Origin of the sequence: Adhaeribacter aerolatus (genome assembly GCF_007991635.1) — a bacterium.
In the GTDB taxonomy this organism is placed as follows: domain Bacteria; phylum Bacteroidota; class Bacteroidia; order Cytophagales; family Hymenobacteraceae; genus Adhaeribacter; species Adhaeribacter aerolatus.
The window spans coordinates 115,344-173,014 of record NZ_BJYS01000004.1 but is presented as its reverse complement, the minus strand read 5'-3'; the positions used below and the strand labels follow the sequence as shown (position 1 = coordinate 173,014).

General features: G+C 41.6%; 43 protein-coding genes, 1 tRNA gene and 2 pseudogenes (2 of these 46 cut by a window edge). 37 read left to right on the top strand and 9 right to left on the bottom strand.

The genetic code is table 11. The features are described 5' to 3' along the window. The 14 genes and pseudogenes from AAE02nite_RS04645 to AAE02nite_RS04575 all read left to right on the top strand — a co-directional run. Nucleotides 1-2,920 carry the 3' portion of a SusC/RagA family TonB-linked outer membrane protein gene (locus AAE02nite_RS04645; protein ID WP_146895378.1) on the top strand. Its footprint begins 8 nt before the window's first position, so 2,920 of the gene's 2,928 nt are visible here — the last part of the coding sequence; its start codon lies beyond the left edge, outside the window; the stop codon is at nt 2,918-2,920. Between the two features lie 19 nt (nt 2,921-2,939). Beyond that, nucleotides 2,940-4,700 carry a RagB/SusD family nutrient uptake outer membrane protein gene (locus AAE02nite_RS04640; protein ID WP_146895376.1) on the top strand — a complete coding sequence of 587 codons (1,761 nt, stop codon included), beginning with the start codon at nt 2,940-2,942 and terminating at the stop codon, nt 4,698-4,700. Between the two features lie 56 nt (nt 4,701-4,756). Further along, a complete protein-coding gene (locus AAE02nite_RS04635) occupies nt 4,757-5,728 on the top strand; it encodes a DUF5627 domain-containing protein (protein WP_146895374.1) in 972 nt (323 codons plus the stop codon). A 25-nt stretch (nt 5,729-5,753) separates the two neighbouring features. Then, nucleotides 5,754-7,424: an endo-1,4-beta-xylanase gene (locus AAE02nite_RS04630; protein WP_146895372.1), complete on the top strand. Its 1,671-nt coding sequence runs from the start codon at nt 5,754-5,756 to the stop codon at nt 7,422-7,424. Nucleotides 7,425-7,760: 336 nt separating this feature from the next. Next, nucleotides 7,761-8,618: pseudogene (locus tag AAE02nite_RS04625) on the top strand (alpha/beta hydrolase); the annotation flags it as partial. A gap of 236 nt (nt 8,619-8,854) precedes the next feature. Next, complete coding sequence (locus AAE02nite_RS04620; RefSeq protein ID WP_146895368.1) at nt 8,855-10,000, top strand: endo-1,4-beta-xylanase; 1,146 nt, start codon at nt 8,855-8,857, stop codon at nt 9,998-10,000. Nucleotides 10,001-10,035: 35 nt separating this feature from the next. Continuing rightward, complete coding sequence (locus tag AAE02nite_RS04615; RefSeq protein WP_146895366.1) at nt 10,036-10,986, top strand: alpha/beta hydrolase; 951 nt, start codon at nt 10,036-10,038, stop codon at nt 10,984-10,986. A gap of 466 nt (nt 10,987-11,452) precedes the next feature. Then, entirely contained in the window at nt 11,453-13,366 is a 1,914-nt protein-coding gene (locus AAE02nite_RS04605; RefSeq protein WP_246150796.1) for a glycoside hydrolase family 97 protein, read from the top strand. Nucleotides 13,367-13,419: 53 nt separating this feature from the next. Continuing rightward, entirely contained in the window at nt 13,420-14,271 is an 852-nt protein-coding gene (locus tag AAE02nite_RS04600; RefSeq protein ID WP_146895363.1) for a sialate O-acetylesterase, read from the top strand. A 97-nt stretch (nt 14,272-14,368) separates the two neighbouring features. Further along, nucleotides 14,369-14,890 carry a VOC family protein gene (locus AAE02nite_RS04595; protein WP_246150794.1) on the top strand — a complete coding sequence of 174 codons (522 nt, stop codon included), beginning with the start codon at nt 14,369-14,371 and terminating at the stop codon, nt 14,888-14,890. 95 nt (nt 14,891-14,985) lie between these two features. Beyond that, complete coding sequence (locus tag AAE02nite_RS04590) at nt 14,986-16,560, top strand: glycoside hydrolase family 43 protein (RefSeq protein WP_146895361.1); 1,575 nt, start codon at nt 14,986-14,988, stop codon at nt 16,558-16,560. A gap of 141 nt (nt 16,561-16,701) precedes the next feature. Then, nucleotides 16,702-19,173 (top strand): glycoside hydrolase family 95 protein, encoded by a 2,472-nt coding sequence (locus AAE02nite_RS04585; protein ID WP_146895359.1) that lies wholly within the window; start codon nt 16,702-16,704, stop codon nt 19,171-19,173. Between the two features lie 273 nt (nt 19,174-19,446). Beyond that, nucleotides 19,447-21,192 (top strand): glycoside hydrolase family 43 protein, encoded by a 1,746-nt coding sequence (locus AAE02nite_RS04580; protein ID WP_146895357.1) that lies wholly within the window; start codon nt 19,447-19,449, stop codon nt 21,190-21,192. A 72-nt stretch (nt 21,193-21,264) separates the two neighbouring features. Beyond that, nucleotides 21,265-22,395 carry an alpha/beta hydrolase-fold protein gene (locus tag AAE02nite_RS04575; protein ID WP_146895355.1) on the top strand — a complete coding sequence of 377 codons (1,131 nt, stop codon included), beginning with the start codon at nt 21,265-21,267 and terminating at the stop codon, nt 22,393-22,395. A gap of 360 nt (nt 22,396-22,755) precedes the next feature. Here AAE02nite_RS04575 and AAE02nite_RS04570 read toward each other — a convergent pair. From AAE02nite_RS04570 to AAE02nite_RS04560, 3 genes are all read right to left on the bottom strand, one after another. Continuing rightward, nucleotides 22,756-22,829, bottom strand: a tRNA-Ala gene (locus tag AAE02nite_RS04570). A 149-nt stretch (nt 22,830-22,978) separates the two neighbouring features. After that, a complete protein-coding gene (locus AAE02nite_RS04565) occupies nt 22,979-26,266 on the bottom strand; it encodes a TonB-dependent receptor (RefSeq protein ID WP_146895353.1) in 3,288 nt (1,095 codons plus the stop codon). Between the two features lie 312 nt (nt 26,267-26,578). Further along, a complete protein-coding gene (locus tag AAE02nite_RS04560) occupies nt 26,579-27,199 on the bottom strand; it encodes a C40 family peptidase (protein WP_246150792.1) in 621 nt (206 codons plus the stop codon). Between the two features lie 410 nt (nt 27,200-27,609). Between AAE02nite_RS04560 and asnB the strand changes: the two genes are divergently transcribed. The 6 genes from asnB to fcl all read left to right on the top strand — a co-directional run bounded on the left by asnB (nt 27,610) and on the right by fcl (nt 36,842). Then, nucleotides 27,610-29,514, top strand: coding sequence for an asparagine synthase (glutamine-hydrolyzing) (asnB, locus tag AAE02nite_RS04555; protein WP_146895351.1), 1,905 nt, complete (start codon nt 27,610-27,612; stop codon nt 29,512-29,514). A gap of 110 nt (nt 29,515-29,624) precedes the next feature. Beyond that, nucleotides 29,625-30,971: a UDP-glucose dehydrogenase family protein gene (locus AAE02nite_RS04550; protein WP_146895349.1), complete on the top strand. Its 1,347-nt coding sequence runs from the start codon at nt 29,625-29,627 to the stop codon at nt 30,969-30,971. Between the two features lie 9 nt (nt 30,972-30,980). Further along, nucleotides 30,981-31,934, top strand: a complete 954-nt coding sequence (locus AAE02nite_RS04545; RefSeq protein ID WP_146895346.1) for a UDP-glucuronic acid decarboxylase family protein — start codon at nt 30,981-30,983, stop codon at nt 31,932-31,934. 801 nt (nt 31,935-32,735) lie between these two features. Further along, entirely contained in the window at nt 32,736-33,845 is a 1,110-nt protein-coding gene (locus AAE02nite_RS04540; protein ID WP_146895344.1) for a DegT/DnrJ/EryC1/StrS family aminotransferase, read from the top strand. A gap of 857 nt (nt 33,846-34,702) precedes the next feature. Beyond that, nucleotides 34,703-35,821 carry a GDP-mannose 4,6-dehydratase gene (gene gmd, locus AAE02nite_RS04535; RefSeq protein WP_146895342.1) on the top strand — a complete coding sequence of 373 codons (1,119 nt, stop codon included), beginning with the start codon at nt 34,703-34,705 and terminating at the stop codon, nt 35,819-35,821. A gap of 79 nt (nt 35,822-35,900) precedes the next feature. Next, nucleotides 35,901-36,842, top strand: coding sequence for a GDP-L-fucose synthase (fcl, locus tag AAE02nite_RS04530; RefSeq protein WP_146895340.1), 942 nt, complete (start codon nt 35,901-35,903; stop codon nt 36,840-36,842). 1,185 nt (nt 36,843-38,027) lie between these two features. On the opposite strand, the gene AAE02nite_RS04525 is transcribed toward fcl, so the two are convergent. Continuing rightward, nucleotides 38,028-39,884, bottom strand: a complete 1,857-nt coding sequence (locus AAE02nite_RS04525; RefSeq protein ID WP_146895338.1) for a T9SS type A sorting domain-containing protein — start codon at nt 39,882-39,884, stop codon at nt 38,028-38,030. A 672-nt stretch (nt 39,885-40,556) separates the two neighbouring features. Between AAE02nite_RS04525 and AAE02nite_RS04520 the strand changes: the two genes are divergently transcribed. The 14 genes from AAE02nite_RS04520 (at nt 40,557) to AAE02nite_RS04455 (ending at nt 51,090) form a co-directional block, all read left to right on the top strand. Continuing rightward, the gene (locus tag AAE02nite_RS04520) at nt 40,557-41,453 is read left to right on the top strand and encodes an ABC transporter permease (RefSeq protein ID WP_246150789.1); all 897 of its coding nucleotides are present in this window, start codon (nt 40,557-40,559) and stop codon (nt 41,451-41,453) included. A gap of 60 nt (nt 41,454-41,513) precedes the next feature. Next, on the top strand, nt 41,514-42,806 hold the full coding sequence (locus tag AAE02nite_RS04515; RefSeq protein ID WP_146895336.1) for an ABC transporter ATP-binding protein: 1,293 nt from the start codon (nt 41,514-41,516) through the stop codon (nt 42,804-42,806). Next, nucleotides 42,787-43,197, top strand: coding sequence for a sugar 3,4-ketoisomerase (locus tag AAE02nite_RS04510; protein ID WP_146895334.1), 411 nt, complete (start codon nt 42,787-42,789; stop codon nt 43,195-43,197). The genes AAE02nite_RS04515 and AAE02nite_RS04510 overlap by 20 nt, the downstream gene beginning before the upstream one ends. Then, complete coding sequence (locus AAE02nite_RS04505; RefSeq protein ID WP_146895332.1) at nt 43,187-43,630, top strand: sugar 3,4-ketoisomerase; 444 nt, start codon at nt 43,187-43,189, stop codon at nt 43,628-43,630. Before AAE02nite_RS04510 ends, AAE02nite_RS04505 begins: the two co-directional genes overlap by 11 nt. Further along, nucleotides 43,602-44,135: a GNAT family N-acetyltransferase gene (locus AAE02nite_RS04500; RefSeq protein WP_146895330.1), complete on the top strand. Its 534-nt coding sequence runs from the start codon at nt 43,602-43,604 to the stop codon at nt 44,133-44,135. The genes AAE02nite_RS04505 and AAE02nite_RS04500 overlap by 29 nt, the downstream gene beginning before the upstream one ends. Further along, nucleotides 44,125-44,361 (top strand): acyl carrier protein, encoded by a 237-nt coding sequence (locus AAE02nite_RS04495; protein WP_146895328.1) that lies wholly within the window; start codon nt 44,125-44,127, stop codon nt 44,359-44,361. Before AAE02nite_RS04500 ends, AAE02nite_RS04495 begins: the two co-directional genes overlap by 11 nt. After that, nucleotides 44,358-45,365 carry a 3-oxoacyl-ACP synthase III family protein gene (locus AAE02nite_RS04490; protein WP_146895325.1) on the top strand — a complete coding sequence of 336 codons (1,008 nt, stop codon included), beginning with the start codon at nt 44,358-44,360 and terminating at the stop codon, nt 45,363-45,365. The genes AAE02nite_RS04495 and AAE02nite_RS04490 overlap by 4 nt, the downstream gene beginning before the upstream one ends. Nucleotides 45,366-45,373: 8 nt before the next feature. Beyond that, nucleotides 45,374-46,480, top strand: coding sequence for a DegT/DnrJ/EryC1/StrS family aminotransferase (locus AAE02nite_RS04485; protein ID WP_146895323.1), 1,107 nt, complete (start codon nt 45,374-45,376; stop codon nt 46,478-46,480). Further along, a complete protein-coding gene (locus AAE02nite_RS04480) occupies nt 46,473-47,015 on the top strand; it encodes a glycosyltransferase family protein (RefSeq protein ID WP_146895321.1) in 543 nt (180 codons plus the stop codon). Before AAE02nite_RS04485 ends, AAE02nite_RS04480 begins: the two co-directional genes overlap by 8 nt. A 2-nt stretch (nt 47,016-47,017) precedes the next feature. Further along, the gene (locus tag AAE02nite_RS04475; RefSeq protein WP_146895319.1) at nt 47,018-47,560 is read left to right on the top strand and encodes a glycosyltransferase family 4 protein; all 543 of its coding nucleotides are present in this window, start codon (nt 47,018-47,020) and stop codon (nt 47,558-47,560) included. Between the two features lie 69 nt (nt 47,561-47,629). Beyond that, nucleotides 47,630-48,547, top strand: coding sequence for a glycosyltransferase family 2 protein (locus tag AAE02nite_RS04470; RefSeq protein WP_146895317.1), 918 nt, complete (start codon nt 47,630-47,632; stop codon nt 48,545-48,547). 30 nt (nt 48,548-48,577) lie between these two features. Further along, entirely contained in the window at nt 48,578-49,405 is an 828-nt protein-coding gene (locus AAE02nite_RS04465; RefSeq protein ID WP_146895315.1) for a glycosyltransferase family 2 protein, read from the top strand. A 7-nt stretch (nt 49,406-49,412) separates the two neighbouring features. Next, complete coding sequence (locus tag AAE02nite_RS04460; RefSeq protein ID WP_146895313.1) at nt 49,413-50,321, top strand: nucleotide-diphospho-sugar transferase; 909 nt, start codon at nt 49,413-49,415, stop codon at nt 50,319-50,321. Next, nucleotides 50,305-51,090, top strand: coding sequence for a DUF5672 family protein (locus tag AAE02nite_RS04455; protein ID WP_146895311.1), 786 nt, complete (start codon nt 50,305-50,307; stop codon nt 51,088-51,090). The genes AAE02nite_RS04460 and AAE02nite_RS04455 overlap by 17 nt, the downstream gene beginning before the upstream one ends. A 42-nt stretch (nt 51,091-51,132) precedes the next feature. On the opposite strand, the pseudogene AAE02nite_RS27095 reads toward AAE02nite_RS04455, so the two are convergent. Further along, nucleotides 51,133-51,369: pseudogene (locus AAE02nite_RS27095) on the bottom strand (transposase); the annotation flags it as partial. 84 nt (nt 51,370-51,453) lie between these two features. Between AAE02nite_RS27095 and AAE02nite_RS04445 the strand changes: the two are divergent. Continuing rightward, nucleotides 51,454-52,464 carry an acyltransferase family protein gene (locus AAE02nite_RS04445; protein ID WP_146895306.1) on the top strand — a complete coding sequence of 337 codons (1,011 nt, stop codon included), beginning with the start codon at nt 51,454-51,456 and terminating at the stop codon, nt 52,462-52,464. A 203-nt stretch (nt 52,465-52,667) separates the two neighbouring features. Here the strand turns inward: AAE02nite_RS04445 and AAE02nite_RS04440 are convergent, their stop codons facing one another. The 4 genes from AAE02nite_RS04440 to AAE02nite_RS04425 form a co-directional block, all read right to left on the bottom strand. Further along, on the bottom strand, nt 52,668-52,892 hold the full coding sequence (locus tag AAE02nite_RS04440; RefSeq protein WP_146895304.1) for a hypothetical protein: 225 nt from the start codon (nt 52,890-52,892) through the stop codon (nt 52,668-52,670). A 393-nt stretch (nt 52,893-53,285) separates the two neighbouring features. After that, nucleotides 53,286-53,552 (bottom strand): hypothetical protein, encoded by a 267-nt coding sequence (locus AAE02nite_RS04435; RefSeq protein WP_146895302.1) that lies wholly within the window; start codon nt 53,550-53,552, stop codon nt 53,286-53,288. A 149-nt stretch (nt 53,553-53,701) separates the two neighbouring features. Beyond that, nucleotides 53,702-54,667, bottom strand: a complete 966-nt coding sequence (locus AAE02nite_RS04430; protein WP_146895300.1) for a glycosyltransferase family protein — start codon at nt 54,665-54,667, stop codon at nt 53,702-53,704. Nucleotides 54,668-54,734: 67 nt separating this feature from the next. Beyond that, nucleotides 54,735-55,790, bottom strand: a complete 1,056-nt coding sequence (locus AAE02nite_RS04425) for a glycosyltransferase family 61 protein (protein WP_146895298.1) — start codon at nt 55,788-55,790, stop codon at nt 54,735-54,737. A gap of 163 nt (nt 55,791-55,953) precedes the next feature. Between AAE02nite_RS04425 and AAE02nite_RS04420 the strand changes: the two genes are divergently transcribed. Together AAE02nite_RS04420 and AAE02nite_RS04415 are read left to right on the top strand one after the other, a co-directional pair. Next, nucleotides 55,954-56,961 carry a glycosyltransferase family 2 protein gene (locus AAE02nite_RS04420; protein WP_246150788.1) on the top strand — a complete coding sequence of 336 codons (1,008 nt, stop codon included), beginning with the start codon at nt 55,954-55,956 and terminating at the stop codon, nt 56,959-56,961. Nucleotides 56,962-56,968: 7 nt separating this feature from the next. Next, nucleotides 56,969-57,671, top strand: the 5' portion of a protein-coding gene (locus AAE02nite_RS04415; protein ID WP_146895294.1) for a glycosyltransferase family 2 protein. 191 nt of this gene lie beyond the right edge of the window; 703 of the gene's 894 nt are visible here — the first part of the coding sequence; its start codon is at nt 56,969-56,971; its stop codon lies beyond the right edge, outside the window.

Genomic DNA, 57,671 nt, shown 5'->3' with positions numbered 1-57,671 from the left:
CATATATAAAAAAATAGTATTAGGCGCTCTAATCACGGTGGTGCCCGTGGTACTGAATGCCCAGACAACCAGTATGGTTTCTGCAAAGGCCATTGCCCGGAATGCTGAAAAAAAGCCCCGGGCCCAGGTTGTAGCCAGCAAGAAGCAGGAAAGTAGCAAAAAGATAGTTTCGGATTCTTTAATTACCACGGATTTAAATAAAGATTTAATTCCGGTACAAGTAGCGTTTCGGAAAGTAGATAAAAGAAATTTACCGGGAGATGTTACGGCTGTTAACGTAGCGGAAATGCTGGAAAGAAACTATTCCATTAATGCCTTGGAGAACATGGAGGGTTTGGCCAATGGTTATCATGGCAATATTTGGGGCATGGATGGTAATTTAGTGTTGGTAGACGGCATACCGCGTGAACCTGGTAGCGTAATGCCAACCGAAATAGAACAAATAACTTTTCTGAAAGGTGTTTCGGCGGTAGCGCTTTACGGCAGCCGGGCTGCTAAAGGGGTAATATTTATTACTACCAAAAGAGGAGAGGCCCAGGACCTGAAAATCAAAGCCCGGGTAAATGCGGGAATATTTGTTCCTAAAAGCGTTCCCAAGTACCTGGGTTCAGCCGAATACATGACGCTTTATAATGAAGCCCGCCGGAACGATGGTTTAGGCAATTTATATTCCGATGCGGCCATTTATAACCATGCTGCCGGGTTAAATCCTTACCGGTATCCGAATGTAGATTATTATTCATCCGAATATTTGAAAAAAACCTATAATCGGTATGATGGTACCGTAGAGATTTCCGGAGGTAACAAGCTGGCCCGCTATTACACCAACATTGGGTATAATTCAGCCGGCTCTTTGTTAAACTTTGGTGAGGCAAAAAACAATAATACATCCGACCGGTTAAATGTGCGCGGAAATGTAGATGTTACGATAAATGAAAATATTTACGCCAAAGTTGATGCCGCCGCTATTTACAATAACCAGCGGGGCGTAAACACCGATTATTGGCAAAATGCCGCCACGCTCCGCCCAAACCGGTTTGCTCCCCTCATTCCGGTAAGCTTTATTGAGGAAAGTGATGAAGCTTCGTGGCAGAAAATAAATAATACCAAAAACCTGATAAATGGTCAATATATTCTGGGAGGTACCCAACTAGATCAAACCAATCCGTTTGCCGCCATTTACGCCGGCGGTAACTCCCAGGTTACCAGCCGTCAGTTTCAGTTTAACACGGGGGTAGGAGCCAATTTAAACCATGTGCTGCGCGGATTAACTTTTGAATCTACTTTTGGGGTTGATTACGCCACTACCTATACCCAATCGTTTAATAATAATTATGCGGTATTTGAGGCTGCCTGGAATAATTATGCCGGTACCGACCAGATTTCCAGCTTAACCCAATATGGTACCGATATCAGATCCGGAAATTTAAATATTTCGGGTTCTACGTACCGGCAAACCCTGGCATTATCGGGCCAATTAAATTACCAGAATTCAATAAATAATAAGCATAATTTTTCTGCATTGCTATTAGCCAACGGTTACCAGCAATCTAATTCGGGCGCTTATCACAAAATCAGTAATGCAAACCTGGGGCTACACCTGGGCTACAATTTTCAGAATAAATATTATGCCGATTTTAATGGGGCAGTGGTACATTCTGCCAGATTGCCAGAAGCTAACCGACAGGCTTTTTCTCCCACCGTGTCGCTGGGCTGGCGCCTGAGTGAGGAGAATTTCCTGCAGAATTCATCTGTAGTAGATAACCTAAAACTTTCGGTATCGGCCGGCAGATTGCATACCGACCTGAATATTCCGGATTATTATTTATATACCAGTATTTACACCCAAACCGACGGGGCTTGGTACAGTTGGCGGGACGGGGTTCTTAACAGAACTACCGATTCCAGAAGAGGCGAAAATCCTAATCTTACTTTTGCCAAACGAGATGAGGTAAACGTGGGTATTAAAGCATCTTTATTTAAAAATTTGCTCACGTTTGAAGGTTCGGTTTTTGCTAACAAAGTAACGGGTAATGTGGTGCAGGCCTCTGTTTTATATCCAACTTACTTTTCTACCGGTTTTCCTAATGCTTCCTTTATTCCCTATGTAAACTACAACGATGATCAGCGCCTAGGCTTTGATTTTAATTTAAATCTGAACAAAAATATTGGGCGGGTAGCCTGGACTTTAGGATTGGTAGGAACCTACTACGAAACCAAAGCGCTGAAGCGTGCCGAAATGTACGAAGACGATTATCAGAATAGAGCAGGAAGGCCGCTGGATGCTATTTGGGGGTTAAAGAGTGATGGGTTCTTCATGAGCCAGGATGATATAAATAATGCCCCTACCCAGACTTTCGGTCAGGTAAAACCAGGTGATATTAAATACCTGGATCAAAACGGCGATGGTCTTATTAATGCGCAAGACGAGGTTTACCTGGGAAGAAACGGCATGTACGGTTCTCCGCTTACCATGGGCCTCAACCTAACCGCTAAGTGGCAAAACTTTACCTTTTTTGCCTTAGGCCTGAGTCGTTACGGCGCAAATGGTATGAAAAACAGTTCTTACTTCCGGGTAGCCGGAGAAAGTAAGTATTCGGAGGTAGCCCGTAACCGATGGACGGAAGAAACCAAAAATACTGCCACCTATCCGCGGTTAACAACCTTAAGTGCCGATAATAATTTCAGAAGTTCTGATTTCTGGATGTATAAAAACAACCGGTTTGATTTGGCAAAAATTCAAATCTCGTATGATTTGCCGCAAAACCTATTTGGGAAATCATTTATTCAGGAAATGGGGATTTACGTGAATGGCTTTAATTTACTTACGGTGGCCAAGGAGCGGGAAATTATGGAGATGAATGTTGGTAGTGCGCCTCAATCACGCTTTTATAATGTAGGCGTTAAAGCGTTATTTTAATTAGTAATAATATAAAAGTATGAGAAAGAAATTACTATTCTTTTTGTCGGTAACCTTACTATTTAGCAGCTGCGACGATTTGTTTGAACCGGCAAACCAGAATATTCGGGACTTAGATGCCATGTACGGCGAACCACTGTTTGCCCAAGGAATATTGCTGAATGGGTATGCCCGTATCCCGACGAATGGCTATACCTTTAATGATGTGGCTACCGATGATGCGGTAAGTAACGATGTAAACAATAATTTCCGGCGAGCAGCTACCGGCCAATGGGCCGCCAATATGGATCCCTTTAGTCAGTGGCAAAATTCAAAAGCAGCTATTCAGTACCTGAATATTATGCTGAAGGAAGTGGATCAAGTGAAGTGGGCCAATAATCCGGAGGTAAGCCTGATGTTTAGAGACCGGATGAAAGGTGAGGCGTATGGGCTGCGGGCACTTTTCATGTATCATTTATTGCTGAACCATGCCGGTTGGTCTAACGGAGAATTGTTAGGAGTGCCCATCGTGCTGGAACCGGAAGATGCTAAATCTGATTTTAATAAACCCCGGAATACATTTGAAGATTGCATGAAACAAATCTACAGCGATCTTAAAAATGCCGAAGAACTGCTGCCCTTGGATTATAATTTGGTTACCAACATTTCTCAGGTTCCGGAAAAGTACCGTACGGGTAGTGAAACCGATGTAGTAAGTAACTATGATCGCGTATTTGGGGAATATGCCAAATTGCGGATGACCGCCCGGATTGCCAAGGCCATAAGAGCTCAGGTAGCCCTTTTAGCAGCCAGCCCCGCGTACAATACCGGCAACACTACTACCTGGGCCGATGCCGCAAATTATGCTGGCGAAGTAATAACCCTGAATGGAGGAGTAAACGGGCTGGATCCGAATGGCGGCACCTGGTACGATAACCGGTCTGAAATCGCCGCCCTGGGCTCGGGCGTTAGCCCGCGGGAGATACTTTGGCGAGCTGATGTTAGTGAAAGTAATGGCCTTGAACGCCAACATTTTCCGCCAACCCTGTTTGGTAGCGGGCGGCTGAATCCTACGCAAAACCTGGTTAACTCGTTTCCGATGAACAACGGGTATCCAATCGCGCATCCATCCAGCAATTTTAACCCGTCGGCACCTTACACTAACCGCGACCCCCGTTTAACCCGCTATATTGTAGTAAACGGCGGTACGGCAGGCGTAAGTAATACCGTAATTAATTCGGCCGCCGATAGCCCGACCAATGATGGGTTAAGGAAAGTAGAAACCTCTACCCGCACCGGTTATTATTTAAGAAAATTACTCCGGCAGGATGTTAACCTTAATCCCCAGTCAACCACCAACCAAAGACATTATCAGCCCCGCATCCGCTATACCGAAATATACCTGGCCTATGCCGAAGCGGCTAATGAAGCCTGGGGCCCTGCTGGTACCGGTGCGTTCGGTTTCTCGGCTTATGATGTTATGGCCGCTATCCGCAAACGGGCGGGTATCAGGCAACCAGATAATTATCTCGAATCTGTCAGGTCTAATAAAGAAACGATGCGGGAGTTAATCAGAAATGAGCGCCGTTTAGAGCTTTGTTTCGAGGGTTTCCGCTTTTGGGATTTACGCCGCTGGAAGTTAAATACGAATGAACCGGCTCGCGGAATACAGATTTCAGGCGGAAATCATGAGACGATAAATGTGGAGGACAGGGTGTATAGTGAATACATGAATTATGGACCAGTTCCCTACAGCGAAATTCTAAAGTTTAAGGCTTTAACCCAAAATAACGGATGGTAAGGAATAGTAAAAGCTATTGTGCCTACGAATAAATAATATAGCAAAAGTTATAAAAGATGAAAAAGATATCCTTTACATTTTTAATCATACTGGCCATGCTGACTTCATGCGAAAATCAGGAAGTAGTATTTCCGGATTTTGATTACCAGTCAACGTATTTCGCTTACCAGTATCCCGTTAGAACCATCACTTTAGGAGAAGATATTTTTGATACAACCCTCGACAATGAACATAAATTTCAGATTATGGCTACTACCGGCGGGGTTTATGAAAATAAAAAAGATGTTACCATTGGTGTAGCCGTAAATAACGAATTAAACCAGAATTTACGGTTTAGCCCAAACGGAAGCGAGGTAAAGACAATGCCCGACGGCTACTATAAATTAACATCAGACAAAATTATAATTCCAAAAGGTAAATTAATAGGAGGAGTTGAAGTACAACTCACTGATGCATTCTTTGCGGATCCGCTGGCAATAAAAAATACTTACGTAATTCCCCTGAAAATAACCAATGTTGAGAATGCCGATTCTGTTTTGACGGGTAAAGATTTTACCTTATACGCCGTGAAATATGTTAATCCGTGGCATGGCTTTTACCTGCGCCGGGGGAAAGATGTAATTGAAGGTAAGAACGGAAACACCTCTCTGAGTCAAACGATTGTCAGGCATCAACCCTATGTAGAGAAAGATGAACTTATTAAATTATCTACCCAATCGCTGAGCAAAGTAGAGGTGCCAGTAGTTTATAAAGACAAAGAAGGGAAAAATATTAACACTACTTTAATTCTAACCTTTGACGAGCAAGGTAACTGCTCTGTAACGACCAATGCTACTAATTACACCGTTTCGGGTAATGGAAAATTTGTGAAAAGAGGAGAAAAGAAAAGCTGGGGCAACACTGATCGGGATGCTATTTATCTGAATTATAAAATTGATTTGGAGCAAATGCAGGTTACTTCTACTGATACTTTAGTAATGCGGAATCGGGGCGTTGCCATGGAAACGTTTGTACCGGTGGGTAAATAATTTATAACGGTTAGTTTAAAAGAACATGAAGCATTTATATAAAGCAGTACTTTGCTTTACCGGATTAATATTGACATCCTCCTGTGATTATGATCCCCTTGAATTTAATGTTGAAAAACCGGCAAGTGTTGCTGCCCAGGAAGAAATTGACGCTTACGCCGACCTGAAAACTTATGTAAATAGAGCAACCAACCCCGGTTTTAAATTAGGTACTGGTGTAGCTTTATCCGATTATAACCAAAAAGGAGTTTTATACCGGCTTATCAATCGTAATTATGATGAAATTACGGCCGGAAATACTCTAAAGCACGGCGCAGTAGTGCAAGCAGACGGAAGCCTTAACCTGGCTAATGTGAAAAGTTTACTTGAAATAGCGGATAAGGCCGGCGTTGCTGTTTATGGCCATACGCTGGCTTCGCACTCTAATCAGAATGCCACTTATTTAAAGAGTTTAATTGCTCCCACCATTATTCCCGCAACCGGACCCGGCGGTGGTAGTACCGGAACAGATGTAGTAGCTGATTTTGAAACGGATAATCTGGGTAAAACTTATCCGATGACCAGTGGCGGCAGCGGAACCGTGGTAAACGATCCGGTGGCAGGGGCATCCGGCAAGGTTCTGAATATTGTAGGCGTCCAGACGCATCCCCAATTTACCATTAACCTGACCAATGGTCGGACTTTAGGCAATTACGAATCGGTGACGATAGATATCTATGCCACGGGCAGTACTGGTTTGTTTGGTCAGGGTATGAGAATGAGTATAAACGGCGGAACCTTAGCCAACTTTAATTCTCCGTCGGCTTATGGCGCTCCGGACGGGGCTTGGGGAAGAGGAAAAATTGTGATGCAATTATCTAACCTGAACCTGACCGAAGCGCAAAAGAAACTGACTAGCTTCACCATTGCGCTCGGATCGGCTACCGGATCGGCAAATTATTATATTGATAATGTTACCATGCAATGGAAACTCACCGATATAATAGTGGAGAAAACGGTAGAAGAGAAGAAAACAATTCTAACCGATGCCTTGCAACGCTGGATAACCGGAATGGTATCTGCTGCTAAGGGTTCAGTAAAGGCCTGGAATGTAGTAAACGAGCCAATGAATGATGCAAACCCCACTGAACTTAGAACCGGAATTGGCAGAACGTTAGCAGCAGATGAGTTTTACTGGCAGGATTATCTGGGAAAAGATTATGGGGTAATCGCTTTCAAAATTGCCCGGGAAAAGGGTAATGCAACTGATTTGTTGTTCATTAATGATACCAATCTGGAGCAAAACTTAGATAAAACCAAAGGCCTGATCGAATATGTAAATTATCTGGAAAGCAATGGCGCGAAAGTAGATGGCATCGGAACCCAAATGAACCTGAACCTTAATACCGATAAGCAAAATATTGCAACCATGTTTCAGTTACTGGCCGCTACCGGAAAAATGGTAAGAGTATCCGGACTGAATGTTGCTGTTGGCGTTACGACAGATAAAGCTACTCCGGAACAATACCAAGCGCAAAAAGAAATGTACCAATATGTAGTTGGCAAATATGTTGAATTAGTGCCGGCTAAACAGCGCTATGGTATTACTGTTTCTAACTCCATGGATGCCTCCGAACCAATAGGATTATGGACGCAGGGATTTATCCGGAAGCCGGCTTATTCCGGTTTTGCCGAAGGACTGAGTGCATTGAAATAAATTGTTGTTCATTAATCAAAGGTTAGCAATGCAAATGAATGAAATTTCATTGCTAACCTTTGTTTACATTTTTGAATGAATGGTTACCTATTAAGTAATATTTATACCAATTTCAAATAGAAAATTCGCATAAGAACGAATTTAGTCATCCTGAGCTCGTCGAAGGATTTATAACAGCATCATAAAGGTAACTAATTTATATTTGGACAAGCTCAACAGGATTACAATAATGTAAGCGCATTTACCAATTGATAGTAGTATTATTATTTTTAAATGCAGTTATGAATTCCACCTCCATCATATTATAAAACAACATCATAATATAAAATTTTGATTATGGTAAAAGTAATATTTACAGCTCTAAACCTATTTTTATTTACTTTCATTAGTTGGGGGCAGCAAATTAAGAATGCAGCGCCTCCCGGATTTGACCAACCCCAAACTGGTATTTCGCAAGGGAAAATTGATTCTGTTAGTTATGATTCTAAAACAGTAGGAACCAAAAGGAAGGCATTGGTTTATACCCCGCCCGGCTATTCTAAAAAGAAGAAATACCCTGTTTTATACTTGTTGCATGGCATTGGCGGTGATGAATATGAATGGTTTAAAAATGGCCGGCCTCAAGTTATTCTGGATAATCTTTATGCCCAAGGCAAGTTAGCGCCCATGATTGTGGTGTTGCCTAACGGCCGGGCCATGAAAGATGATCGGGCAATAGGGAATGTCTTTGATAGTACAAAAGTGCAGGCATTTGCCAGATTTGAGAAAGACCTGCTTCAGGATTTGATACCACATATTGAAAAAACGTATCCCGCCTATACTGATCGCAAATACCGCGCTGTAGCCGGCTTGTCTATGGGAGGAGGCCAGTCTTTAAATATTGGCTTAGGAAATCTGGATCAATTTGCCTGGGTAGGAGGGTTCTCCTCTGCCCCGAACACAAAAGCACCAGCGGAATTATTGCCTGAGCCGGAAAATGCTAAAAAGAAACTACAGTTACTTTGGATTTCCTGCGGCCAAGATGATAGATTAATGTCATTCAGCAAACGTACCCATGATTACCTGGAGCAGCATGGGGTTCCTCATATTTTCTATGTAGAGCCTGGTGGTCATGATTTTACCGTCTGGAAAAATGACTTGTACCTGTTCTCCCAACTTTTATTTAAGCCGGTAAATATATCAAAATTCTCCAGGTAAACGGTTATTTGGATTTAAATATTTGTAACCTATTAAGGGTTAATAGTACATCTTTATTTGCGGTGCATGACATTAATACCTAGGGAAGGAGTAACCAAAAGCAGCATCTAAGCTACTGAGCATAGAGTGGGAAATTAGTTGTTTGTAAAACCTGGTTGTGAAAAGTAGGTCGCGAATGTTTTCTCTTGTGCTACCTATTTGTGGCACTTTTTGAGTAATAATATTATATAAATATGAAAAGCAAAAGATTTTTATTCGGTTATGTACTAACCGTTTTTCTGGTTATTTTTTTCAGTGGTGCGTGTAAAGTTGTAAAGCCCGAACCCGGTGAATTAAAATTAAAAGATGCCTTTAAAGGTAAATTTTATATAGGTACGGCGCTTAACACGGGGCAGATTACAGGGCGCGACACGGCCTCTATTAGGGTAGTGAAAGCGCATTTTAACTCCATTGTGGCCGAAAATATTATGAAAAGTGCCTTGATTCAGCCGCAGGAAGGACAGTTTAGTTTCGATTTGGCTGACCAGTTTGTGCAATTTGGTGAGCAAAATAAGATGCATATTCATGGCCATACACTTATCTGGCATTCGCAGGCGCCCCGCTGGTTTTTTACCGATAATCAAGGGAAAAATGTGTCGCCGGAAGTATTAACCCAACGCATGAAAACCCATATTTCTACCGTAGTTGGTCGTTATAAAGGGCGCGTACATTCCTGGGACGTGGTAAATGAAGCGATTCAGGACGATGGTTCGTGGCGGAAAAGTAAGTTCTATGAAATTCTGGGAGAAGATTTTGTGAAACTGGCATTTCAGTTTGCCCACGAAGCCGACCCCAACGCCATATTGTATTACAACGATTACAACATGGAAACTCCTAAAAAAAGAGAAGGCGTGGTGGCGATGGTGAAGAATCTTCAGAAACAGGGAATAAAAATAGATGGAATTGGGATGCAGGGGCACGCCAGCCTGAAACATCCCACCATAGAAGAGTTTGAAAAAAGTATTCTGGCTTATTCAGACCTAAAGGTAAAAGTTTCTATAACTGAAATGGACATCAACGTTTTGCCTACTACCTGGGGAAATGTTGGGGCCGAGGTGTCTGCCAGTTTTGAATATCAGCAAAAAAACAACCCCTATACCAACGGGTTACCCGATTCGGTAACCACGGCTTTTAATGAGCGCTATTTAAGTTTATTTAAGCTTTTTGTAAAGCACCACGATAAAATTGAGCGGGTAACGGTTTGGGGTGTAAATGACGGACAATCCTGGCTCAATGGCTGGCCGGTTCGCGGCCGGACCAACTATCCTTTGCTTTTTGACCGAAACAATCAACCCAAACCAGTAGTCAAGTCTATTCTTGAAGCTGCTCAACAGAAATAATAATTCCCAGGCATCCACCCATAAATCACCTATCCATGACTTACAATCTAATAAAATTTACTAAAACGTCCATGTTGGTCGCTTTACTATTTTTTGCTGCTTCCGCCATAGCGCAGGATGGCACCATTTATCCACTTAAAGCCCCGGCAGAGCCTAATGCCATTAAGCTCGGCACGGGCGGGGTGGATGGCCAGAAAGCCCCCGAGACGTGGTTCCGTCAGTGGGGCGACCCGATGGCGCGCAACATCTCCACGGCAACCCTCACCCCCTTCCTGCCAAAACCGGGTAAGGCGAATGGCGCAGCCGTAATTGTGGCACCTGGCGGCGGTTACAGATGGCTTTCGATGGGCAACGAGGGATGGGAAGTCGCCCAAGCGCTGGCGGACCAAGGAATCGCCGCCTTTGTCCTAAAGTACCGGCTCCACCCGACTCCGGAGTCGCTCGAAGAATTTACGGCCTGGATGAATCGACCCCGGCCTGCCCCGGCCGCGTCTGCCAACAATTCGCCAGGTGCAACGCCACCGAGCCCGCCGCAGTTGGACTTGTCTGACCAGCTTGAGGATGCTGAGGCGGCTTATGCCCTGATTCTCAAAAGGGCCAAGGAGTGGGGTGTCGATACGGATAGAATAGGCATGATCGGCTTCTCAGCCGGGGCCGGCCTCACCATGCACGCAACCCTTAACTCCAAAACCATGAAATTGGCCTTCATCGGTCCGATCTACGGTGGTATGGGCCCGGTGGAGGTGCCGAAGAACGCTCCGCCCATGTTCAATGTGATCGCCACCGATGATTTTCTTTTTCGCGGCCAGTTTGGGGTGGTTGAATCCTGGTACAAAGCGGGCAGACCAGTCGAGTTCCACCTTTACCAGAACGGCGGTCACGGTTTCGGCCTTGGCAATCCCGACCGAACCAGTAATCGCTGGTTCGATGCCTTCACCCATTGGCTGAATGTGAACAAATTTCTCACCGCCAAGACTGGGAAATAATCAGACGGGCACTTGAGGATCAGCTTTTAAGAATTTGATTAAATAAACAGCTCTAATCGACCAGTTTTGAATTACCGGCTGATTCAAAACTGGTCGATTAGAGCGCAAGTTACAAGTCCATTGATTTGATGCTTATTAATTACGCTATACAAAAAGCTGAAAGCGATTTAATAAACAGTTACCAGATTAAGTTTCCGCGACCTTTAAGGAGCACTGTACAAGTTTATTAAAGCTTTTTGTAAAGCACCACGATAAAATTGACCGTGTAACAGTTTGGGGGTAAATGACAAACTATTCTGGCTCATTGGCTGCTGGCCGGTTCGGGGCCGGACCAACTACCCTTTGCTTTTTGACCAAAACAATCAACCCAAACCAGTTATCCAATCGATAATCCAAATTGCTAAATCATAAATATTAGATGAGTTTTAAAAAGTTAACAATTAAATTTCAGTATTTTATTCTTTTAATGATTTTCATATCCGGTATGGCGCAGGCTCAGGACAACAGCACGGTAAAGAGTCCGGACGGGCAATTGGAGGTAGAAGTGTTGCTGCAAAATGGTCAGCCTTTTTACCGGGTTATGCACGGAAAAAAGCCAGTTTTGGAAAATTCCCCTTTGGGATTAGTAACCAACCTGGTTAATTTATCTGGCGATTTATCCTGGGTAGGCACCAAGCGAAACACCATTGATAAGCGTTATCAGCAGCAAAAAATTAAGCGGTCCGAAATTCACTACCAGGCAAATGAGTTGGTTTTCTCTTTTATCAACAAAGACAAAAAGAAGTTGGATGTGGTGTTCCGGGTTAGTAATAATAATATTGCATTTAGGTACGAAATACCCGAAGCAGGGGTACCCCTGGCACTGGTTGTTGAAAAAGAAACTACGGGTTTTAATTTCCCGCAGGAAGCCAAAAGCTTTCTAACCTCCCAGTCTAAATCTATGGTTGGTTTTGCCAGAACTAAACCCAGTTATGAAGAAGGCTTTAAAATAGAGCAAGATATTTCTTCCCGGTCTGCCAATGGTATAGGCTATACTTTTCCGTGTTTATTTAAAGTAGACGACCGCTGGGCGCTTATTTCGGAAACCGGGGTAAGTGGCTTTTATTGTGCTTCGCATTTAAGTGACCCTACTGCCGATGGAATATATTCTATTGCTTTTCCGGACAAAACAGAAAACAATGGTTTTGGCAGCACGGGAGCGGCTATAGGATTGCCCGCCGCTACTCCCTGGCGAACCATAACGGTCGGGAAAGGGTTAAAATCCATTGTCGAAACCACTATTCCGTATGATGTGGTAGAGCAGTTGTATGAGCCTTCCAAAACTTATGAATTTGGCAAAGGAACCTGGAGCTGGATTATGTGGCAGGACCAGAGCATGAATTATGACGACCAGGTAAAATATATTGATTTAGCCGCTCAATTAGGTTATAAATTTATTTTAATGGATGCCTGGTGGGATAAACAAGTGGGCTACCCGCGCATGGAAGAATTAATTAAATACGCCGGTTCTAAAGGAGTTGGCGTATTTCTGTGGTACAACTCTAATGGGGTAGCTAATGATGCACCCCAGGGACCAAAAAACAAAATGCATACGGCTATTGCCCGAAAAAAGGAAATGCAGTGGATGAAGCAAAACGGGGTTAAAGGCATTAAAGTAGATTTCTTCGGTGGCGATAAACAGGAAGTTATGCGCCTCTACGAAGACCTATTATCCGATGCCAACGATTATGGTTTAATGGCCGTTTTTCACGGGACAACCTTGCCAAGAGGGTGGGAGCGGATGTTCCCGAACTACGTGGGCAGCGAAGCTATTCTGGCCTCAGAAAACCTGATGTTCAGCCAAGGGTTCAATGACCAGGAAGCTTTTAATGCTACTTTGCATCCTTTTATCCGGAATGCTGTAGGAGCCATGGAGTTTGGCGGGGTGGTTTTAAACAAGCGCTATAACCGGAACAACAATGGCGGAAATTACCGAAGAACAACGGATGTATTTCAGCTGGCTACCGCCGTTCTATTCCAAAACCCGGTACAGTTTTTTGCCTTGGCCCCTAATAATATGCAGGACGCTCCGGCTTTTACTATCGATTTTATGAAACAGGTGCCTACCACCTGGCAGGAAACGAAATTTATTGACGGATACCCCGGTAAATATTGCGTATTGGCCCGCCAGCACGGCGATAAATGGTATGTAGCTGGCGTAAATTCCCTTTCGGAGCCATTGAAATTGAAAATTAACTTGCCCATGTTGTCGGGCAAAGAAGTAAAGTTTTACGGCGATAATACCGACGGCACCAGCTACACAAAAATTGTAAAGGTGAATAAAAATGGCAGCCTGACCATTACCATGCAGCCGAAAGGCGGCGTGGTTCTAGTGCAATAACCATCATGTTAAGAGGAAGTACATACATTTAATTCTAAGTGAATTTTAAAAAGATGAGGTGTAAAAAAATATTTGGACTATTGGTGGTTTTGCTCACCCTCCAATCAACTGCTTTTGCGCAGAATCCTAATTTCTATATATTTCTGTGTTTTGGGCAATCAAACATGGAGGGCCACGCTAAATTCGAACCCCAGGACACCACCGCAGTTAGCAGGTTCAAGGTATTAGAAGCTGTTGATTGTCCTAACCTGGGCCGAAAAAAAAGCGAATGGTACCCGGCTGTCCCGCCATTAGCCAGATGTAATACCGGCCTGACACCTGCCGATTATTTTGGCCGGACATTAGTAGCCGGCCTGCCGGAAAATATTACAGTAGGTGTGATTAATGTGGCAGTTGGCGGTTGCAAAATAGAGTTGTTCGATAAAAATAATTATCAGTCTTATGTTTCAACCGCTCCTAACTGGATGATGGGTGCCCTGGAACCTTATGACAAAAACCCGTATGGGCGGCTGGTGGAAATGGCAAAACTGGCTCAGAAAGATGGGGTAATTAAGGGAATATTATTGCACCAGGGCGAATCAAACACCGGTGATGCGCAGTGGCCACTAAAAGTAAAAGGGGTATACGATAACCTGCTCCAGGACCTTGGCCTAAATGCCAAATCTGTTCCGTTATTAGCCGGGGAATTAGTTAGTAAAGAAGAAGGAGGTGCCTGCGCCAGTATGAATGCCATCATCGCCAAACTGCCCGAAACAATCCCAACTGCCCATGTTATTTCTTCGGAAGGTTGTACGGCCGTACCAGACCACCTCCATTTTACGGCCGAAGGCTACCGCAAATTAGGCAAACGATATGGAGAGAAGATGCTGGCCTTATTAAAAAACCAAAAAGCTTCATCTAAATAGCCCGATATACTCCAAGAGGAAAGTGCCTGTTTTTAAACGACAACCAAAGAATCAATTCTGATAAATCAAAAATCAATTTAATTTCAATACTTACAATATGAATATATCAGTGATCAAATTTTCTTTTTTAGTAGTTGCCTGGGTAATGTCTTTTACTGCTTATGCACAATCTAACTTCAGTAGTAAGTTAATTGGTATGGGTGTGGTGGTGTCTGATGTGGAACGCTCTTTAGACTTTTATGTAAACGGCATTGGCATGGTTAAAGCCTATAGCTTTAAAATAAATGAAGATTTTGGGAAACGTTCCGGACTTTCGAACGGGGCCCCTACAGAGGTAACCGTTTTAAAACTAGAGAATAGTCCGGAAGCCAATGAATGGAAGCTGATGAGCTTTGGCAAAAAAGCTACACATTCTAAATCAAAATTTATCCAGGATGACACCGGGGTCCAATATATTACCATCAATGTAAAAGCCCTGAAACCGGTGATAGAAAGGATGAAGGCAAAAAATGTGAAATTCCTGGGAAGTACGCCTATTCCTTTAAACCAGAAGTCGCACTTTGTGTTGGTGCAAGACCCCGATGGGACTTTTGTTGAACTGATAGGACCGATGGAATAAGGAATTATTTAAAGGACTTTATACCTTTTAACCAAACACCTATATACCATTAACTTTCTCCGGTTGCTTTATTTAATTGAGAACCCACCACACGAATGAATAAAAAGATTTTTCAACTCGGATTTCTTACCCTGATTTACTTCTGCCTTAACTTGTCTTCGCAGGGCCAGGGTGCCAGGAACCCGATTTTATTTGCCGACTTGCCCGATATTTCCATTATTCGGGTGGGAGATTCTTATTATATGAGCAGTACGACCATGCACATGAGCCCTGGGGTACCAATCATGAAATCAAAAGACCTGGTCAATTGGCAATTGGTAAGTTATGCCTACGATACCTTGGCCAGTGTTGACGAACTAAACCTGGAAAATGGGAAAAGTACTTACGGCAGAGGCTCCTGGGCCAGCAGCTTACGCTTCCATAATGGGACTTACTATGTTACTACCTTTGCCCAAACCACCGGCAAAACCTATGTGTACACGACCAAAAATATTGAAAAAGGCCCCTGGAAAGCCACCTCTTTCTCGCCGTCTTATCACGACCATACCTTGTTTTTCGATGATGATGGCCACATTTATCTAATCTGGGGGGCAGGTAAACTCCAGTTGGTAGAACTTAAGAGTGATTTGTCCGGCGTAAAGCCAGGTACGGAACGGGTTCTGATAGAAAATGCCACCGCACCGGCCGGGCCCAATGTAGGCCTTCCGGCCGAAGGCTCGCAACTATTCAAAGTTAACGGGAAATATTACCTGTTTAACATTGCCTGGCCCAAAGGCGGTATGCGAACCGTTATTATTCACCGGGCGGATAAAATAACCGGGCCGTACGAAGGCCGAATTGGTTTGCAGGATTTGGGAGTTGCGCAGGGAGGATTGATTGATGATCCCAAAGGCAATTGGTATGCTTATTTGTTCCGCGATTTTGGGGCCGTTGGTCGTATTCCGTACCTGGTTCCGGTAAAATGGGAAGCTGGCTGGCCCGTACTGGGCGTAAACGGCAAAGTACCCGAAACGCTGAACCTGCCGGCTAGCAAAGGGGTAATTCCGGGTATTGTCGCTTCCGATGAATTTAGCCGTAAAAAAGAGGAAGCTGCCTTGCCGTTGGTGTGGCAGTGGAACCATAACCCGGATAACAAGCTTTGGTCGGTTACAGAAAGGCAAGGGTATTTGCGCCTGAAAACCGGCAGAATCGATACCACTTTCCTGTTGGCCAAAAACACCTTAACGCAACGCACGATTGGTCCTGTCTCTTCGGGCAGCACTTCACTGGATGTATCGAATATGAAAGACGGCGATTTTGCCGGATTAGCTCTTTTGCAAAAAAATTATGGTTTAGTGGGCGTTAAAGTAAATGGCACCAGCAAGAATATTGTAATGATTAATGCCAGTAACGGCAAACCGGTGGAGGCACAAAGTATTCCGCTGGCTCAAAAAACAGTTTACTTTAAAGCGGAGTGTAATTTCACGGATAAAAAAGATGTAGCTAACTTATTTTACAGCCTCGATGGAAAATCATGGAAACCCATCGGTACCCAACTTAAAATGGCTTATACTCTTCCGCATTTTATGGGTTACCGCTTTGGCTTGTTTAATTATGCTACCAAAAATATAGGCGGCTATGCCGATTTCGATTATTTCCATATCACGGACCGGATTACTAATTTAAAATGAGGAACGCTCCTGACCAAATAATCTAAATGAAATGAAAGCTGGCTTTCTCTTGTCACCGATATTATTATTGTTAAGGCATAAATGCCTTTAGTTAACGGAAGGTCAAAAAGGTTAATGCTTGAATACTTTACGCGTAACAAAATGAAAAAAATACTTTTTGTCTTTTTGCTAATAACCACCGTTCCCGGCTTTTCCCAAAATAAACCCGGTTTAAAGTTATGGTATAATAAACCATCGGGCACCACCTGGGAGAATGCCTTACCCATTGGCAATGGTCGGCTAGGAGCAATGGTTTACGGGAATGTAGAAAAAGAAATTATTCAGCTAAACGAACATACCGTCTGGAGCGGCAGCCCGAACCGGAATGATAATCCTCTAGCGTTGGATTCTTTAGCCAGAATACGCCAGCTCATATTTGCCGGGAAACAAAAAGAGGCCGAGCGTATTGCCAATAAAGCCATTATCACCAAAAAATCGCATGGACAGATGTTTCAGCCGGTAGGTAACCTGCAACTTGCCTTCGATGGCCATGGTACCTATTCCGATTATTACCGGGAACTGGATATTGAAAAGGCAGTTACCAAAACTTCTTATACCGTAAACGGCGTAACCTATACCCGCGAAGCCCTGGCCTCCTTCCCGGACCGGGTAGTGGTAATGCGCTTAACGGCCAGTAAACCGGGCAGCCTTTCGTTTCAGGCTTCCTTTACCATGCCCTTACCTAAAACTGCGGTTAAAACCACGGCAGCCAAAGAGTTAACCATTGCCGGCACCACCATGGACCACGAAACGGTTAAAGGTATGGTAAATTTTAAAGGCATTGCCCGGATTAAATTAGATGGTGGGGCACTTACCGCCAACGATACCTCGCTTATTATTAAAAATGCCAATACCGCTACCATTTATATTTCGATTGCCACCAACTTTAATAATTACCACGATGTAAGTGGTGATGCAGATAAAAGAGCAGCCGAATATTTAAATAAAGCTTATCCAAAAACTTTTGCGACTATTTTACCGGCCCATATTGCCGCTTATCAGAAATATTTTAACCGTGTTAAATTAGACCTGGGCAGTACCGCCTCTGCAAATTTACCTACTGATGAACGGTTAAAACAATTTGCCTCCGTAAATGACCCGCAAATGGTAACGCTTTATTACCAGTTTGGCCGGTATTTATTAATTTCTTCGTCGCAGCCGGGTGGCCAGGCCGCTAACCTGCAGGGCATTTGGAATAACAAAGTGCGGCCGCCCTGGGATAGTAAATATACCATTAACATTAACGCCCAAATGAATTACTGGCCAGCCGAAAAAACTAACCTGCCGGAACTGCACGAGCCATTCCTGCAACTGGTAAAAGATTTATCGGTAACGGGCCGGCAAACTGCTAAAGATATGTATGGTGCCAGGGGCTGGGCAGCGCACCATAATACCGATATTTGGCGGGCTACCGGGGCGGTTGACGGCGCTACTTGGGGCATATGGAATGGGGCCGGAGGCTGGACCAGTCAACATTTATGGGAGCATTATTTGTATAGCGGCGACAAAGCTTTCCTGGCCTCAGTTTACCCGGTTTTAAAGGAAGCCTCCACTTTTTATGTTGATTTTTTAATCGAACATCCGACCAAAAAATGGCTGGTAATTAACCCGGATATGTCGCCGGAAAATGCCCCTGCGGCGCACCAGGGATCTTCGCTGGATGCCGGTACCACCATGACTAACCAGATTGTTTTTGATATTTTCAGCACGACCATGAAAGCAGCAGAAATCCTGAAAAAAGATGCTGCCTTTGTTGATACGTTAAAACAAATGCGAAAACGTTTGCCTCCAATGCAAATCGGGCAGCACGGGCAGTTGCAGGAGTGGCTCGATGACATTGACGATCCGAAGGATAATCACCGCCATATCTCGCATTTATATGGTTTGTTCCCGTCTAATCAAATTTCGCCGTACCGCACTCCACAATTATACAGTGCGGCTAAAACTACTTTAATTCACCGCGGCGATATTTCTACGGGCTGGAGTATGGGCTGGAAAGTAAATTGGTGGGCCCGGATGCTCGACGGCAACCATGCCTATAAATTAATTCAGGCGCAGCTTTCGCCGGTAAAAGTAGGTCGCGGACAATTTGGGGAAGGCGGCGGTTCTTACAATAATTTGTTTGACGCCCACCCGCCGTTTCAGATTGATGGTAATTTTGGCTGCACCTCGGGAATTACCGAAATGTTGATGCAAAGCGCCGACGGGGCCGTGCATTTATTGCCGGCGCTACCTGATGTTTGGCAGGGCAGTGGCAGCATCAGTGGTTTGCGTGCCATAGGTGGGTTTGAGATAGAAAGCATGCAATGGAAAAATGCCAAGGTGGTAAAGGTAGTTGTTAAATCAAAGTTGGGTGGTAATCTACGGTTACGCGTTCCCAATGCTGTTACGTTAGTGGGCGGCTCCTTAAAAAGGGCTTCCGGTAAAAACACCAATACCTTTTACCAGTTGGAGGAAACGCCGGCTGCCTTGATATCTGGGCAGGCAACCATTACGCCAGTGAATCTGAAAGAAACCTTGCTGTATGATGTGCCCACACAAGCTGGGAAAACCTACACGCTTACTGCATTATAAAGCTCATATATAATTCATAAAATACAGGCTCTTGTGTTTAGTCAAACCAATAATGCAGGGTATTCATCCCTCTCTCTATGGCGCGGAAGTTACTTCCGTGCCTTTCCTAAGAAGCCAACCGAGCACGGAAGTAACTTCCGCGCTAGAAAAAGCCAGCTAATTAGGCTTGACTGAACACTAGCAAGAGTTGGTGTCTGGTTAAGCACATTACCTACTAAAATAGTGGTTCAATTGCAACAACTGCATTCATTGCATAAAAGCTAAAAGTAAATAATGAAAAAAAACAAGTTCAAATTTTCTTTGCTGCAAAAGCGGCGCATTTTAGTATCCCTGGTTACCATTTTATTATCTTCTTACGCCTGGGCACAGGAAACCAAGAAACCATCAAAAGATGCCCCGATTTTCACGCAGTTTACCTACCGGGGTGATGATGATATTTACAAGAGAAACCCGCTACAGCCCGACGAATTTTATACTCCTATTCTGCAAGGCTGTTATCCTGACCCAAGCATTACGCGCAAGGGGAAAGATTATTACCTGGTAAACTCTTCTTTCGCCATGTTTCCGGGAGTACCGATTTTTCATTCCAATGACCTGGTAAACTGGAAACAGCTCGGGCATGTGCTGGACAGGACTTCTCAGTTAAAAGTAGAGACTTCGGGTATTTCGGCGGGCGTGTATGCGCCGGATATTAAGTACAACAAAAGTAACGATACCTTTTACATGATAACCACCCAGTTTTCCGGGGGCATGGGCAATATTGTGGTTAAAACAAAAGACCCGGCGAAAGGCTGGAGCGACCCGGTAAAACTGCAATTTAATGGCATCGACCCCTCGCTTTTTTTCGAGGATAATGGTAAAGCCTATGTGGTACACAACGATGCGCCGCCCAAAGGTACGGAACAGTACGAGGGGCATCGGGTTATTAAAATTTGGGAATACGATGTGCAAAATGATAAAGTAGTACCCGGCACCGACAAAATTATTGTGAATGGGGGGACCGATATTATCCAAAAACCCATCTGGATTGAAGCGCCGCACATTTACAAGAAGAATGGTCGCTACTACTTAATGTGTGCTCAAGGCGGTACCGGCGACAACCACACCGAAGTAATTTTTTCCAGTGACAACGTAATGGGGCCTTATGTACCGGCTAAAAACAACCCGATTCTTACCCAACGGTATTTCCCGAAGAACAGGCCGAATAAAATGGATTGGACCGGGCACGCCGATTTAACCGAAGGACCGGATGGTAAATATTATGCCGTGTTTTTAGGTATTCGTCCGAACGAAAAAGACCGGGTAAACGCCGGGCGTGAAACCTTTATATTGCCGGTGGACTGGAGTGGCGAGTTTCCGGTTTTTGAAAACGGGCTGGTGCCTTTGAAACCTAAGTTGAAAACTCCGGCGGGCGTGAAAAATCAGACCGGGCAGAACGGTTTCTTCCCGAACGGCAACTTTACCTTCACCGATAACTTTACCGCTAAAAATTTAGATTACCGTTGGATTGGTATGCGGGGCCCGCGGGAGGAGTTCATTAGCACCGGCAAAAACGGCTTGCAAATAACACCTTTTGCCAAAAATATTAAAGCGGTAGCGCCCATATCTGCGCTGTGGCATAGGCAGCAGCATAATGCCTTTGAGTCAACTGTAACCCTGAAATATACCCCAAAATCAAATAAAGATTTAGCTGGTCTGGCTTGTTACCAGAGTGAAAAGTTTAACTATGTATTAGGTGTTACGAAAAAAGGGAACGACAACTATCTGGTGCTAGCCAGAACTGAAAAAGGGAATACTACCGTCTTGGCCAGTGAAAAAATAGATGTTCGGAAACCTGTTCAGTTGCAAGTGGTGGCGCAAGGAGATGATTACAAGTTTAATTACAGCACTGATAATAAAAATTTTAAAAATATTGGCGGTACTGTTTCGGGAGATATTCTTTCTACCAACGTGGCCGGTGGTTTTACCGGTGCTTTAATTGGGTTATATGCTACTTCTGCGAACGATATTCAGCTATAAAGTTTGACTTCCCTTTTAAAAATGGTGATTAGTTTATCGCATTCATAATCTTTCATCTTAAAACCAAAGCAAATGAATTTAAAAACTTTAGCTGTCTTATTTTCCGCTGCCTTAACCAGTGGTGTGGCGTTCGCGCAAACGAACCAAGCTGCCGTAGTGGAGGATTTTAAACCTTCCGTTTTAAATCAGCCGGGACAAGAATTTCCGCAAGTCAATTCGCAGGGTTATGCCAAGTTTCGGATTAAGGCGCCCCAAGCCGACAGTGTTCGGGTTAGTTTGGGCTTAGGTGGAAAAGGTGGAACGCGGCTTACTAAATCGGCTGATGGTTTCTTCACCGGCACCACCGCCGGTCCCATGGATGAAGGTTTTCATTATTATCGCCTAACCGTAGACGGCGGCACTTTTAATGACCCCGGCACCTTAAATTATTACGGTTCTACCCGTTGGGAGAGCGGCATTGAAATACCGGCGCATGACCAGGATTTTTATGCGCTGAAAAATGTGCCGCACGGCCATGTGCAGCAAGTATTATTTCGTTCCAAAAGCACCAATACGTCGCGCCGGGCCTTAGTTTACACGCCGCCGGGATACGAGAAAAATACCAAAACCAAATATCCGGTATTGTATCTGCAACATGGCTGGGGCGAAGATGAAAACGCCTGGAGCAACCAGGGACGGGCTAACCTGATTATGGATAATATGATTGCCGAAGGCAAGATAAAGCCCTTTATTATTGTCATGGCTTACGGCATGACTAACAATATAAGACCAGGCACACCGGGAGGTTTGAGAAGTTTCGATATTAAACCTTTCCAAACGGTTTTGCTGGATGAATTAATCCCTTACATTGATACTAATTTCCGCACCATCGCTAATCGGAATAGCCGGGCTATGGCGGGCCTTTCGATGGGTGGATTTGAAACCCATACCATTACGCTTAACAAGCCTGATGTATTCGCTTATTACGGACTGATGAGTGGGGGCGTTTATACGCCGGAAGAAATTATAGATAAGACTAAAGTAAAACTCATTTTCCTAAGCGCCGGTAGTAAAGAAAATCCGGATAGGGTAAGAAAAGCAGCTGCAGATTTGAAAGCGGCCGGCTTCAACGCTGTTTCTTATGTTTCGGAAGGCACCGCTCACGAGTTTCAAACCTGGCGACGCAGCCTTAAAGAACTTGCCCCGCTACTTTTCAAGAATTAAATAACACATAGGTCTGCCATAGTTTAGTAAGTCAGTTTTAATTTTTCCATTGCTATTCATAATAACAACTGCGATTAGAAAAATATTTGATTTAGTAAATGTTGAAGCCTTATTTATAATACCTTAATTATTAACCTGATGTGTTGGATGGTCTTTGCTGGTTTTCGGTAAGGCCACCAACGCACCAACGGGAACTACAGATCGAATTAATACTTGTATAAATTAAAATATTTGAACCTTGCCGTTAAAAAGATAATAAATAATCTTATAGACAGTTTATCAGGAAAAGGAATCGATATCAATAAGTTGTTTGCAAATAAAAAAGCACTTACAAGTTTTACCTTATAAGTGCTTTTTTTGTGGAGAATATCGGAGTCGAACCGATGACCTCTTGCATGCCATGCAAGCGCTCTAGCCAGCTGAGCTAATCCCCCATTTGATTTCTACCGCCGTTTGCGATAGTGATGCAAAAGTAAAATAATTTTTTTAAACTTCTAATACCTGTCAAAAAATATTTTAAATAAAAAACCCGGAGCTAAGTCTAGCTTCGGGCTTTTTATAATAAAACAACCAACCCGATAGATTAGAAGCTGTAACGCAGGCCTAATTGCATCCGCCAGGTAGTAGTGTTGTTAAAAGTATTCCGGAAAGGCGTAGTAGGCAGAACCGTTTGGCCTTGTTCGTTTACCACGGTTATCATGTTAAAAGTAGGAACACCTTCAGCGTTTACGCTGGCAACATTTAATAGCGGATAGTTAAAGTTAGAACCACCATTTAATTGCTGGGCAATTCCCCACGGCAGGTTAAAAAAGTTTCCAACCAGGTTACCCGCATTCTGAACATCAAAACTTAATTGTAAGGTGTTCCGGCGTTCGCCAATGTTAGTAAATACATCCTGTAATAACCGGAAATCGAAGCGGTTTAACCAGGGCATTAAGCCGTTATTACGGAGTACATAATCACCTTTGGCATCGCTTAATTGTTTGCTGTTTTTCACAAATTCTTCGTAAGCGGCCCGTTGTTGTTCGGCGGTAAAGGTTACGCGGTTTACCGTTCTGGTAGCAAAATTAAGTTGCGAGGCATTCTCCGGGATGTACAATAAATCCAGCGATACGCCGTCGCGGTTCAGGTCGCCGTTAGTGGTATAAGAAAAACGGCCCTGGTGCGCCCCGTTATAAAATAAAGAAACCGTAGTACCCAAATGGCCTAAATATTCCTGGCGGTAAGAAATATTACCCACAATCCGGTGCGGGATAGCAAATTCCGAAATACCCAATAACTGCTCGTTCGCGTCGTTTACAGAATAATTACTTTGCCATACAGAGGAAGCCGTAGAACCCGGGTTACCGGTAATATCGCGGGCATCGGTATAAGTATAGTACAGCGAGCCAAAGAAGCCGGTTTGACTAGGTAAAGAAAGCCCTACCGTTGCCGTCATCGAGTAGCCTTTATTGGTGTTTGATAAAACCGTGGCAAAAGGACCGGTGGCCGTATTGTAGAGCGCATTGGCACTGCCATTCCAGAAATCGCGGTTATCGCCGGCGTAATTCATTTGCAGGGTAGCCGGCTTGCGGTTGGCATTAAACTGGTAAATACCTTTTATGTCTTTGGTATACAAGATATCAGTACTGGCTACCAGCGGGGTGCCTGGTATGGTGTAATCCACACCTAGGCTGCTCCGCCAAATTTGCGGCATCCGGAAATCTTCATCCACCAAAGCAATGGCGCTGGGCGTTCCGCCGGCCGGTGATTTTAAGAAAACGTTTTCGGGTCCATTGTTCAGCCAGTACATGGGATCCGGGTTGAAACGGATATTGGTTAATGCGCTGTTAGGAACTGGATCTAACGTATTCGTAATTAAACCGGTAGCGCCCGGCATGTTGGTTAAGTAAACAAACGGAATCCGGCCGGCAAAAATACCGGTACCGCCGCGCAGTTTAAAGGTGCCATCGGCCAGTGCATCGTAGTTAAAACCAACGCGCGGCGACCACATTACCCTGGATTTAGGCCAGGTTCCACTTTTATAGGTAGTAGGCTTGCCATTCTGGTCCAGCAGTTCCAGTTTGTCTATTTGGGGGTTAGAACCAATTTCGTTTAAATAAAGCGGTAATTCGCCCCGAATACCAAAGGTTACGTCCAGTTGGTTGTTAAAAGAATATTTGTCTTGTAAATACAGACCACCTAAGCCAAAGCTAACCCGGGTATAAGGGTCCTGGCCCGGATAGGCATACGACAAACCAAAAGAAGTCGGCTGGGCATTGCTAATAAAGGCATCTACCGATGGGTAGCGGTAGTAAGAGGTCGCATTGCGCAAGAATAAGTTACCGTATTTAATGAGTTCGTAACTGGCCCCGGCGGTAATATTGTGCTTGCCGGCCTGGTAGGTAAAGTTATCAATAAAGGTATAATTGTCGTTTATCAGGTCGTTGGCGCCGGAAAAAAGCTCGGTACCAAAGCTAATGTAATTATCGCCGCCCTGCCAGATATCCACGAACGGGAAAGTTGTACCGGGAGTAGTACGGGTAGCCTGGTTAAAGCTGTAAGTGGCTAAAATTTGGTTCGATATCCGGGAGGATAATGTACTGTTTAATTCGCCGGTAAGCGACCATACTTTATTTAAAAAGCCGTAATTCGCGTTTTGGAAAGCCAGGGCATTCGGTCCTATCCGGGCGGAACTTCCGCGGGGGTTTGGCGCAGAAGTTGAATTTACGGTTTGGTCGCTGGTACCTTCGGCGTAGTTAAAGCGCGTGGTAAACCGGTGGTTCTGGCTAATATTCCAATCCAGGCGGGTTAAAAAACGGGTGCTTTTATTCTGAAATTCGTTGGCGTAATTTTCGTAGGCCCCTGGGTCGTAGTTATACGTGTTAATCAGGTGCTGGCGCACTCTTTCTAAATCAACGGCCGTTGTTCTGGATACGTTGCCGGTAGCGCCGGGACGGTTGGCTATCCAGGTTACGCCCGGGAATATTTCTTTTTCCCGCTCCAGGTTACCGAAGAAGAATAATTTGTTTTTAATGATAGGGCCGCCAAAACGGGCGCCGTATGTTATGGTGCTGTTATCGGGTTGCGCCGGCAATTCCCGTCTGCCCACCAGGGTGCCTCTTAAATCCTGGTTTCGGAAAAATGTATAAGCCGAGCCGGTGTAAGTGTTGGTACCGCTGCGGGTAATCGCATTAATGCCAGCCCCGGTAAAGCCCGACTGGCGTACATCGTAAGGGGCAATATTTACCTGAATTTCTTCAATGGCATCAATCGAAACCGGGCGGGTGCTGCCGCCGGGCAATAAATCGCTGGAGCTGGTACCAAAAGCATTGTTAAAGTTGGCGCCGTCAATTTGAATGTTGTTGTAACGGTTATCGCGGCCGGCAAAACCTACGCCGTTGGCCTGCGGGGTTAAGCGGGTAAAATCTTCGAGGCTGCGGGTAACGGTGGGCAGGCTGCTCAGTTGCTCCGAACCAATATTGGTGGCAGCGCCGGTTTTGGTCGCGTTAAAAACTTCGGAGCGGTTAGCATTTACCACTACTTCTTCCAGCGCGGTACCGCCCTGCGAAATGCGGGCATCCAGGGAATAAGGCACCCCCAACGATAAAGAGATATTATTATAGGTTTGTGACTGGTAACCAATATAACTTACTTCTACGGCATAAGGGCCACCAATCCGCATGTTCTGAATTTGAAAACGGCCATCGGTATTGGTGGTAGTACCATACACGGTACCGGAAGGCTGGTGAGTGGCTTTAACAGTAGCGCCAATCAGAGGTTCGCCGCTGTTATCCCTGACCGAGCCGGTAATACTACTGGTTGTTACCTGTGCGTACAAGCCAACCGCACACAGCAACAAGATAACTGTAGTGAGTATGAACTTCTTCATAAAGGGTTTTTGATTTGTTTTGTTTGTTTATGTGAAAAAGGAAATAATTGGGTGTTCGAAATAAAGTACAGGAGTAAAAACGTTTTTCTGGCAACTATGTTTTTATCTATTTGCTTGTAAACAAGTGGGTTAGTGTTTTTGTAAAAGCTAAAGTTTACCGCAGAAAACTTCCGGTACCAGCGTTTCTGCTTTTTTGGCTGCACAAAAATAATCTAAAACAAATCAGAATTTGTTAAAAAATAATTAACAAAATGCCCATTGTGTTAGAATAATAAAAGCACGGAGGTTTCCGCGCGCAAAGATAGGAAAAATTTAGATGCGGGGCCGAACCGCTTTGATGAAAATTTTCTGATAATAGTTGGAGTACAAATTGTCTTCTTTTACTCCCAAACTGGTAGAGGCATGAATAAAAAATACTTCGTCGCGGCCTTTTACATCCGTAATCATACCTACGTGCGTAATTTGGCGGCTGCCGCCGGAGGCGCCGAAAAAGACCAGATCGCCGGGACGTAATTCTTTCGGCCGCACCCGGCGGCCAAATTCACTTTGCTCGTTCGAGGTGCGGGGCAGGTCTACGTCAATGGCTTTAAAAGAAGTACACAGCAACCCGGAGCAATCCATGCCAATGCGGGTGGTGCCACCCCAACGGTAGGGGGTGCCCCGGTAAGAGCGGGCTGTACGGATAACCCGCTGTATTTTTTTGTTGGTGTGCGTGCGGGCCATGCGGCCGGTGCGGCGTTGCTGCTTAATCAGCTGCTTTTCCTGTCTTTTAAACTCCCGTTCCAGCACCCGTTGGTCGGTATCGGCATAGGGATTATCCGAAACAGTGCCGGACCGGAAACCGGTATACGATTTCTTACAGGATACCATCAGGCACAGGGCCAGGCAAGACAACATTAGCTTCAGATTAGGGTGCAGCGAACGCCAAGTCATAAGCATAAAGGTTTGATGGAAGGATGAATTTAAGGCAAAGAAGAGTTTTAAAAAAGACGTGGCCGGAAAATCGGGGTGTTTTTTTCTTAACCTTTTGATTCCCAAATCATTTCTTTTAAGACTGGGCATGCCAGTAAATTTGCCTTCCCAAAGGGGCGTAAACAAAGCGTTTTCTTTCCCGAAGCCGATTTGCTGAAACCCTAGAACCGGTAAAGGCGTGGGCTGTCTTCAGCTGTTGCTGACGCGAGATGGCCGGGAAACCTGCGGTTAGGAGTTCATATAAAATAATTCAGCGCCTGGTTGCCAGTTATCAAAATAGTTGAAGTTTACTTTCCGAACTTACGCTTCTGCCTGCAACACCAATATTATATTAGAGTAAATACAGGATAAATAATAAATTTACGGCCAATATGTGTGGAATCTCTGGTATTTATGCTTTCAGCGACATCGGGCGCGATTATTTAGATAAATTAAAAGCATCTACGGATGCCATTCAATCAAGAGGACCCGATTCGCAGGGGCATTTTTATTTTGATAAGTGCGGCCTTGGCCACCGCCGCCTGGCTATTCTGGATTTAACCGCCGATGGCGCGCAACCCATGACCGACGAGTCGGGGCGCTATACCATTGTGTTTAACGGCGAGATTTTCAACTTTCCGCAACTCAAAAGAAAATTAAAAGAAAACGGTTATACTTTTTTTTCCGGCACCGACACCGAAGTGCTGCTGAAATTATATATAAAAGAGGGCAAACGGTTTCTGAAACGCCTGAACGGCTTTTTTGCTTTTGCTATTTACGACAAAGAAGAAGACTCTTTGTTTATTGCCCGCGACCGGATGGGCGTAAAACCTTTGCTCGTTTACAAAGACGAAGACAAGCTGTTATTTGCATCCGAGATGAAAGCCATGCTGGCTTTTGGCATTAACCGTAAAATCGATTACGTATCGCTGTACCAGTACTTACAGTTTAATTATATTCCGGGACCGGCTTCTATTATTAAAGGTGTAAAAAAACTGGAACCCGGCCATTATTTGTACATCATAAACGGCAAGGTGCTGAAAAAAGCCTGGTACCGCATTCCGTACGATAAAAAGAAAGTTAAAAACAACCCGCTCAGCTACGAGCAGCAACAGCAAAAATTAGTAGAGCTGCTCGATGCCTCGGTGCAGCGCCGGATGATTGCGGATGTGCCCTTAGGCGCTTTTCTGAGCGGCGGCATCGATTCTTCGGTTATTGTGGCGCTGGCTTCCCGGCACACCGATAAGCTGAATACTTTCTCGATTGGTTACCGCGATGAGCCCTTTTTTGATGAAACCCGTTACGCCAAACTAGTAGCCGATAAATATAAAACCAACCACACGGTATTTTCGCTCACCAACCAGGATTTGTACGATCACCTATTTCAGGTGCTCGATTATACAGATGAGCCTTTTGCCGACTCCTCGGCCCTGGCCGTTTACATCCTGAGCAAATATACCCGGCAGCAGGTTACGGTAGCCTTATCCGGCGATGGCGCTGATGAATTATTTGCCGGCTACAACAAGCACATGGGCGATTACAAAGTGCGGCAGGGCGGCTTTTTGGCCGAAATGGTTACGGGCCTGGGCCCACTCTGGGATATTTTGCCTAAATCACGTAACTCAAGTCTAGGCAATAAAGTAAGGCAATTGCAACGCTTTTCCGAAGGCATGATGGCCTCCGCCAAAGACCGTTATTATAACTGGGCCACTTTCGCCGACGAAGAAGAAGTCCGGCGGCTGTTAACTAAAAGAAGCCGGCAGTTTATGGCCAAAGGCGTTTATAAAAAGCGCAAGCGGCAGATTTTGAAATATATCCACCAGGATGGCGACATCAACGAGGTGCTGTATACCGATATGCAACTGGTGCTGCCCAACGACATGCTCACGAAAGTAGATTTAATGTCTATGGCCAATAGCCTGGAGGTGCGTACGCCTTTTCTGGATTACAAGGTGGTCAATTTCGCTTTTTCGCTGCCGCAGTCGTCTAAGATTGATAATAAAATGAAAAAGAAGCTGGTGCAGGACGCTTTCCGGCCTATGTTGCCCACTGAACTGTACAACCGGCCCAAGCACGGCTTTGAAGTACCGCTGCTCAAGTGGTTCCAGAACGAACTGCGTCCGCTGATTACCGACAATTTGTTGTCGGACCAATTTATAGAAGAGCAGGGAATATTTGAGGTAGCCGAAATCCGGAAATTAAAAGCCAAAATATTTTCGAAGAATCCCGAAGATATCCATGCCCGTATCTGGGGGTTAATTGTGTTTCAGCACTGGTACAAGAAACATCTTGTATAATTTACAATAACTTGATTATTAAATATTTATCTATATTTGTTTTTAATTTTACAACTAACCTATATTTTTGTACGTATTAAATATTAAACAATATATATAATTAAATATTTATGAAAATTGCCATTGTTGGAACCGGATACGTTGGACTGGTTACGGGAACCTGCCTCGCTGAAGTAGGTATGGATGTTACTTGTATTGATATTGATACCAAAAAAATTGAAAACCTGAAAAACGGTATTCTGCCCATCTACGAGCCTGGCCTCGAAGAAATGGTGCTGCGGAATACCCGCCAGGAGCGCCTGCATTTCTCCGATGATATTGCCACCAGCATTCAGGATGCCGATGTAGCTTTTATTGCCGTAGGTACGCCGCCGGGCGAAGACGGCAGCGCCGATTTAAAATATGTGCTGGCCGTGGCCCGCAGCATTGGGAAGCACATGAACAACTACATGGTGGTGGTTACCAAAAGCACTGTGCCGGTGGGTACCGCGCGCAAAGTGCGGGCCGCCATCGAAGAAGAAATTATTCTGCGCGAAGAACCCCTGGAGTTCGACGTAGCCTCTAACCCGGAGTTCCTGAAAGAAGGCGCTGCCATCGAAGATTTCCTGAAACCCGACCGCATTGTGATTGGCGTAGAATCGGAGCGGGCCGAAGACATCATGACCAAGGTTTACAAGCCTTTCCTGCTGAACGGCCATCCGATTATTTTCATGGATATTCCCTCCGCCGAAATGACGAAGTACGCTGCTAACTCCATGCTGGCTACCAAAATCAGCTTCATGAACGACATTGCCAACCTGTGCGAAATAATGGGCGCTGATGTAAACATGGTGCGCAAAGGTATCGGCAGCGATGCCCGTATCGGCAATAAATTTATTTACCCCGGTATTGGTTACGGTGGTTCGTGCTTCCCGAAAGACGTAAAAGCCCTGATTAAAACCGCAGCCGAAAATGGTTATGAAATGCAGATTTTAAAATCAGTAGAATCGGTAAACGAAAACCAGAAATCGGTCTTATTTAATAAGATTCAAAGGCACTTTGAAGGCGATTTAACCGGTAAAACGTTTGCCATCTGGGGGCTCTCCTTCAAGCCCAAAACCGATGATATGCGCGAAGCGCCTTCGCTCGTGATTATTGATAAGATTATTGCCGCCGGCGGCAAGGTAAAAGCCTACGACCCGGTAGCCATGAAAGAAGCGCAACACCTGCTGGGCGACAAAATAGAATACGCCAAGGACCAGTACGATGCCCTGATTGATGCGGATGCGTTGCTGGTGGTAACCGAATGGCCCGAATTCCGGTCGCCGAACTTTAAAGTGGTAGCCCGCTTAATGAAAGACAGTATTATTTTTGACGGCCGTAATATTTACGACATCAAAGAAATGGAAGAATCTGGTTTTACCTATTACGGTATTGGTGTAAAACCACGTTATCACTCGGCCATAGACTTAGCTTAACTCCTACAAATGACTCAGAAACGAATTTTGATTACCGGCGGGGCCGGCTTTTTAGGGTCTCACCTCTGCGACCGCTTTATTAACGAAGGTTATTACGTTATTGCGATGGATAACCTGATTACCGGCAACATTGCCAACATCGAGCATTTATTTAAGCTGCCGAATTTCGAGTTTTACCACCACGATGTTTCCAAGTACGTGCACGTACCAGGCCAGCTCGATTATATTCTGCACTTTGCCTCTCCGGCCAGCCCGATTGATTATTTGCAGATTCCGATTCAGACGCTGAAAGTAGGTTCTTTGGGTACGCATAATTTATTAGGTCTGGCCCGCGCCAAAGGTGCCCGGATGCTTATTGCTTCCACTTCCGAAGTTTACGGCGACCCGGAAGTACACCCACAGGTAGAAGAATACTGGGGTAATGTAAACCCCGTGGGCCCGCGTGGTTGCTACGACGAAGCCAAGCGTTTTCAGGAAGCGATTACCATGGCGTATCACACGCACCACGGCCTGGAAACCCGCATTGTGCGCATATTTAATACCTATGGTCCGCGGATGCGCCTGGACGACGGCCGGGTATTGCCGGCTTTCCTGAGCCAGGCTTTAAGAGGCGAGGAGCTTTCTATCTTCGGCGATGGTTCCCAAACGCGCTCTTTCTGTTACGTCGATGATTTAATTGAAGGCATTTACCGCCTTTTATTCAGCGATTACCCGTTGCCGGTGAACATTGGCAACCCCGATGAAATTACCATAAAAGAATTTGCCGAAGAAATCTGCAACCTGACCGGTGTGCCGCTTAATTTAGGTTACCAGCCGCTACCAAAAGACGATCCGCAGAAGCGCCGTCCGAATATTTCGAAAGCCAAAGAAATATTAGGCTGGGAGCCCCAGGTTTCCCGCGCCGAAGGCCTGCGCCGCACCCTCGAATATTTTAAAGAAAAAGTAGAAGTGCTGCAGAGCTAAAATCTGTTAAGCACTAAAAGCTTGACTTATTTATTATAATACTAACAATGCCTTTCCACCTAAATCAGGGAAAGGCATTGTTTTTAGTTGTTCTTTACTAGAAGGGCTAAGTTCTAAGCTAAATAATACCAGTTAGTATGAATGACCTTCCATAGCTGAAAGTATAAATCATTTCCTCCACACCCGTCATTCCGGAGGAATCTTCTGCATAGAAAGCATAACAGGCAAATACCAGACTTGGTTTATTACCTGTTTACCCAATTTATGCAGAAGATTCTTAACAGAATGACAAGTAAGAAAAGCAGGTTGTTATGCTGTTATGGAACAGTATATTTACTATTTGGTATAAGCCATAGTGAATATTTTGTTTGGCAGCATAGGCAACCAACTTCTACAACAAATCAGCCCCAAAGGGGCGTAATATATCAGCGATGGATGAAACCCATCGAAGAGAATAAGCATTATTATACTTTAAAGGGCGTAATTGCTTGGTGAGAGGTTGTCATTAATATTCCGCGTGTGGTGATTTGCTTTTATTTCCCCAGGGCTGCACCCTGGGCTGAGATAGGTCGCGCCTTCAGGGCTTTCACAAAAGTTCTTTTCTGGTATAAGCGTTCAGGGTTATGCATTATAGGTTAATTTAGCCGATTAAATTTTTAATAATATAAGCTGATGATGATATTTTCTAATCACTGCTTTTGCAATTCACCAATCAAAAATCGTAGTTTATCCCGGAATTCATTTCTGTATCAACTTCCATTTACAGTTTAGCTTATTACTTTCATCAGCTCCAATACAACCTTGCAAGTACCATACTTATCTTTTGACGCGCAGAACGCTCTCATCCGGGAGCAGGTACTGGCGGCCATGGCGGCGGTTTTCGATTCTAAGTGGTATATTCTGGGTAATTACCTGCGTTCATTCGAAGAAGCTTATGCCGCTTTTTCGAATACTAAATATTGTGTAGGTGTTGGTAATGGCTTTGATGCGCTGCAAATTGCCCTGAAAGCTTTGGTTATTGGCCCCGGCGACGAAGTAATCGTGCCTTCTCATACCTTTATTGCTACCTGGCTGGCGGTTTCGGCGGTGGGCGCGAATATTGTACCCGTAGAACCCGATGAACGAACTTATAACATTACAGCCGAAACCATCCGGAAAGTTATTACTTCCCGTACCAAAGCCATTATTCCGGTTCATTTGTATGGGCAGGCCTGCGATATGGCGGCGATTATGTCTTTAGCCGCCGAATTTAATTTACAGGTAATTGAAGATAATGCGCAGGCCCAGGGCGCCACTTTTAAAGGCCGGCCTACCGGTAGCTTCGGGAACCTGAATGCCACCAGTTTTTACCCGGTAAAAAACCTGGGAGCCCTGGGCGATGCGGGTGCGCTTACTACGGATAGTCCCGAATTAGCTGAAAAAGCCCGCTTTCTGCAAAATTACGGATCTTCCCAAAAATACCACCACGAAGTTTTAGGCGTAAATTCCCGTCTCGATGAACTCCAGGCGGCAATTTTAAGTCAGAAGTTGCCTTGGTTAAACAAGTGGAACGAAGAACGGCAGGCTATAGCCGGCCGCTACCAGGCCCACCTCAGCAACTTGCCCGATCTGGTGTTGCCCGTGGTTGCACCCGGTGCTACCCACGTATACCATATTTTTATGATCCGGACGCCCCGGCGGGATGCGTTACAAAAATATTTAGCTGGAAAGGGGATCGGTACGGCTATTCATTACCCCATACCACCGCACCGGCAAAAAGCGTACGCATACCTGGGTTTTGCCCCCGAAGACTTTCCAATAGCTAATTTAATTTCGGCGACCGGTTTAAGTTTACCGCTTTGGCCCGGTTTAACTCAGGAAAAAACAGATTACATTTGCACCGAAATTATAAATTTCTTTAACCAGCTATAAACCAATAGGTTTTCCGGAATAAATAGATTGATTTTTAGATGCTTGTTAAAAAAGTAATTTTGATGCTTTAAAGGTAGTAAGTTAAAGTAGGAAGCGGTTTAGTATTTCTGATTGTAGCATTCTCTCGCGCCATTAAAGGTGTTATCACCGCTTTTAAATGCTAACCAACTATTTATGATAGTAAAGGCTCACCTGATTATCAGGGGAAAAAGGGGTATTTTAAGACTATAATAAATATTAATGGTGCTTAAGGATACCCGATTGGTCAACTTGAGCCTGGTAAAGAATCTATTACTTTTATATATACTACGATTATCAATACGTTAATGCGCTTACATTATTGTAGTCACATTGAGCTTGTCGAAATAGGTGAAATTTGATTTATAATGCTGTAATAGATCCTTCGATAAGCTCAACAGGACCAAAACTTGTTTTTAAGCGCATTTTCAGTGATATAAGTAGATTCAGCTATTTCGGTAAACGGAACAGGGCTTGTGAAATTAAAACGCATTAGCTACCTGCTGTTGATTGAGGCTGTAGTGAGAAAACGTTTTAACGATAACCAGGGCTTGGGCAATAATAGGCAACGTAAGTGCTACAATTAGGCAGAAGGGGAAAATACCCGTTGGCTTTTTTAAACTTTATAAAAAAGCTTATATAAAATGTTTTTTATCTTAAAATAATATTGTTATTTCGCTATATAGATAAAAAAGAACATCCGGAAAGAATTTTGCCAATGATTATACTTAACCGCGTACTTTTGCAGCGGTATTACGTAGAAGGGGAGGCTTTTTGCCTTGGTAAAATACAGGCGGTGTTCTTTCCGAATTGAAATTATAATAGACGATAAAAATTAAATGAAAAAAAAGGTTGCTTTAATAACCGGTGTAACCGGTCAGGATGGGGCTTATTTGTCCGAATTGCTTTTGGAGAAAGGCTATGAAGTGCACGGGGTAAAAAGAAGAACCTCGCTTTTTAACACCGACCGCATCGACCATTTATACCAGGATTTACACGAGAACGACGTTCGTTTTAAATTGCATTACGGTGATTTAACCGATTCCACCAATATTATCCGCATTATCCAGGAGGTACAGCCCGACGAAATTTACAACCTCGGAGCCATGTCGCACGTGAAGGTGAGTTTCGATACGCCGGAATATACCGCCAACGTAGATGGCCTGGGTACCTTGCGTATCCTCGAAGCCGTACGGATTTTAGGTCTTACTGAGAAAACCCGCATTTACCAAGCTTCTACCTCCGAGTTGTACGGGCTGGTGCAGGAAGTGCCGCAATCCGAGAAAACCCCTTTCTACCCGCGTTCGCCGTACGCCGTAGCCAAAATATACGGTTACTGGATTACCGTTAATTACCGCGAAGCCTATAACATGTATGCCTGCAACGGTATTTTGTTTAACCACGAATCACCGTTACGCGGCGAAACCTTTGTTACCCGCAAAATTACCCGCGGTGCGGCCCGTATTGCGCTGGGGCTGCAGGATAAAATTTATTTAGGTAACCTGGATGCCAAACGCGACTGGGGCCACGCCAAAGACTATGTTGAGGCCATGTGGTTAATTCTGCAGCAGGATACCCCCGAAGATTACGTGATTGCTACCGGTATTACCACCACCGTGCGTGACTTTGTGCGCATGACTTTTGAGGAACTGGGTATTGAGTTGGCTTTTGAAGGCGAAGGCGCCACCGAAACGGCTAAAGTGTTACGTTGCACAAACCCGGAGTACCAGTTACCTGTAGGCAAAGAAGTAATTGCCGTAGACCCGGCTTATTTCCGTCCCACCGAAGTAGAACTACTTATCGGCGACCCGACCAAATCCAAGACTAAATTAAACTGGGAGCCCAAATATGATTTGCCGGCCCTGGTAAAAGATATGATCGAAGCCGATGTGGCCTTGTTTAAGCGGGATGCCTACCTGATGGAAGGCGGTCATAAAATATTTAATTACCACGAATAAATTTTAAAACCCGGCTGGTTTCTGAAACCGGCCGGGTTTCTTTAAGTACAAAGGCGGCCCTCTAAAAGGCCAAAAGCAAATGGAGAAAGAAGCGCGTATTTATATAGCCGGCCACCGGGGCATGGTTGGTTCTGCTATTTACCGGAAGTTAAAAGCCGAAGGCTACACCAATTTTATTTTCCGCACTTCCCAGGAACTGGATTTGCGGGATACCCTGGCGGTTCAGGATTTTTTTGCCGCGGAAAAACCGGATTATGTATTTCTGGCGGCGGCTAAGGTAGGGGGCATTCAGGCCAACAATGTTTACCGGGCCGATTTCATTTACGATAACCTGATGATTCAGAACAACGTGATTCACCAGAGTTACTTGCACGGCGTGAAAAAACTGTTGTTCCTGGGTTCTTCCTGCATTTACCCCAAACTGGCGCCGCAGCCTTTAAAAGAAGAGTATTTGCTGACCGGCGAACTGGAGCCCACCAACGAACCCTACGCCATTGCCAAAATTGCCGGCATTAAAATGTGCGATGCCTACCGGAGCCAGTACGGGTGTAATTTTATTTCGGTAATGCCTACGAACCTGTACGGGCCGAACGATAACTACGACCTGAACAACTCCCACGTGCTGCCGGCCTTGCTGCGCAAAATGCACGAAGCCAAAATCAGTAATCAGCCCACCGTAGAAGTTTGGGGCAGCGGTACGCCCAAACGCGAATTTTTACACGCCGACGACTTAGCCGATGCCTGTTACTACCTCATGCAAAACTACAACGAACCCGGCTTGGTCAACATCGGTACCGGCGAAGATGTATCCATCAAAGAACTGGCCGAACTGATTCAGCGGGTAGTGGGCTACGAAGGAAAGATTGTATGGGATGCCACCAAACCCGACGGTACGCCCCGCAAACTCATGGACGTCAGCAAACTCGCTGCCTGGGGCTGGCGGTATACCACCAACCTGGAAACCGGTATTCGTAAAGTGTACGAAACGGAATCCGTTTTTCAGGCCGAACCTATTTCCTGATAGGAAAAACCGCAGGATCCTTCGTCTGAAACCGGTAAGTTCATAAAGCTTTCCGGTTTTATTTTTTTACCGACAACGCCATACCTTCCTGGAAAAACAGGCGTGTAAGTTACGGACAGGCTAGTTCCCTATGGCCGTCCTATATCAATGAGGGGTTAAGCTTATCGAAAGGGCATACATTATCATTTAAGCGCTGAAAGCCCTAACAGCAATTCTCAGGAGGTAAATTCTGGTTAATATTCCGCCCATTCAGGGCTTTATTGGTGTAATTGTTTTTCCCCAGGGCTGCACCCCGGGCTGGGATATTTTGCCCCTTCAGGGCTGTAAGAGAGAAGGTTAACTAAGGAACTTCGAGTCTTTACTAAAATATATAATACCACCTCCAAAGAGGTTTTTTCCAGCGATAATCCAGCCCTGGCATTCGTTTGGTGTTAAGGTTAATTTAAATCAAATCATCTTAAGCTGATTCCATAGTACGCTAGTTAATGTGATATAAATAACTTACCCAATCTACTGTCTGTCATTCTGGAAGAATCTATTGATTAGGTAAGGCAATGGAAGCTTCCAGAATGACAGGGTTGGGTAGCATTAATTTACCTTTTATGGAATAGAATTCCTGTGATTTGGTATTATATCTGTCCAAGGGTATTTTATTTTCTTCAGTGTATTTGCTGGTTTTCGCCTGTGTGATGGGGCTTCACTTTTCTTCTGGATGAGCTTAACCCTTCCGCCCTCCGGGCACCTTCCCTGAATCAGGGAAGGAGTTCGGCCGAACCGGAACATTATGGAATGGATTTGTGGCGGAGGCTTATTAATCGATGATTGAACCTGGTGGGGCAGTAGCTAAACGCATACTACATCAGTTTGGACGATGAGGGCCTTCTAAGGTTGTGGTGCTTTAGCATTCCGACGTAGGAGGAAAACAAGCTTAGACAGCCCGAGTGGCCAAACGGGGCCCGCCGGCCGGGAGGCTTCTTAGACTGGTGCAAACAGGTAGCACTAGACCATTGAAAGATGGAATCTTTCAAAAGATAAACAGATGAAAAAGCCTACCATTGTGGTTGAAGCTTAGATTACTTCATTTACAGGGTGGTATATCGCTGCCTGTAAATATAAATCCCCAACCATTTGGCTGGGGATTTATCCGTGCGTACCGCTTAAAACTCAGAAGCGGCAAAGCATTAGCTATCTTTTAAACAGAATCCGTTTGGTTAATACCTCCTTATCCGTTACTAACCGAATCAGGTAAACACCTTTTGCCTGGTCTGGGGCATTCAATTCAACTGACAACTGCTCGTCGGGCTGACCTTTGCCGCTGGCGATGGTTTTCACTTTCGCCCCGCGGATGTCATATAAATCCAGGGTGTAATTACCGCCTGCGGCCAGGTTAAAGGAAACCGTAGCCCGATCGGTAGCCGGGTTCGGATACGCCAGCAAACCGGCTGCTTTCACCGGGTTCAGGCTGATTTCCTGGCCGGGTTCTCCTCTTCTGCCCGCGATGGCCGGCATACCAAAGCCCGAAACATTTACCGAAGCAGTAGCAGTAGCCCCGGTGGCATCGGTTACGGTTACCATGTACATTCCCGGTGTTACCTGCGGTAAATCTTCGTTCCGCGAACCGGCATTCCACTGAATGCTGTACGGCATCACGCCTCCCATAATGCTTAAATCAATGGAGCCGTAACCACCGGCCCGCATCACGTTCTGGTGCGCAACCGAAAGGGTTAAAGGTGCACCCCGCTCGCCTACCATTACCGAGGTCATGGCTTGTTTACCCATCGCATCAGTTACGGTTACGGTATAAGTGCCCGCTGCAACCATGGTTAAATCCTCGGTAGTAGCCCCGTTGCTCCACATAAAGGTATAAGGGCCGGTACCGCCAATGACCGATAAATTAACCGAGCCGTCCATGCCGCCACCCGCGGTAGCATCTATATGTGAAGAAGTTAAAATCATTGGATTATTTTTCTGACCCACGTATACGCTGGTCATGGCACTACAGCCGGTCGCATCGGTTACAGTTACGGTATACAAGCCCGGCGAAGCCGCCGATACATCCTGGGTCGTTACCCCGGCATTCCACTTATAAGTATAAGGAGCAGTACCACCCGTAACGGTTAAGTCAATAGAACCGGCCCCGTTCATGACGCCCCACATCGGCCACCAGGGCTCCGCCTGCATGGTGGTAGTTGTTAAAGCTAAATTACAGCCATTTCCTTCGTTCGGGATAGGCTCGTTAACCATTATAGAAACGGCTGCGGTTAAACCGGCTGCACAGTTTTCAGAACTGCCATATTCTACAAAAAAGATATTAGGAGCGAAACCGGCCGCAGGATTTCCACTATTGCTTAAATCATTCCACTGGCCAGTCACATCCAGCATCAGGTAATCTTCATCACCAACATTGTTCGGTTCTCCTGGTGTCCAGTTGCTGTAAGTAAAAGGCATACCTGCTTCCGGACCAGTAACCCACTGCCATGTACCTTCCTGTGCCGCATCACTTCCCCCTAACCAGGCGCGAACCCCCAATGAAGCATTTTGCAGCATTTGCCGGATGTGTTCATTTTCCTGGGCTGATATTACAGTTGCTAAATAACCCTTCTGCCCATTATAAGATTTGGAAGCAGCCTGAGCCATAGCGTCCTGCCAGGTTATATTAGGTTGTACCTGAACTTGCTCATAATAATGCGCCTCGCCGTTAATCATCAACGGAGCGCCCAGGCGGGTGTCCGGTTCTCTTGTTAAAGTGTAAGTGAAGGTCATGGGGCCACTTGAACCCGGGTCCGGGGTATAAGTAAACATTTGGGTAGCGGCATCAAAGGTTAGGGTTCCGCTGGCCGGCTGCGTAAAACTTTCTAAAGCCAGGGCTTCTGCATCATTACCAGTTAAAGCCGCCAATGAAAAGGACAGGTTATTGTTATTGTTTACCGGACCAATCTGGTCATTATTAGCAACCTGAACGCAGAAACTTTGGGCATGAGCCCCATAACAAAGTAAAAATAAAAGAAATAAACTAAATAAACACTTGGTGGTAATTTTCATACATCAGTTTTAATTTTTGTTTGTGTGATTTATAGGTTTTCTTCTAACATATTGGACCAGCAGTCAAATATTTAAATACTTAATAAAGTAGGTCCATACGGGTGGGAGAGCGTATTACTAAGTATCTAGTCTGATACTTAAATGGGCATAGTTCTGTAATTTTATTTATGCATAAGCAATTTATTATTAAATTTAAAATATATTAATTCTATACAATCCTAAAGCTAAATTATTATATTAAATAAACCAATTATTATACGTATAGAATAAAATTAAGTAACACTATATTTGAATTTTTATAAAAGTTTATTTTAATCAACCTTAGAATGCTAACAGGGTATAATTAGGTAGATATTCAGTTTAAAAAAAATATCAACTTTCATAATTAATGTGTGTTTCAACTATCATAAAGTGTAGTTATCAATACAATCCTCAAGTCCAAAATGAATGTTTCCAGTTTTTACTGCTTCAATACTTAGTATTTAACGGGGAAGTAATCGGTATTAAGGGAGGTTCAGACTTTTTTTACTGAAAATGTACTACCTTTGCGGCGGCTCACGTAAAAGCACTCTATTGGAATTAGAGTAATTAGGTGAGATAAAGGTGTCTGAAGATAAGCTAAATGCATCTTTTGTCAAGGTTTAAGGAAGTAGAGAATAAATTTTAATCAGATTGGAAACAGCAAAAGCGTTGTCGGTTCCGGAAGTGAAGCAAACGAATAAAACAGTAGGCGAAGAGTGGACGGAGGTTATTGAACCAAAAACTAACTTGTTGGATCTAGGACTGCGGGAAGTGTGGCGCTACCGGGATTTAGTGATGTTGTTTGTGCGGCGGGATTTTGTATCTACCTACAAACAAACCATTCTGGGGCCTATCTGGTTTTTCATTCAACCCTTACTCACTACATTAACTTTTATCGTAATATTTGGGAATGTCGCACAGCTCTCGACCGATGGTTTGCCTATGTTGGCGTTTTACCTGGCCGGGGTTACGGTCTGGAATTATTTTGCGACTACCTTAACGGCTACCTCCACCGTATTTACCACTAATGCCCAGATATTCGGCAAGGTGTATTTTCCCCGGCTAACCATGCCCTTGTCGATAGTTATCTCTAACTTAATTCGGTTTGGTATTCAAATGGCTTTATTTCTGGTGGTCTGGCTTTATTATTTATTAACCGATGACGCTATTCAACCTAATGGGTATGTATTACTGACTCCTGTGCTGGTAATAAGCATGGGGTTGCTATCATTAGGGTTAGGGATGATATTTAGCGCCTTAACCACCAAGTACCGCGATTTGGCTATGCTGCTGACTTTTGGCATTCAGTTGCTCATGTACGCCACGCCGGTGATATATCCTATTTCCAGCATTCCGGAAAAGTACAAGTGGCTGGTTTTAGCTAATCCCATGAGTTCAATTGTGGAAACTTTCCGGTTTGGTTTTCTGGGTTCGGGTACCTTTAGCTGGGGGTACCTGGGCTACAGTTTTGTTGTAACTCTGGTTATTCTACTCATTGGGGTTATTACTTTCAACAAAGTACAAAAAAGCTTTACCGACACGGTATAACAGCAGCATTTAACAGCTAGCCACAACTATAGCCGGCTAATAACAAGCAAAAGCAATTACATGAGTAATATTGCCATAAAAGTAGAAAACCTGGGCAAGCTTTACCGCCTGGGAGAAGTAGGGACAGGCACCTTAAGCCATGACTTAAACCGCTGGTGGGCGCGGATGCGTGGCAAAGAAGACCCGTTTGCTAAGATAGGCGAGACCAACGACCGCACCGCTAAGGGAAAAAGCGATTACGTGTGGAGTCTGAAAGACATTAATTTTGAAGTAAAGCAGGGCGAAGTATTAGGTATTATCGGCCGTAATGGGGCCGGTAAATCTACCTTATTAAAATTATTATCAAAAGTAACAACTCCAACCACCGGTCGAATCAAAGTAAAAGGACGCATCGCTTCGTTGCTGGAAGTGGGTACGGGTTTTCACCCGGAGCTGACGGGAAGAGAGAATATTTTTCTGAACGGTGCTATTCTGGGCATGACCAAAGCCGAGATAAGTAGCAAGTTTGATGAGATAGTAGATTTTGCCGGCGTAGAGCGCTACATTGATACGCCGGTAAAACGGTATAGCAGCGGCATGTACGTGCGGCTGGCTTTTGCGGTAGCAGCCTTTCTGGAGCCGGAGATATTGATTGTGGATGAGGTGCTGGCGGTAGGCGATGCTGAGTTTCAGAAAAAGTGTTTGGGCCGCATGAAAGATGTGAGCGTGAATGATGGACGAACCGTTCTCTTTGTAAGTCATAATATGGCGGCTGTTAAGCAATTATGTAGTCAAGGAATAGTGTTGCGCCAAGGTGGTTTAGTGTTCGAAGGAAATCAATTAGAAGCGGTATCTTATTATCAAAACTCCGGTGAAACAATTTCAAATTTTAAACATACTGGCCCATTAGATTATGCTCCAGGGAATAATCACATTAGGATACTCAATTTTGAGGTAACTCCATTGCAAGGAAATGTTCTTTCCATTTCTTCTGGATTGGAATTTCAACTTCAATTCTTAAATAATAGGGAAAATATAAACCTAGATGTAACTTTTGAACTACGAAACCTTGACGAAATTCCGGTTTTTCATAATGGAACTTTTATTAGTAATAATGAAGATGCAAAAAAAGGAATTTATACAATAAAAGGTAAGTTACCACCGTACCTTTTAAATGCAGGTTTTTATCAGTTTAAAATAATATTTGGTCAGAATCAACGATATGCCCTATTTATAGCCGATGACCTAATTCAATTTGAAGTTTTAAATGAAGCTGTGGGTAGTAATAGTAACATATTACCGGGTGTAATCAGATTAAATATACCTTATGAAACATCTTTTAGAACGATAGCCAATGAGCCTGCAGGATGTTAAATTAATCAACTTGCCTAAAGTTTTAGATGAGCGAGGAAACTTATCATTTTTTCAGAATAATGATCAAATTCCTTTTGAATTAAAACGAGTTTATTGGATTTACGATGTGCCTGGAGGGGAACACAGAGGAGGGCATGCTTATAAGGATTTACAGGAAGTAATAATAGCATTATCGGGGAGTTTTGATGTTGTATTGCATGACGGAAAAGAAGAGAAAGTTTATTCATTAAATAGATCATATTATGGTTTGTATGTTCCCCAAAAAATTTGGCGTAGTATGGAAAATTTTTCAACAAATTCATTAGCCTTTATTGCTACGGATGCTTACTACGATACCCAGCAATATATCCGAGATTTTGAAGAATTTAAGCTTCTAACAAATGAAGGATAATTATTCTGTATTTGATTGTCATATTATTCATTTTCCAAAAATTAGTAATAGGGCAGGTGCTATTACACCAATACAAAATAAAATTGATGTTCCATTTGAGGTGAAGCGGGTATATTACTTATATGATATTCCTGCTGGAGAGTCGAGGGGGGCACATGCTCATCAGATATTAGAGCAAGTGATTATTGCTGCAAGTGGAAGTTTTGATGTAACCCTAGATGATGGGAGGAATAAAAAGACTGTACAACTTAACCGCCCAAACCTAGGCATACATGTTCTGCCAGGTATGTGGCGAGATATTTATAATTTTTCTTCAGGTGCGATTTGTTTGGTCTTAGCATCAGAACTATACGACTCCAGTGAATATATACGAGATTACGATAGCTTTATAAAATATAAGAACTATGATGGAGTTACATTTAGCAGATTTTAAACTTCAATTAGTTAGTGAGGCGGATGCTGAGTTTATTGTAGAGTTAAGAAGTAATCAAAATCTAGCTAAACACCTACATCAAACATCATCTAATGTCGGAACTCAAAGAGAGTGGATTAAAAGGTATAAGGAACGGGAAGCTTTAGGAACAGAATTTTACTTTATATCAGTAAAATATAACGGTGAGAAACTAGGCTTAAACAGAATTTATAATATTAAACCAGATAGTTTTGAGTTAGGAAGCTGGATTTTTAAAAAAGGGATTGAAGAGGTAATTCCTATATTATCTGATATAGCAGTAAGAGATTTTGCTTATAATAAGCTTGGTTTGCAAAAGTGCTTTTTTGATGTTCGTAAGAATAATAAAAGTGTAATTCGATATCATCATCTTTTTGAGCCGAAGGTAATTGATGAGGATGACATGAATTATTATTTTGAATTAGATTATTCCACGTATAATATAAATAGACAAAAAATTTTAAAGTTAATTGATTATGGATTATAATTCATTCATTGAAAATTTTAAAGAACAGTTTATAGATGCTGACGAGATTAGTGTAGACTTAGGTACAAAATTTCGGGATTTGCCAACTTGGGACTCATTAACTGGCATGTCGGTGCTCGTGATGATTAAAGACGAATATGAAGTGGACTTTTCGGCTGATGAATTGAAAAGATGCAACACAGTACAAGAAGTTTATGATTTAATTAAAGAAAAGCAACAAGCATGAAAAGGGCAGTAATAAAAGCTCTTGATTATTATTTGCCCGAAGCTATCCTTACCAATGAGCAATTGGCATCCGAGTATCCTGAATGGTCTATAGATAAAATTTCAGCAAAGACAGGAATTTATAAGCGGCACATTGCGGCTAAAGATGAGTTTTCTGGTGACATGGCAATAAAGGCTGCCAAAAATTTATTTAAAAATCACAATATAGATACTGGTAGTATTGATTATGTTTTGCTTTGTACCCAAAGTCCAGATTATTTCTTACCTACTACCGCCTGTATTATTCAAGATAAGCTTAGATTGTCTAAACGGTGTGGGGCCTTAGATTTTAATCTGGGCTGCTCAGGCTTCGTTTATGGTTTAGGTTTAGCGAAAGGATTAATTCTTTCAAATCAAGCAGAAAATGTATTACTCATTACCTCGGAAACTTATTCTAAGTTTATACATACTGCTGATAAAAGCAACAAAACGTTATTCGGCGATGCTGCTGCTGCTACTTTGGTTTCTATTGATGGCGAAAATGGCCTAAATGGCGAAATCCTGCAATTTGAATATGGTACAGATGGTTCAGGTGCTAATTCACTAATTGTTAAAAATGGTGGAGCTCGATCAAATTTTATGCGATCCCAAAACGTTTCTGCAACAGAGCCCGGAGATGACAATTTGTATATGGATGGGAAAGCTATATTTGAATTTACAGCTTTTGAAATACCTGGTTTAGTAAAAGAAACTTTGAAAAGAAATAATGTAAGTATTGAACAAATTGATTTATTTGTTTTCCACCAAGCGAATCAATTTATGTTAAATACTGTCCGAAAGAGAGCTATAATTCCGGAAGAAAAGTTTTTTATACATTTACAGGATTGTGGGAATACTGTTTCATCTACTATTCCAATCGCATTGAAAGAAGCAGTAAGTCAAAATAGAATAAAAAAAGGAAATAAAGTATTCATAGCTGGTTTTGGAGTGGGTTTATCAATGGGAGCCACAATTTTACAATTTTAATTGAAATTATGCAGTTACCCTTTTTGTCTTTCGAATCAACTAATAAAGAAATAAAGAAAGAAATCCTTCAATCCTTTGAGAGTTTTTTTGACCGAGAATGGTATGTACTAGGTGAGGATACTACTCATTTTGAAAAACAATATGCAGAGTTTAACAAAGTAAAAAATGTTATAGGTGTAAGTAATGGTCTTGATGCTTTGCATTTAGCTTTGAAGTTATTAAATATAGGGCCAGGACACGAAGTAATTGTGCCCTCCAATACATTCATAGCTACCGTTTTAGCCATCTCTTACGTAGGTGCAACTCCTGTATTTGTAGAACCAAGAATAACCACTTATAACCTCGATCCAAATAAAATTGAACAAGCAATTACTTCAAAAACAAGAGCTATAATGCCAGTGCATTTATATGGCCAGGCTTGTGAGATGGAACAAATAATGCATATTGCTGAAAAGTATAATTTATTTGTTGTTGAGGATAATGCTCAAGCCCAAGGTGCTTGCTATAAAGGTAAACTTACAGGTAGTTGGGGTAATGTAAATGGTACAAGTTTTTATCCTGGTAAAAATTTAGGCGCTTATGGGGATGCAGGAGCTATAACAACTAATGATGCGGAAATAGCTAAAAAAGCAGCTATTCTGCGCAATTATGGTTCTGGTAGAAAGTATCATAATGACGTCATTGGTTATAATATGCGCCTTGATGAATGTCAAGCCGGCTTCTTAAATGTAAAACTTAAGTTTTTACCTAAATGGACAAAGCAAAGACAAGAAATAGCATCCTGGTATAATGAAGCTCTTAAAAATATTGGAGATTTGATTTTACCTATAATTGCTGAAGAAGCTTCTCATGTATACCATTTATATGTTATTCGAACAGAAAAAAGAAATGAGTTACAACAATATTTAAATGAAAGAGGAATTGGAACATTAATTCATTATCCAGTTCCGCCTCATTTGCAAGAAGCATATATTAATTTAGCATTTAAGAAAGGTGACTTCCCTATAGCAGAAGAAATAGCAAATACTTGCTTAAGCCTTCCTATTTGGCCTGGATTAAAAAAGAACGATATTGATAGAATTGCAGCTATTATTAAATTATTTTACAATGAATAGGAAGGTTCTAATTATTAATTATTTCCTTTTTATTGGAGGTGGTGAAAAGCTCTTAATCGAATTAGTTAAATTCTGCTTAGAAAATGGGATTCAACCAGAAGTTCTTATTCCAGAAAGAATAATTGCAGGTGATAATAAGAAAGAGGAATTTTATGATAATTTCTTAAAAAAGAGAGGAGTTAAAGTTCATAGAGTTCCGGTTTTTTTCAAAGCTTATAATTTTGATATTTTTAAATATTGGTATTGGCAATTTAAGTTAAATAACTCTGATAAATTTTATGATTCAGTGCACGTCTTAAATCTTAACTTGTGTGATAGTATTTATGAAAAATTAAAGAATAAAAACAGGTATTTCTGGCATATTGTTAACCGTGTTCAATTTGAAGGGAAGAAATATCCATACCGTCAAAGATTAGTAAGTAACCCTAATGATAATATTATTGTTATAAATAAGTACCAAGTAAAAGAGATGCAAGAGTATTTTTATAGGATTTCATCTAAAGTTCTTAATTTTAAATTATTTCTTAATAATTAGGGATGATTGTTTTTAATATAGTTGCTAGAGTTGCAGATGACAAAAATTTTTTTGATTCTGTTTTAATTTGTGTTTCAAAAATTAAGAATAATATTGGACCAATTAAATTGAATATTATTGGGGAGATACAATCTGAAACTATTTTTAATAAGCTAATCGCAATGGCTTTGGAGTTAAATATATTAGAAAATGTGCTTTTTACAAATAAATCTATTAGATACGAGGACTTAGATGAAACGTACCTTAGTGGGTATTTTCTTAATTTTTCAGTAGGTAACTTCGTTGGTTATTCTCCAATAGAGGCAATTAGCTTAGGATTGAAAACTATAATAATTAATGTGGATTCAGATATTTATGAATCTGGTGTTACAGATATTTCATATTGTAATAATATGGAAGAACTATATGAGTTTGCGGTGAACGTTTTTCAAAATGAAAGAGAAGTAAGTAAGAAAGTTATTGAAGAAAATTTGATCCGTAAAAATTGTTTTTATCTTAATGAACAGGAAAGTAAAACTTTATTGAATTATTTTAAAGGTATATAGTTTTCCATTTTTAAATTTTATTAATATGATGACAGGTGTTTTTCTACGGCATTTAAAAAAAATGATTATATGTCATCTTTGGTTTCTATTATAATGCCAGCTTATAATTCAAGTAAGTTTATTGGCGATTCCATTCAGTCTGTACTTGCACAAACATATTCATTTTGGGAATTAATAATTGTAGATGATGGTTCAACTGATAATACTAAAGAGATTGTAGATACCTTTATAAAATTAGATAAAAGGATTAAATATTTTTGGCAGCTTAATGGCAAGCAAGGAAGAGCTAGAAATAAAGGTATTGAATATTCTACTGGTGATTATCTTGCTTTCTTAGATTCTGATGATTTATGGGAGAATGATAAATTATCTTTCCAAATAAATTTAATCAATGAAATGAAAGTTGATTTAGTGTTTGGCAATTGTTACTTATTTGATGACCATAATAGATTAGGTGTAACAAATATTCAAAAAAATATATATTTTGGTGAGCTAGGAATAAAAGCTTTTATTCAGAATAACCAAGTCTCAATTTTAACTGTATTATGTAAAAGAGATATTGTTGTAAATGTAAAAGGATTTTCTGAAAAATTGGATATTCAAAATGCTGAGGATTATCATTTATGGTTACGTTTAATGTTATCGGGTTATACATTCTATTCTGATGATAGGGTTATAGCCGGGTATCGGCAACATTCGGGCTCTATTACAAATGAAGATAAGACAGCCTCCTTGCAGGTTATCAATGCGCTGTTGGATGTATCAGTATATAATTTGAAATGGCAGAGTTTCATATATGATTGTATAAGTAAAAAGCTTAAGCGGTATTTATACCATCACAAGCTTAACACCCAGGAAAAGGTACTTCTGGTGTTGAATCAAATATACCAAGTTAAGAATGGTTTATTGCCATTAAGGTTTTTATTAATTCTCCGCAATGTTATTGGTGAGAGGCTTTTTAGGAAGCTGCTTATAGGATACATTTAAATCCTAATAAAATTTAAAAGGAATAATATAATGAGTTTAGTCTCAGTAGTAGTTCCCTGTTTCAACCAAGCACAATATTTGTCTGAAGCGGTTGAAAGTATAATAAATCAAAGTTATTTAAATTGGGAATGTCTTATTATAAATGATGGTAGTGTAGACAATACTGAAACGGTTGCTTTGAAGCTTTGCAAAAAGGATGCACGTATAAAATATTTTAGAAAAGATAACGGAGGTTTATCGAATGCTAGAAATTATGGTATTATACATTCAAATGGGGAGTTTATTTTGCCGTTAGATGCCGATGATAAAATTGATATAGATTATTTGAATTTGGCAGTAAATAAATTATTAGAGAATTCACAAATAAAAGTAGTTTATTGCCGTGCCGAATTTTTTGGAACCCAAACAGGGGAGTGGCGGATGCCATTATATAATTTTAAAGAATTATTATTATTTAATACCATTTTTTGTTCTGCAGTTTATCGACGGAAGGACTATGATAATACACTGGGTTATGATGAAACACTAAAATATGGAGGGGAAGATTGGGACTTTTGGATTAGCCTTTTAAAAAATGGTGGGGAAGTATTCCGGCTTGATTCAGTTCAATTTTATTATCGTAAGAAAGAAATATCAATGCATACCCAATTAGTGGGTGATAAAGCTAAAGAACAGTATACAAATAATATTATTTTCAATAAGAATTATGAATTATATCAGCAGTTTTTTGATGATCCTATTTCGGTATATTACAAAGCATATGAACTAAGTAATGAACTTGAAATTATTGGTAAAAGTAGAATTTACAAAGTAATGAAAAGCATGTGGCGTATGCGGGAAAAATTTTTATGGTCTTAAAGTTTATATGTATTGTACACCTATACTATTTTTAATTTTTAATCGGCCAAATACCACTTACCAGGTATTTGAGAGTATTAAACAACAAAAACCATCCAAATTATTTATTGCCTCTGACGGCCCCCGAACGCAAGTTCCAACTGAACGGCAGATAGTAGAAGCCTTACGTGAAGATATTGTAAAGAAGGTAGATTGGGATTGTGAAGTATTTACTTTATTTCAGGAAAATAATTTAGGTTGTGGTAAAGGTCCCGCTGCGGCCATTACTTGGTTCTTTAATCATGTGGAGAAAGGAGTTATTTTGGAGGATGATATACTTCCAGAGCCTTCTTTTTATTCATTTATAGAGTTGATGTTGAATAAATATGAAAATGATGAATCGGTTTTTCATATTACCGGCCAAAACTTACTATTAGGAAGAAAAAAAAGCCAATCAAGCTATTATTTTTCAGCTTATCCTTTAATCTGGGGCTGGGGAAGTTGGCGAAGAGCGTGGGCTGATTATGATTACTCTCTTGAAGTAGTGAAGGAGGAAGATGTTCTAGGTATGCCTGAAGAATTTGTGTCTATTTACCACCAAATGAAGGCTAATAAGATTGATACGTGGGATTATCAATGGACCTTTAGTGTTTGGAAAAATAAAGGAAAATGCATTGTCCCAAATGTAAACCTTATTCAAAACCTGGGTTTTGGTAAAGACGCTACTCACACGCATACCGTACCTGAATGGTACCCTAAAGTGGTAAGCGGCAGCCTTGAACAATTCATTCACCCTATAAATTCTGCTATAGATTTTAAAGCTGATGAATTATTTATCCAGAATATAGGTTTCGGATACCATTCCAGGCGTGTTCTTTACAACTTAAGAGACTCAATTTTTAAGTATATTAAGAAGATTTATGCAATCAGATCTTAAGTGTGTGGTTGTTATACCTGTTTATAAAAAATTTAATCAGTTAATAGTGTCTGAATTAGCTTCTTTGCAGCAGGTACTAACTGTTTTTATAAAGAGGGATATTTTCTTAGTCGCTCCGAATCTACTGGATTGCCAACCCTATTTAGATTTAGTTAAAAAATTAAAAAGGAATGTAGGTGTCCTTCGTTTTGATGATCATTTTTTCAGGAGTACAGATGGCTATAATGAACTTATGTTGAGTTTGGATTTTTATGAGTGTTTTACTAAGTACGATTATTTACTTGTTGCACAAACAGATAGCTGGGTTTTTAGAGATGATTTAGATTTATGGTGTAGTAAAGGAATTGATTATGTAGGAGCTCCATGGCCCGATGAGGATAATTTGTATAAAATAATTAATAACAAAAAAAAGTGGTTTTTTCGTTTTTCAATGCTAATTCAAAAAGCTATTGGAAGAAAAAATGATTGGCGTGTTGGCAATGGTGGCTTTTGCTTGCACAATATACAAAGTAGCATTAAAGTTTTAAGGTGGTTTAATAAACTAAATTTAAGGTTTAGCGGGAATGAGGATTTGTTTTGGGGAATCTATATTCCGTTGATTTGGCCATTTTTTAAGGTGCCTGATGAGCTTGAAGCCGTAGCATTTGCTTTTGAAAAGAATCCTGAGAAATACTTTAAACTAAACAAGAGTAAACTGCCGTTTGGTTGCCATGCATGGGAAAAGTATAACCCAAGCTTTTGGAAACAATGGATTTATTTTGAAAATTAGGTATTGTCTAAGGAAGTGTGTAAATTGGTTTAGGCGTGGTTTTTAGAAATTACATTGGTTCAGGAAAAAAGTTTCATATTGGTTGAGGATAATACTCCAATTCTGTAGTGGCTAGTTCCACTTCTTTGTTATTACTATTAAGGCTAGGAACATTGCCTTTTATAAGAAATTATCAACCGGAATAGCTCCTTTCTCTTTGGTACACTTACGGATTCTGCCGTTGAGATTTTCAATCAGATTGGTGATGTAAATGATCCTTCTTGTTTCTAAAGGGAAGTCAATACCAATACAACATTTACAAATATTTAAATTTGCAGCTGATATTCTTTTGCCCGTACAAGTAATCATTTATACTTTTGCGGCATGAACTATCCCGCTTTAACTGGCTTACGGTTTTTAGCCGCTTTTTACGTTTTCATTTTCCACATCCACGTCCGCACCCCCTTATCTTTTTTGCCCTGGTATTTTCAGAATATAGTCAATAAAGGGGCTTTAGGTGTTACCATCTTTTTTGTACTGAGTGGTTTTATTTTGACAGCCAATTACTACCAAAAGGATATGAACTTTTTAAACTTTATCAAAAAGCGATTAATCCGAATCTACCCGGATTACCTTGTTGGTTTACTCCTATGCCTATATGTAAATATTTGGCTTAATATTAGCACCCCATTTCCAATTATTTTGGCTAATCTATTTATGGTTGAATCCTTGACCTACCCCATTGCAATGGAGTGGTACGGGGGAGGTGCATGGTCTGTAAGCACGGAAATGTTTTTTTATTTTTGCTTCCCTTTGCTTTTGCCTTATCTCCTCAATCTTTCTCAAAAAAGTGTATACTGGTTATTAGGACTAGTAATAGTTGCTAGTTCTATTCCGGGATTTTTATTTCATTTTGGATACTTAACATTCAATGTCAGTTATGCATTCCCTTTATCCCGCTTGCCCGAATTTGTGGCCGGGATGTTACTAGGCATTTTGTTTTTCCGGTTTAACGTGCGCCCAAATTTATTAGCAGCCTCCGGAAGCATTGCTTTTGCGGTGTTTTACATGGTTTACTTTTCACCATCTTTTTCCGGGTATACGGCACACCATATTTTTATTTTACCCGCTATCTTGTTTTTAATCCTGCTGTTAACGGTAAAGTTTAATTGGTTAGGCTCAAAGCCAATGGTTTATCTGGGAGAGATTAGCTACGCCTTTTACATTGTTCAACTCCCTTTATTGATTGCTTTTGATAACTTGGTTATACAACAAAAAATAAGTCCTGCTAATTCTTTAGCCGGGGTTGTCTTGTTTTTTATTAATTTATTTTTAGCTGTACTAGTATTCCATTGGGTAGAAGTACCCGCTATGCGCTATTTTAAGCGACGTTAAACCGGCACGCCTTCAAAATGTAAAGTATGGTAACCAGCGCTTAAACTGGATTTCTTTTATCGTTATGAACTCATAATTATGTCCCCGTCAAGATTATTAATGGTGGTCTAAGTTGTTATCTAAATTCACATCAAACTTCAAGTCCGCGCTGTTATGGGTCGGTCCGTATACTGCCACCGAGCTTCCCGTAACATTAAAGGTTGTTATACCTTCCGCACCTTGATCCAGTTACTTGCAAGTGCCGCTATTATAGGCGGAAGGGTTAACTCCAATGCTCCAATTGCCTTGAAAACAATACCAGCCTCTGTTTCTGGGTAAGTAACAACCTGCCCGGAATTTTTGAAAGAATTAATTAAAACCGGCTCCATTGCTCTTACTTTCTTATTAGTACAACTGATAATATTATTATAGGTATCTAAATTCTCCATAATAATCGGACCTCATACAAACCTATTAATTTTGCCGCCACTGGCAACGTTAAGTAAGGGCCTGTTGCTTGAGGTTAAGACCATCTGCACAAAAGCGGATTTAATAATTAATTTCTCCATTGAGGCTCCTTTGACTATAATGTGCTGGGTTGTATAATTACTGCTCTTATCGAAAGATCTGTTTCCAATATTACCGTTTTAATAATGGTGTCGTTCTGTAACCTTTCCGAAAAATAGGACAGTTTAGAAGGCGAAATTCCCTATCTTTAAACTGTTGATATGAAAAAGTCAATCATACTGAATCCCATATAATAAAAGCCCTTAAGGAATATGAGGGTGGCCGGGAACAAACAGATATTTGCCAAGATTTGGGCATCCATAAATCCATGTGTCTTACTTTATTCCCCTACTAAAGCGCAGAAATAACTTAATAATTTTTTTATCTACCCGTGAACTGGAACTTAGCAGCCGCAAACTTAATAACTGGTTCTTAAAGGTCTTATTTTCAATAACCATGTTTTCCACCGGCCCGTTACAAGCTATCTGGTAAAAGGGTGTAACGGAGTTAGCCGTATCGTAAAAATCATCGGCAATTATGGCGATGCCACTATCATGGGCAGTGATAATACCCCCTCCAAGAGTAACCTCCTCATAATGCATATCCGCGTGAATGCATACGGCATTGAAAGCTCCGTTACCTCTTACATTTACTGTAGCAGTTTGTTTACTTAATTTTAAATCTAAACCCTATAACCTAGTTTTACAAAAGTTATAATGTCTTTTGTAAGATTAACCTATAATATAGATTTTTAATCAAATGAAATTTTTGAACTTAGTCTTTTGAAATTCCTTTTAATTCTACCTTTATAATCACTAGGCATCCTCTTAGCTTTCCAAACCATATCTTCTAAATATAAAATTAAATCTGCTATAACAGGGCTTACCTTATTATCAATCAAATACTTTTTCCTGAAAAAGGTCATTGGCTTTGTATAATACCCAAAATTATTGTGAATTACTGGTTTAGCCCCGCCACAAAAATGTAATACTGTTGGATTGGCAATGTTAACTGCGTTTTCCTCCACGGGGAAAGATTCTACCATTTGGCTAATTTCATAGTCTGGAACAATGTATTGAATATCACTAATTCCAACTTTTATTTTACCTTCTTGTTGTCCTTTAAAAATCATAAAATTGAGAAAACCCATCTCACCATATTTGAAAATGTTCGGATATTTATCCCTCAGGTTTAGAATGTCTATGTAATCTTCAATTGAGAAAATACCTCGTTTCGCAAATGTTACACCAGTACAATAGTAAGGGAAATTTCTAAAGTTAAAATCAGGGAAGAGGGTTTTTATAAGATGTATGTCGAAGAAAAATTTGTTAATGGTATCATCAGAACATAAGTTTCCTGAACCTGCTACAATTACATCATTTTTCTTGAAATTAATATCCTTAAGAATATTTCCCCAAATGCAAGTATCAGCATCTAGAAGTAAAAAGTACTCAAAAGGACTAAACCAAAAGGCATTCATTTTGGTTACTCCCCATCCGAAACTTCTATCTTGCAAATCTTTATTCGTTATATCTTTTTTAGTTATAACTTTAGCATTATATAATTTAGCTAAGGATTTATAATCGAAATCGCCATCAACCAGCAAACATATTGGTGTATTGCCTAAGTAATAACGTATACTAGCACAACATCCTTTAGCAAATAAAAAGTCACTTTTAGAGCATGTAACTATAACTCCGAAATCTTTTACCATCATCCGTTTTTTAATTCTATCTTTTTTAAGTAACACTTAGAAGCAAATTTCATAGTGTATAGTATTATAGTTATGTAATACTCTTAAGTCTACAATCAAATTCTTCTGGATCCAAAATAACGGAATGATCATCAATTCTTTTTTCATTTGGAAGCGGTATTGGTGCATAATTACACAAGATGTAATTATACTCTACTTTAAAGTACGGACTTAGGGTAAAAAAGCAGGTATACATATGATTTACCGCTGAAGGCCTTATTTCGATAACTTTGCTATTTTCTGATAAAAAGGCCAGATTTGTTAAACCAGCGCCGTGTAGTCCCATAATAACTTTAGCATGCTGACATATACTAATTTGATCAGCTAAACTATAATCCTCAAAATATATTGTCTGAAATCCATACTTGTTAAGGATTGGCTCTAAATCAGGCTCATTTAGAATCTTTCTAAACCTGGCTTTGGCTCTGGAAACATAAAGTCTGTCTCCAACTCTTTTACTGCTTTTTTTCAAAGCCTCACTTTTTAACCAATTAACGCCTTCGGTTAGTGGGATAGGTTGAATATAAAAGGGATTGCCGGCGCGAGTGGGTAATATTAACTTTTTTAAAAGATAGTTCTTGTCAGATTTTACTTCCAGGAATTCTTTCACATTTAGGAGCTCGAAAAATTCAGTTATAAAAGGCCAGTATTGGAAGAAATAATCAGGTATAGCAAATTTTATTTCTGGTAAGTATTGCTTTGCCATCCACAACCGAGGCAAAATATCTGTTATCCAGTGAAAATATCCTCCCGTGGAATAGCCGTCGAGACACCAAAGAACCGGTTCGTTAACAACTGTATTCTTTCGTATAAATCTCTTTACTTGAAATTTTAGTTTATCCTTTGTAGTACCATACAGTTTGTCTTTTAGCCAGGGCCAGGCGAAAGCTTCTGGTAGCATTTCATTATTTTTCCATAAGATTAATTCCCGGTTTGCATAAACATAATCTAATTCCAGAACACTACAGGATCTAATACTTCCTTCCAGAGACATATTGTAATATTCTTCTTCTCCGGGTATACAATTAGCCGGTAAATTAATGTGAATGGAAGATTCCGGAAATGAAATATTGTATTTATCAGGCATATGTTTAATCTTCAGTTCCCCTTTAATATTTCTTAAGGAAATAGGTTTACTTATTTAATCTTACTGTTAGAGCGTCTCAAATATAATTTATAGAAATATTGTAAAGGCTAAACAATTAAATTTTAATACCTTCGTATGTATTTATAGTTAAACAAAGTTAATTGTGGAATCACAAAGTAAACTATTTTACCCAAAGATTTCTATTATAACACCTTCTTTTAATCAGGGCCAATATCTTGAGCAAACAATCCTTTCAGTTGTAGAGCAAGATTATCCTAATCTAGAATATATAATAATAGATGGTGGAAGCACTGATAATTCTGTAGAAATTATTAAAAAATATGCCAATAAAATTACTTTTTGGGTAAGCGAGCCTGACAAGGGGCAGAGCGATGCCATTAACAAGGGTATGAAAGTGGCAACTGGCGATATTATTAATTGGCTTAATTCTGACGATTATTATGAGTCTGACTCGCTTTTTAAAGTTGCGGAAGCCTTTGATAAGCCTGGTACGCAGATAGTTGCAGGTAGAAGTAAGATTTTTAGTGGACAAAATGAGGTTCTTTACACCTCACAGGGAACCGATATTTATAAAAATAATTTAGCCAAAACAATTGGATGGGCAAGAATTGATCAGCCTGAAACATTTTTCAGAAAAGAGGTTATCGAGAAGATAGGACCACTGGATAATCGATTGCACTATATAATGGATAGAGATTGGTGGATTAAGTATTTATTTAATTATGGTTTAGATAAAGTTAGTCAAATACCTGATATTTTAGTTAATTTTAGGTTACACCAGGAGTCTAAAACAGTATCTCAAGCCTCTGGCTTTTGGCGTGAACGCGATACTTACTATTATGCATTAGCCAAAGGTGCTGGATTAAAGGAGCAGGCAAATGTATTAAAGAATAATACTTACGTGAATGAGGACTTTGAACTAAATAAGTCTTCTTTTCTAAATGAGAAAATTATCCCTAAGGTCTTGAATTATTATTATTTGCTACGGGCTAATGAATTTTACATTCAGAATAATAAAGCGAAAACAAAAATATTTTTACAAAATATTAGAATTGATTGGCTAGAAGAGGCCGATAAACAGGTATGGAGAAAGCTTTATTACAGGAACCGTTACGTACCAACAAGTATCATAAAGTTATTTAGAAAGTAGGTTTTAGGTGAAAGTTAGTGTAATAGTTCCCACTTATAATGGTGTAAACAAGGTAAGCAGATGTTTAAATGCTTTAGCAAAGCAAAGTTTTGTTGATTTTGAAGTTGTAGTTGTAGTAGATGGTTCTACAGATAACACAGAAGAAGTCTTAAGCAACGAAAACTTTAACTTCCAAAAGTTTACAATATTAATTCAACAAAATAAAGGCCGAGCAGCTTCCAGAAATGCTGGTGCACTTGAAGCCTCTGGCGATTTGTTGATATTTTTGGATGATGATATGCGTGCGGATTTTAAATTTTTGGAGCTTCATTTAAAGCATCATACAGAATTTAAAAATAGTATCCTGGTCGGCGCTCAGTTAGAAGATTATAATGTGTTAACTTCTGATATACAAAGGTATAAAGCCCATTTAAGTAGAAAATGGTTCCAGCCAATTAGCAATTTAAACAAACCTCTTTCCAAAGATCAATTATTTTTAACCGCGGCTAATTTCTCCATAACAAAAGAATTATTCCGCTTTCTTGGGGGCTTTGATGAGCGTTTGAGGGATGCGGAAGATTTTGATTTTGGGGTTAGGGCGTATTTAAAACAAATTCCCATTTACTTTAATGAGAGGGTTTTAGCTTGGCATGATGATTTTATTACCTTTAGTTCATATGTCAAAAGATTAAAGGAATACAAAGCGGCGCACAAAATGTTAATAGAGTTGA

What these genes read in the sequence shown, in the direction of transcription:
- AAE02nite_RS04425 (WP_146895298.1), bottom strand. Translation starts at nt 55,790, where the DNA reads ATGCCTGATAAATACAATATTTCATTTCCGGAATCTTCCATTCACATT.
- AAE02nite_RS04640 (WP_146895376.1), top strand. Translation starts at nt 2,940, where the DNA reads ATGAGAAAGAAATTACTATTCTTTTTGTCGGTAACCTTACTATTTAGC.
- AAE02nite_RS04590 (WP_146895361.1), top strand. Translation starts at nt 14,986, where the DNA reads ATGAATAAAAAGATTTTTCAACTCGGATTTCTTACCCTGATTTACTTC.
- gmd (WP_146895342.1), top strand. Translation starts at nt 34,703, where the DNA reads ATGAAAAAAAAGGTTGCTTTAATAACCGGTGTAACCGGTCAGGATGGG.
- AAE02nite_RS04465 (WP_146895315.1), top strand. Translation starts at nt 48,578, where the DNA reads ATGAGTTTAGTCTCAGTAGTAGTTCCCTGTTTCAACCAAGCACAATAT.
- AAE02nite_RS04545 (WP_146895346.1), top strand. Translation starts at nt 30,981, where the DNA reads ATGACTCAGAAACGAATTTTGATTACCGGCGGGGCCGGCTTTTTAGGG.
- AAE02nite_RS04600 (WP_146895363.1), top strand. Translation starts at nt 13,420, where the DNA reads ATGAGGTGTAAAAAAATATTTGGACTATTGGTGGTTTTGCTCACCCTC.
- AAE02nite_RS04470 (WP_146895317.1), top strand. Translation starts at nt 47,630, where the DNA reads ATGTCATCTTTGGTTTCTATTATAATGCCAGCTTATAATTCAAGTAAG.
- AAE02nite_RS04445 (WP_146895306.1), top strand. Translation starts at nt 51,454, where the DNA reads ATGAACTATCCCGCTTTAACTGGCTTACGGTTTTTAGCCGCTTTTTAC.
- AAE02nite_RS04475 (WP_146895319.1), top strand. Translation starts at nt 47,018, where the DNA reads ATGATTGTTTTTAATATAGTTGCTAGAGTTGCAGATGACAAAAATTTT.
- AAE02nite_RS04585 (WP_146895359.1), top strand. Translation starts at nt 16,702, where the DNA reads ATGAAAAAAATACTTTTTGTCTTTTTGCTAATAACCACCGTTCCCGGC.
- AAE02nite_RS04550 (WP_146895349.1), top strand. Translation starts at nt 29,625, where the DNA reads ATGAAAATTGCCATTGTTGGAACCGGATACGTTGGACTGGTTACGGGA.
- AAE02nite_RS04435 (WP_146895302.1), bottom strand. Translation starts at nt 53,552, where the DNA reads ATGCATTATGAGGAGGTTACTCTTGGAGGGGGTATTATCACTGCCCAT.
- AAE02nite_RS04630 (WP_146895372.1), top strand. Translation starts at nt 5,754, where the DNA reads ATGAAGCATTTATATAAAGCAGTACTTTGCTTTACCGGATTAATATTG.
- AAE02nite_RS04515 (WP_146895336.1), top strand. Translation starts at nt 41,514, where the DNA reads ATGAGTAATATTGCCATAAAAGTAGAAAACCTGGGCAAGCTTTACCGC.
- AAE02nite_RS04430 (WP_146895300.1), bottom strand. Translation starts at nt 54,667, where the DNA reads ATGATGGTAAAAGATTTCGGAGTTATAGTTACATGCTCTAAAAGTGAC.
- AAE02nite_RS04620 (WP_146895368.1), top strand. Translation starts at nt 8,855, where the DNA reads ATGAAAAGCAAAAGATTTTTATTCGGTTATGTACTAACCGTTTTTCTG.
- AAE02nite_RS04485 (WP_146895323.1), top strand. Translation starts at nt 45,374, where the DNA reads ATGCAGTTACCCTTTTTGTCTTTCGAATCAACTAATAAAGAAATAAAG.
- AAE02nite_RS04580 (WP_146895357.1), top strand. Translation starts at nt 19,447, where the DNA reads ATGAAAAAAAACAAGTTCAAATTTTCTTTGCTGCAAAAGCGGCGCATT.
- AAE02nite_RS04500 (WP_146895330.1), top strand. Translation starts at nt 43,602, where the DNA reads ATGATGGAGTTACATTTAGCAGATTTTAAACTTCAATTAGTTAGTGAG.
- AAE02nite_RS04480 (WP_146895321.1), top strand. Translation starts at nt 46,473, where the DNA reads ATGAATAGGAAGGTTCTAATTATTAATTATTTCCTTTTTATTGGAGGT.
- AAE02nite_RS04440 (WP_146895304.1), bottom strand. Translation starts at nt 52,892, where the DNA reads ATGGAGAATTTAGATACCTATAATAATATTATCAGTTGTACTAATAAG.
- AAE02nite_RS04525 (WP_146895338.1), bottom strand. Translation starts at nt 39,884, where the DNA reads ATGAAAATTACCACCAAGTGTTTATTTAGTTTATTTCTTTTATTTTTA.
- AAE02nite_RS04575 (WP_146895355.1), top strand. Translation starts at nt 21,265, where the DNA reads ATGAATTTAAAAACTTTAGCTGTCTTATTTTCCGCTGCCTTAACCAGT.
- AAE02nite_RS04505 (WP_146895332.1), top strand. Translation starts at nt 43,187, where the DNA reads ATGAAGGATAATTATTCTGTATTTGATTGTCATATTATTCATTTTCCA.
- AAE02nite_RS04560 (WP_246150792.1), bottom strand. Translation starts at nt 27,199, where the DNA reads ATGACTTGGCGTTCGCTGCACCCTAATCTGAAGCTAATGTTGTCTTGC.
- AAE02nite_RS04460 (WP_146895313.1), top strand. Translation starts at nt 49,413, where the DNA reads ATGTATTGTACACCTATACTATTTTTAATTTTTAATCGGCCAAATACC.
- AAE02nite_RS04595 (WP_246150794.1), top strand. Translation starts at nt 14,369, where the DNA reads ATGAATATATCAGTGATCAAATTTTCTTTTTTAGTAGTTGCCTGGGTA.
- AAE02nite_RS04615 (WP_146895366.1), top strand. Translation starts at nt 10,036, where the DNA reads ATGACTTACAATCTAATAAAATTTACTAAAACGTCCATGTTGGTCGCT.
- AAE02nite_RS04495 (WP_146895328.1), top strand. Translation starts at nt 44,125, where the DNA reads ATGGATTATAATTCATTCATTGAAAATTTTAAAGAACAGTTTATAGAT.
- AAE02nite_RS04455 (WP_146895311.1), top strand. Translation starts at nt 50,305, where the DNA reads ATGCAATCAGATCTTAAGTGTGTGGTTGTTATACCTGTTTATAAAAAA.
- AAE02nite_RS04605 (WP_246150796.1), top strand. Translation starts at nt 11,453, where the DNA reads ATGATTTTCATATCCGGTATGGCGCAGGCTCAGGACAACAGCACGGTA.
- AAE02nite_RS04635 (WP_146895374.1), top strand. Translation starts at nt 4,757, where the DNA reads ATGAAAAAGATATCCTTTACATTTTTAATCATACTGGCCATGCTGACT.
- AAE02nite_RS04510 (WP_146895334.1), top strand. Translation starts at nt 42,787, where the DNA reads ATGAGCCTGCAGGATGTTAAATTAATCAACTTGCCTAAAGTTTTAGAT.
- asnB (WP_146895351.1), top strand. Translation starts at nt 27,610, where the DNA reads ATGTGTGGAATCTCTGGTATTTATGCTTTCAGCGACATCGGGCGCGAT.
- AAE02nite_RS04565 (WP_146895353.1), bottom strand. Translation starts at nt 26,266, where the DNA reads ATGAAGAAGTTCATACTCACTACAGTTATCTTGTTGCTGTGTGCGGTT.
- fcl (WP_146895340.1), top strand. Translation starts at nt 35,901, where the DNA reads ATGGAGAAAGAAGCGCGTATTTATATAGCCGGCCACCGGGGCATGGTT.
- AAE02nite_RS04490 (WP_146895325.1), top strand. Translation starts at nt 44,358, where the DNA reads ATGAAAAGGGCAGTAATAAAAGCTCTTGATTATTATTTGCCCGAAGCT.